This is a genomic window from Bacteroidota bacterium (assembly GCA_018698135.1).
GTDB lineage: Bacteria > Bacteroidota > Bacteroidia > CAILMK01 > JAAYUY01 > JABINZ01.
The window spans coordinates 1-46576 of record JABINZ010000002.1 but is presented as its reverse complement, the minus strand read 5'-3'; the positions used below and the strand labels follow the sequence as shown (position 1 = coordinate 46576).

Below are 46576 nucleotides of genomic sequence, written 5' to 3'. Positions count from 1 at the left end.
CTGCCATGGGGTGATTGAAATCCATTTCTACATTTTCCTCGGTTATGGCAATTACTTTTCCATTGAATTGTCGACCGTGGCTATCTTTCATAGGCACACTATTGCCTAACTTAATCATTTCTGTATCCAGCTTACCATCTATCATGAAAGAGGCAATTGGCAAATCCATAATTGCCTGATCGTTTAATGGACCATAAGCATCATCCGATTTTAGTACAAAGTCAAATTTATTTCCAACATTTAATCCATTCAAATGCTCTTCAAAACTTTTTAAAAGAGTTCCTGAACCATAGATAAATGAAAGTGGATTTTCATCCTTAACTATTTCAACTACTTCATTAGTTCCATTTACTTTCAACTCGTATGTTACAGCAATTACTTTGTCCTTTGTTATATTCATTTTTCCTTTTTTCAATCTTAAATTAAACAACAATAAAATTTTTATTAATCAGCTGGCAAAAGTAAGCAAACTGATTTTATTAGAAAGGCATTTATGCAAATACCATGCACAAGGATTTATAGAAAATATTATCTTTACATGAATAAAAAATAATTGACTTTGAAAAATTTTATCGGATTAACCCTAATCATTGCCATACTAGGTTTTGGCCTTATTAATTGCAATGAAAAAAATGAATTACCACTCAGTGCAACAGCCAGTAAAACTGATCCTAGCTGCCAAACATGTAATGATGGCAGTATTGACCTGACAATTGTTGGCGGAACGGCCCCTTATTCAATAGTTTGGTCTACAAGTGCTGTAACTGAAGACCTTGAATCCTTGGCAATTGGCACCTATTCTTATACCATTACTGATGCCAATTTGGATGAATTAAAGGGAACTGTTGAGCTCACTTATTTCCATGAATTAGTTAAAATTGAAACCGATTTTGGCGATATTCTGATATGGTTATACGACCAAACTCCTCTTCACAAGGCCAATTTCCTAAAACTTAGTAAAGATGGCTTTTATGATGGTTTAATTTTTCATCGTGTGATTGATGAATTTATGATACAAGGTGGAGATCCTTTGGGAACAGGCATGGGCGGCCCCGGTTATGACATTACTGCTGAAATTTTACCCACGATCAAACATGAATTAGGTTCTCTTGGTGCTGCCAGAAATAACAATCCAGAGAAAAAATCAAATGGAAGTCAGTTTTATATAGTCGAAAATAAAAATGGAACCCCACACTTGGATAACTTATATACTGTTTTTGGTATCGTAGTAAATGGAATTAATGCAGTTCATAGCATTGCAGATGTAGCCACAGGAGTATCAGACAGGCCTGTAAACGATGTTGTTATGAAAGAAGTAACAGTTGTCAGTTACACAGCTTCTGAACTTGAAACACAATTTAGCTTTATTATTCCTTAGTCTTCATATCAAACTACTCCATGGAAATTATTGTCTTTTTAGTAATTATTATTTTCTATCAACCTTCCAGATATATATATTACAAAGTAATAGAAATAGCATTCTGGTATCGGGTAAATAGGCAAAGTAAATCTCCTGAAGATTTTAGATTAAAAGGTGATGCGAAATACTATGACGAACTACTTCTGGAGCATATTCCCTATTATCGAAAATTGAAACCAGCTTCAAAAGCGAAATTCCTGAATCGAATAAATCGATTTATTTACTCAAAAAAATTTATTGGAAAGGAAGGCTTTGAGGTTACACTGGATACGCAAGTTCTAATTTCAGCTGCTGCCATTCAGTTAACATTTGGTTTGAAAAACTATTTCTTTGCCTCTTTCAAAAAAATATTTGTTTACCCCGACTCGTTTTATTTCAGGCAAACAGGCCAATATCATAAAGGAAATGCAGGAACTCAGGATTTTATTAATCTTTCTTACAAACATTTCTTAGAAGGGTTTGGAACTCGAAAAGATAGAATCAATCTGGGTTTACACGAAATGACTCATGCCTTGGAGTTCAATTATCTCTTTGGCGATAACTATGATTATCTTTTTGCTGATTTTTATGACAGCTGGGCAGATATGGAAGAAATTGAATTTGAGAAAATGGTCATGGATAAAGACTATTTTCTAAGACGATATGCTAAGGCCAATATTCATGAATTTTTTGCAGTGTCAGTTGAGCATTTTTTTGAAGATCCACGCACTTTTATAAATAAAGCTCCTAATTTATACTACCGCTTATGTACGCTCTTAAATCAGGATCCATTAAACGAATATGGCGATTATTCCTTGGCAAAAGCATCAAAGGAAGTACACCATATTAAACGTAATTTTTTAAACAGACGATGGCATTGGTCATACTCAATTATCTTATCATCAATCTTTCCCGGCATATTATTCATTTATTATATAATCGATAATATGCTTATTTCTACGCCACATATTTTTTTACTAATATTGTTGTCTGCCATTACTGGAGCCGTCTTTCAATACAATTATTTCAAGAAGAATTATTGGCCTGGTATCATTCATTTTGTAGGATACAACCTCATTGGATTTGGAATATGGTTCACTTTCCTGATTCTATTATTAAATCAAATAATCCCTGTAAAAGACACCGATACGTCTTTCTATCAAATTGAAAAGGTATATTATGAAAACATGGATGCCTATACTACTATGGTCAAAGTTTGTAAAATTTCAAATGCATCTTTTGAAGAACTAGCCAATTATTATAATTTACACCCATCAGAAAGACTGAATAGAGATGAAATTCAACAACTGGCAAAATCGATTCCCAAGGAGGAGTTAAAAATCGATTATACTGATTGTATGGAACCCAAAATACTTTTGAAAAATGAATCTAATATCTTCTCACGACCATTAATTATTAGCAAAACAAAAGGATTATTTGGCTTTTACACAATAAAACGAATGGTACTCATTTAATTCCTCATCTTGAATTGTTGATTGTTTCATTTTGGTAGGTTATATGCAAAAAATATCTTCGCATAATAATTAACCTAAACCTATGTTTATGAAATTACGTTTTACACTATTTTTTCTTACCGTATTATCCTTTTCATTATCGGCACAGACCGTTTCAACTTATGCTGGAACACCTCAATCTTCAGGCAATACATCTGTGCCTGCAAATCGATTATCAGCCAAATTCTACAATCCCCATGGTGTTGCATTTGACAGTAAAGGGAATATGTGGATTTCAGAAAAAGGCAATTGTGTTATTACGATGATAATTGCAGCAAATGATGAGGTACGAATTCGAGTTGGTGGTATTGGATTGGCCAGTTTTATGGATGGCAGTGCAACAGTTGCACGATTCAATCAACCAGCAGGAATTGCTGTCGGACCAAATGACGAAATTTATGTTGCTGATATTGACAATCATGTAATACGAGTAATCAGTGCTTATCAAAATCTTGGAAATGCACAATCTGTGAATGTTTTTGCAGGTAAACATGATGTTAAAGCCGGATCATATACTTCCTATTCAGGATACAATGATGGAGATAAAGATAATGCATTGTTTATGTTTCCTTCAGATGTTGCAGTAGATGCAAGTGGTAATGTATATGTTTCTGACAGGGGAAACAATGTGATCAGGAAAATAGACCCAAGTGGCACAGTAAGTACTTTTGCTGGGCAACAGGGTGTTTCTGGAAGTGCAGATGGCCCTGCCCTTTCTGCTACATTCAACTATCCAGACGGTGTTTTCGTTAAGGGTAACGATGTTTATGTTGCTGACAAACTAAACTCCAGTATCAGGAAAATATCAGGAGGTCAGGTAACAACTGTAGTAAGTGGTTTATGGACACCAACTGACCTATACATTGATAATAATAATGACATATATATTATTGATTTACATCGTATATGGAAATTTGATCAAGCTTTTGCAGGTAGTACACAATGGTCGCTTTCAGGGTTTTGGGATGCAAATGGTACTGACGCCCGTTTTAAAAATGTTAATGGAATTACCGGAAATGGAAATTCATTATTTGTAGCGGATATGGAAAACCATGTAATTCGCAGGATTACTGATTGTGGCGGGTGGAGTGCCAGCATTTCAACTAACGGATACCTGCTTACAGCCAATAATGGGAAGTCATACAAATGGTTTAAAGATGGCAATGAAATTTCAGGAGCATCGAGCCAATCCTATACTGTAAGCTCAACAGGAAATTATAAAGTGGTAGTTGAAAACAACGATGGTTGTTTGGCTACATCAACTGAAACATACATCAATTACGTTTCAATTAATGAAATCACTTTCTTAAAACATCTGGAATATTATCCAAATCCAGCTGATGACAAATTACATCTGAAAATTGAATTAAATTCAAGAATACAAGTTAGCATCTCCATTCAAGACATTACAGGAAAAGAAATTGAGCGACTTGAATCGGGTAAAATTCAAAATCTAAATAAAGTTATTGATTTATCAAACTTAAAAACCGGACTTTATTTCCTAACTATTGATTCTGAAGAAGGTCGTATTTCCAAAAAAATTATGAAGAAATAGAGCTATTGTCTATTATGTACTTATGAGAAACCGTTTCATCAATTGAAACGGTTTTTTTTATTATTCAATTGACAAACACAATCAAATTGCATTCGGTAATTTTGAAGTATAATTTGAATAAAGAAATTAAAATGACTGATAAAAAAGAACCAAATTATAAGGCAATGTGGATGTTGGGTCTGGTGATGATTCCTTTGGGTGTCATTTTATTGTATTTGGGTCCAAAAAAAGCACCATTAGGTATTATACTTATTGGTCTTTCATGCTTTTACATTATAACAGCTATTCGAAAGAAAAAAAAGAAAGATACTGACCAAAAAGAATAGCTTGAAAACACCATAAAATATCGAATAATAAGATATGTCGTACAAATGTCGTATCTATTTTTCATCTATCATACTTTGCTGTTTTACATTTGAATCCTAATCAATTAACATGCATTCGCAACTCATTGGAAAAAAAATAGCTGAATTAAGAAAAGTAAAAAGCTTAACTCAAAATGAATTAGCATTAGCTTCAAAACTTAATATCAGATCTATTCAGCGTCTCGAAAGAGGAGATGTAGTTGCACGTGCTTACACGCTTAAAGCAATTGCTAAAGCACTTGATGTCGACATCAATGAATTTATAGATATGGATACACCTATTCAAAAGGATTACAGCAAATTTTGGATTGCAGCTTTGCATGTGAGTAGCATCATGCCCATTGTACTTATTGGCTTATTAATTTGGCTATTTAAGCGAGATGAGATTCCTGATTTTGATAAACATGCCAAAGCTGTTTTAAACTTTCAAATAAGTTTTTGCATCTATTTATTTGCAGCCTCAATGCTCATATTTGTCGTAATTGGATTTTTAGTTCTCCCTATTATGGGCGTTTTTATAACGGCCATTTCCATTATAAATGCCATCAAAGCCACAATGGATCAGGATTATAAATACCCATTTTGCATAGAATTTATCAAGTAGTTTGAATCCGATCTTTTTTATACCCACTTATTTTTGTATCAGGGCTTCTATACCGTCTCCAGAATTTGAAATATGTGAGTGAAGTATAGCGAAAGAAGATGTCAACAACCTTTATTTTTAATAGGAAATGTGTACAGAAATAAGCAATAAAAATAACCAATAGAAAAGTGATTCCCTGAATTAGGAAATCAAGAATAGTCGTCCAGATATTTTTTTGAGAGAGAACATCCGAGATTTTGTTAATTTCTGAGAAAACAAATGACTCAATAATGCCTGAAATGGCAATCCACAAGGGGATAGAATATCCATGAGAAGTTTGAATGGCACGCTCAGGACAAATATTCATACAGCGCATACAACTCTCACATTTATAAGACCAAAAGGGATGATTTCGCTTATATGAAATGGCTTGAACAGGACATAAATCAATGCACAAATTACACTGATTACATTCTTTGGTAGAATAAAATGTTTTTGCCAATCCATAACGACCAATAAAGTAATACAACACACTGATTGGAGCCACAGCTAAATCGAAAGGCAAGGACCAGAAAGCCTGATATCTTCTTTTACCTGTCAATAATCGATTTGACATCCTGCCGACAATTCCTCTACAACGCTCAAAAATTGATGCAACTACTTTAGCCTTAATTCCAGGATGAATAGATATCCAATTTGAAGGCAGGTCAAGTGGCTGCATATATCTTATTTTGTAACCTTTAAGTAATAGAATTAGCGCTGGTAAAATTTGAGCAAGACCACTTAAACCAGGAAGAAATAGCTTACTAAGCTTCATACCTGCTCGAGTGTTTAATAAAAAAACATGCGTTTTGTTAGTACATTTAGGGAATTTCAGGATGAAGTTTAGCATATAGGGAGCCAGACTAAAACCATGGGTTGGAAAACAAAATCCAAGCAATGTGTTAGCAGCAATTGGCTTAATCGAAGAGATGTTCCTATCAATTGAATACACCTGAGACTTAATTCCTGAATTTCCAAAATCCTCTGCAATCCACTTTGCAGCTTGCATAGCATTTCCTGTACCCGACAAATAATAGATAAGTAAATTTGAATAGGCAGTCAAACGAATACGTTTTAATGTATACTATAAATTATCTTCAAGCTTAATAAAATAAACATTGTAGTCATTACATCCTACAACCACAGTTTTATCAGGAAGTACAAGTGGTGATGAAAATATTTTCCCATTGAGTTTAACTTTCTCAACTATATTTCCATGCAGGTCGATGAAATAAAGATGTTTATCGTAAGATCCACAAACAATAATTTCATCGTTATATTTGGCAGGAGATGAAAAGACCAAACCATTTGTTTCAACTTTATTCATCAGCTTGCCATCTGTGGAAATAAAATAGATGTGTTTATCGAAAGAACTTACAACGATGGTTGTATCATTTAATAATAAAGGGTTAGCATGTATTCTGCCATCACATTTAAATGTATTTCTTAAGCTTCCATCCGGATTTAAGAAATAGAGTTTTTTATCATAAGAGCCCACAACGATAGTACCATCAGGTAATTCCAAGGGGGCTGAATGCATGATCCATGAACCCGTTTTATATTTGGCTTTTATCGTCCCATCACGGTTCAGGAAATACACATATTTGTCGTTTGAGCCAATAACTATGGTTCCATCCCTCATTTGTGTAGGGCTGGCGTGTGTTAACTTTTCTAATTTTATTTCATGAACAATTGTGTCAAAATTATTAATGAATTTGATTACTTTTCCAACAGCATACATGAATGTGTCCTTGGCTACATCAACTGTAGTTGTAAAAATCCCACTTTCTTCAGAACGTTTTTGGTGAAGAGACAAATCAGGTTTGAAAACATAAAAGTGGTTATCGTAGGAACCACATGTAATAAAACCTTTCCCTATTATTGACGGACTTGCATGAATTTTTCCTTCGGTTTTATACTTAGCTTTCAGTTTACCTTTGGCTGATAGGAAATAAATGCATTTATCATTTGAACCAATTACAATGATAGTATCTTGTGTCGCAATCGGTGAAGAATATACTTTTCCTTCCGTTTGAAATACATATTTAATGATAGCTTGATAAGAGTCCTTTTTAATAGCTTGTTTTTGAGCTAGCAAGAATAAACCCCATAAAGTGAAGGCAAATATGAATGTTATTTTTTTCAAACTTTCGGTATCAAACATGTTAAAATTGAACACCAAAACTAGATAAAATAATGATTAGTCTGGTGTTCAAAGATGTGCTTAATGAATAATTTGAAAAAGTAAGGATTTTACTATTTTTCCATCCTCCACAATTTTATAAACATACAATCCATCCTGCATATCGGATGTGTTCAGTTTCAATTCTTTAGTTCCTTTTGCATAGGATAATTTTTGAATGATTTTTCCTCCTAAATCATAAATCTCAACTTGTCCTTTCTTTTGACCATGAATTGGAATCATGGTATACTGATTGGCCGGATTTGGATAATTAGCTGAAATTGCTAACATCTTACTATCGAATTCTTCATTTGATAATAAACCACTAAACCAATCATAGGTCAGTTTCATGATTTCTTTTTGAACGGCTACATCAGCAATCATTTCAAGACTAACACCCATAAACAATGTTTTATAATCTTCAACCCGACTTCTTACCACAGCCGTTTTAGATGTATTTCCATTGTAATAAAATACGGATTGTCCTTGACTACCAACTGAAAGTTGATCAGGATAGAAATAGGGCTGTCCGTTGTCTGGATTAACGCCATATTTATTTTCAATGGCTGATGAGTTCACCGCTTTAAAAATACCATCATCACCATTTGCAGTTAATTGAGAATGCGATTGATCTCCATCAATAACATAACCTGCATGCAAATAATTAGTGACAAAACTTGAAGTTGTTGCTGTTCCATAACCACCTGCATCAAAATTATCCCAGGCAATATCTTGCCCACTTACGAATAGATTTCCTCCTCTATCAAGGAATAATGCAAAGAAATTACACAAGTCATCATTCATCGATGGAAATGACCAGCCAACATTGTAATAAATATTCAGCACTTCGTTTAATACATCGGCACTGCTAATCAATTTTATTACTTCCGACTCAGCTGATGCAAATGATGAATTCCCAGCATAAGTTAAACCATCCTTGATTACATTGTCGAAGTCTTTTGCTCGTACTTCATCTCCATTTCCCCAAGCAGCTGAATTGTTAAGAACCAAATCAGTAACTCCAGAAATCACATACACTTTTTGAATCCTTTCTTCAATTAATGGATTTGCCATTGATTTCATGCTTAATGTAAAAGTTGAAATTGCAGCGGCTACATCAGGTGTAACATTGATAGTAATGGTTTTTGCTTGAGCATCAGTCAGAGATATTATTGTCGAATCAGAATAATCTGTTCCATCAATTGTAAAAGATGATATCCAACCATGAGGCGCATCATTTGTCAAAACAAATTTAAAATCTGATGTGCCTGTTAAAGCACTATATGCATCTAAATCAAAGCTTGTCTTTGCTCCCTCAGTTCCCTTTACAAAAGCAACTCCGGCTTGTTCCAGATCACCAATAAATAAGGCAGTTGTGCCATCTACTGATCCGCCATCTGCTGGAGCAGTAAAACCGGTATAAACCTCCTGCTTGCTTTCTGAAATATAAACCATCACATCGCAATTAGAAGCGACCCATTCTGCAGGAACTACATAATTAAACGTATTGGTATACAAGGATCCCTTGCTGGTTTGTGTAATTTTTGCACCCCACTGACCAGTAATTAAATGCCTCAATATGTGTTTGTGGTCATAATCAGTATGTGTTCCATTGGCATAATCGGACTGATAACCAATAACATGATTTTCCAATAGTGCAATATTGATATAATTACTGCTTTCTGGGCTATTCATGCTATAGTATGCTTCAACTACTATAGTTAATTGCCTTGATGCTGAATCAAAAGTTGAGTTGAATCCAATATTTACAGGCGAAGGCTTTGCAAGTATTTCTGGAGCAACAGCAGCCCATGCTGAACGGCTTAATGCTGTTTTAGTGGCGTCTACTGCAGGGAAAATATGTCGATTAACCGTTCCAGAAGGATAACCACTTACCCCTGCCAGAGCAACCAAACTATCCCCAAAGATGGTTCTGAACTCAGGTTCTCCAGCAGCAGGAACTGCAAAAGCACCGGCATGTATATTTAACAATTCAATTCGTCCCGGATTGTTGGTCTTTAACTCTTCTGCTCTGGCGTGTCCATCAGGACAATATCCGCAATGAATACCTGTGTATTCTTCAAGAACAACATTTCTCATTTGTACATCTGTAGTAACAATGGTTTGTGAAAACCCAATGAAACTTATAAAACAAGCAAATAATACAGTAATGCTACGCTTTTTCATAAAATAGATTTTAATTGTGTTTTGGTTAGTTTTTATGACTCACAATTTAGTAAAATAATTGAACTAATTATCAGTTCTGATTTCATATAACATCATTCTTGTGAGATTAAAAGAACTTATATCTTTGTAGCAATATGAATTATTTAAATTACTACATATGAATCCTCAATTTAAGTTGCTGTTCATAGTTTTTGCATTTATTCCGCAATTCAACTTTGCGCAAACAAACATTCAAGTCAGCAATCAGCTTGTTGAAAACATTTTAACAGGCAACTACAACAGAGGGGATTATCAGCCTACTCTATTCATTAAAAATCAAGACTCGCTGATTAATGGACTTATTAATGAGATTTCAAACGATTCATTATTCAGTTATCTGCGAAAATTGGAATCTTTTTACAATAGAAATACGGCCTCAGATACACATTCAAACAATACAGGAATAGGAGCTTGTAGAAGATGGATTTATGCTAAATTTCAACAATTCAGTGAACAAAATGAAAACAGACTGATCACTTCCTATCTTGACTTTAACAAATCGGTTTGTGGTATGGGGAGTCATAAAAATGTTATGGCAGTACTACCCGGACTTGATCCAACAAGTGATGAGATTTTGATAGTAGAAGGGCATTTTGATACCCGTTGTGAAGGTGGTTGCGATACTACTTGTTATACACCAGGCATGGATGATAATGGATCGGGAACCGTTTTGGTTATGGAACTTGCTCGTGTCATGAGTAAGTATGCTTTCAATAAAACCATTGTTTTTACGACAACAACTGGTGAAGATCAGGGCTTACATGGTGCTACTGCATTTGCTCAATATTGTGCCGACAAGGCTTTGCTGGTTAAAGCTGTTTTTAACAATGATGTTGTTGGAGGAATTTATTGTGGATATACATCTTCGCTACCTTCATGCCCTTATGCAGGACATACCGACAGCACTCATGTTCGTATTTTCTCCTATTCTCAAATAAACGATTCATTTCGAAATTCATCACACAAACAGTTGGCTCGATATATTAAAATGAATCAGGAAGAAAAAATAAATCCCAAGCTTTTGTACCCCTTAATTATTAATTTAATGATTATGGAAGATCGTACAGGAAGAGGTGGTGATCATATTCCTTTTCGAAAAAAAGGTTATGCTGCTATACGTTATTGTGCTGCCAATGAGCATGGAAATGGGAAAGGTATTTTGCCTGACAGGACTCATACATCTACTGATATAATTGGAGTTGATACAACCCAACCACCAGATGGAAGTATTGATAGTTTTTTTGTTAACCTGAATTACTTGAGAAGAAATGCACTATCGAATGGCATAAATGTAGGTTTAATTGCAAACTCTCCTCTTGTGCCAAATCCTGAATTCATACCTGTATGGACAGGTATTGATATTTTAATGAAAGATAAGGATAGCTTGTTTAAAAACTACCGTGTTGGAATTCGATCAAAAGGATCAGGCACTTTATATTTTGATACGGTCATGTCTTTTACTGGAAATTCAAAAATTCATATTAATAAACTGGATGCTGGCAAAACATATTTTTTTAGTGTTGCAAATGTTGAAAATGGAATATCAAGTTTGTTTTCCGAAGAATTTTCATTCGAATACAAAGTGTCGCTAAAAGAGTATCATGAACAGACCTTTTCATTGTTACAAAATAGTCCAAATCCATTCTTCAAAACAAGCAAAATTAAAATCATTGCAGAACCAAAAATTGAAAATAAAAACGCCTCTATTGTCATTCGAGATATAACTGGGAAAATTGTATTTACTGAAAGGATTCAATTACATGGCGGAATCAATACGTATATTTTCACTAATAATGGAGAATTTAAAGGTCTGTATACCTACTCTGTGGTGATAGGAAATCAAATTAGTCAAACACTCAAAATGATTGTATTATAATGAAATACTACTCAATAATAAGCTTTCTTCTGATTCTATCTCATTGTGTTTATGGCCAATACTCTCCGAATTCAAGCAATTCCAAGGAAGTGAAAAACTTTCATCAAACAACAACCTTGGTTGTACTGCAAAACCATACCGAATTTGATTCAGCATTCGTAAAAGCGATCAAAGAACAATGGACTACAACACCCTATAAATTCATCAGTAAAAACGAAATCCAGCAATACATTTCCAATGATTCTTTTTCTTTCCTCTTAGCACATAATTTTGAATTTACCCGTAATAATGATATTTCTGTAAATATTGAAACGCGACATTATTTATGCCTGATTAATGGAGGTCGAAATAAACTTTCGAGATACCAATTCAGCGATTTAGTTGCGTTCTCTCCATTCGACTTTTATGGTTTGGAACAAGACAGAATGCAGGCTGCTTATCGATTAAAGTTAATGGTTAGTTCTATCCAAAAATCTTTACATGCTCTGCGTATTAATGGGATAAGAGGAAATGAACTAAGTATTAATCAACACTTGTCAGAATACTATAACAGAAAAGTCAACATCATTAAAACAAAAACATTACTGATTGATCCGGATATGTTGTCCCCTAAACTTAGTGAAGAGAAAATTAAGGGTGTTTATCCATTCCCTTTTATCATTTCAAATAAAAATTGGATTAAAACAGCCATTAGTTCAAATGAATCAGATTATTGCTATTTGGTTAACACAAATTCCTATGATAAAAGCATTCAAATTATTGACCTGCAGCATACTCGCTTATGCTATTCGTATTATGCGCTAAGTGGGATGGGCAAATTAACAAAACGGGATTTTAAGCGTATCACAAAAACATATATCAAAGCAACTAAATGAACATCTGTCTTTTTGCCTCATCTAGTAAACATATCGATCAAAAGTATTTTGACACCGCTGCTGAATTAGGAAATTTAATTGGTCAATCAGGACATACATTAATTCATGGAGGAGGAAAAGAAGGTTTGATGGGAAAAGTGGCTGACCATGTCCAGTTAAATAAAGGGAAGGTAATTGGAGTTATACCTGAAAAACTGAATCAAAAAGGTATTGTCAGAGAAAATGATGAGGAAACTATTGTGACCAAAACAATGGCTGAGCGAAAAGCGATTATGTTTGAAATGGCTGATTTATTTATCGCCTTGCCGGGAGGCTTTGGAACGTTGGAAGAATTGTTGGAAATTATTACACTCAACCAGCTTGCTTATTTAAAGAAAAAAGTAATCATCTTCAATACTCATGGTTATTATGATCTTCTTATTCAATTTTTCGAGCAAATAGTTAATTTTAAATTTTCGGATTCCTCAAGTCATGAACTATTCACAATTGCAAATAGTCTTGATGAATTATCGATTGTTTAGTGATCCATTAATAAATAGGTTACTTTTAATAAAGTTAGGATACTAATACATCCTAATACAATCAATGCTCAGATGATGAAAAAACCATTAGCTATTGTTTTCTTTGTTCTTATACTTTCAAACAGCTTGTTTAGTAATAATAATATTTTAGCCGGTGCAATTAGCTGGACTTGCATTGGACAAGATAGTTTTATAATAAAAATGGAACTTTATCGAGACTGTACTGCTGCAGAATTTACGGATGCTGAGATCTTAGTTTATAATCATCAAACAAATAAATTGCTTAAAACAATTGTCATTAAAAAGCGATCAGTCTATGATATTACACCCAGTTGCAGGAAATTCAATGCCTTTGCATGTACAAAATGTCAATCATCAGATTGTGAATATCCTTTAGGTTTTGAACTGTATACCTATACAACTCTTCTAGTAACATCTGAATATAGCAGTACATGCAAAATCCGGCTAGTCTACGAAAACTGTTGCCGAAGTAGTTTATTTAAAAATATAATCCCAAATCAGTCCTTTCATATTCATTCTATACTCAATAGGTGTGTTTATCCATTTGATAATTCTCCAAAAATTTCATCACGAGAAATTTCAATGAAATATAATAATCTAAATTCATCTTTAAATCAGGGTTATTTTGATATAGATGTATCGGCAACAGGAGGGCTATTAGATTCAGTTCTTTTCACCATTGTACCTCCCAAAACAATGGATGGTGATGTATCATTTCTAACCAATTATAATTTTTATCGATTCATTGATTTTATCGGTTTTCCTGATCATGCTCTTGATCCTCCAAAAGGGTTGAAAGTTAACTACGAAACAGGAAACATAACATTTACACCCACTAATACTGGTTTATATGCATATGCCATTAAAATTGGAGAATACCGAAATGGAAATTTAATTGGAGAAATGCATGTAGAAAAGGCAGTTTACATTATTCCTGACACCTTTAGTCACAGCCCCAAAATAATAACAGACTCGTATTACTATGAAGTGAATCCTGACTCGACCTTGACAATTGAAGTGAACTCATGGCATCCTGATCCGCAGGACACCCTTATTTTTAAGTACTATGGAGATATTGAAGGAGCCATATGGACAGATAATTATAGACAAACGAATCATCCAAGTGGTATTTTTAGCTGGCAACCAGATCAGTCAATGCTTAGCGATATTCCCTATTCTTTTAGTGTATCCTTACGAACACCCTGTTATGTACAAGGAAGTGTAACAAGAGCGTTTCAGATTAAAGTATTAGAGCCAAGTAGCAATATTCAGGAAAAAGCAAAAAAAGTACATATCCAAATAGTCAATTCTACTAATGGATTACTGGATATACGCATATCTAAAACACCAAGCCTACTGATGCTTTATACAATTGATGGAAAAGTTAAATTCCAACGCCATGCAACTGAACTGAGATCAGAAATTATCCAAATAAATACGACTTCATTCTCAAAAGGAATTTATACAGTATTAGTTCAAATTGATGAAGATTTTTATATTAAAAAAGTGCTTATTCAATAACGCACATTTCTGGAAGTCTTAAATTAAACTTTCCTCTTACGAAATAGCAAACATTCATTATCTTTGACTATATACTTTGATTTTGGAACCCATACTATACATAGGAATCACACAATCTATTTTTGCCGGAATCTTAATTGCGTCAAAGCGACCGCAAAATATGTCGGACAAAATTCTGGCTGCCTGGCTGTTTCTGATTGGCATTGCCATGTTGATTACCTTGATCAATATCAGTATTTATGAACTGACTGCTTTTGTGGTTTTTCCGTTCATTTATGGTCCTTTACTTTACCTATACACAAAGTCGCTGATTGAAGAAAAGTTTATCTTTAAACTTGTTTACTATTTACACTTCATTCCATTTTTCATTTTGCTCGGACTTTCTATCGGATTCCGAGAAAAACCGGTGATGAACCTGAATGAATTTTTTGTTGATGACACCTACATTTCGCTACGAATGATTTATTCGATTAGTTTTTTTATTTCCATCTTAACCTATAGTATCCTCACCTTTGTTAAAATAGATAAGCATCAAAAAGAAGTCAGAAATTTGTTTTCCTATATCTCACAAAAAGTAACACTAAACTGGCTCAAGATAGTTTCCATTAGCTTTTTTGTTGGATATTTAGTCATGTTTATTGCTGGAGGAATTAAAATACTTATTTATTCCCCCACTCCTGATCCCACAATTTTCTCGTTTATCGGTTTAACTTTTTTTGCTTTCGCCTTTAGTTTTTATGGAATTAAGCAGCACCGTATTTATGCCGTTTTGAATCAAAATTCTGACCCTGTAACAAAGAATGCTGAGGAAAAAAACATGCAGGAAATAAAATATCAAAAATCAGGATTGAAAAGTAGTGAGGGGGAAAAACAGTTGAAACTTTTACTTCAGCTAATGCAGGATGAAAAGCTCTATTTAAATCCAAAACTTTGTATACAAGATATTGCAGAAAAACTTCTAATTCCACGACATCATCTTACACAAATAATCAATGAGCAATTGAAGAAGAACTTCTATACGTTTATTAACGAATACCGCATTGCCGAAGCGAAAGAACGCTTGCTTTCTGTCCAATATAGACACTACACCTTATTGGCTATTGCATACGATTCAGGCTTTAATTCAAAATCATCTTTCAATACACTTTTTAAAAATGCAACAGGATTTACACCAACAGCTTTTCGGCTAAAGTTTTCAGAAAAATCATCTTAGCCAAACTCGACCAAACCGCCAAGTCTGAACAACTAAAACACCCATGCCCCTAAGCTTGGGCGCTACTCAGCTTCCTGCATACTAGATTTGATCCCAAATCATTTCTTTTATTATGAATATCCAACAGTTTACATCCAAAATTATTGACTATAGAAAGGCAGTAATTACATCAATAATTGTTATTACTGTATTTTTCCTATTCTTTATTCCCCGAATAAAAGTAAATCCCGATGTTTTCTCTAACCTCCCCAAGGAAGACAAAACGGCTCAGCTATTCAATACGGTTGGAGAAGAGTTTGGAGGCAATTACATCTGCATCATTGGGCTTGAAAGCAAAGATGTTTTTACCCATGCAGTTTTGAAAGAAATTAAGCAAATCACCGATTCCTCCATGAATGTTTCCGGAATTGCAAGCGTTAGTAGCTTAACCAATATTATTGACATTAAAGGAAGTGATTGGGGCATGGATGTGGGCAATCTTGTTGATCCCTACAATTTACCAAAAACCAAATCCGAGCTACAAAAACTCAAAAAATATGTGCTCTCAAAAAACCTTTATAAAGGGGGATTGGTTTCGGAAGATGCCAGTATGACCATAATCATGGCTCGCATTGAGGAGGGAGTTGATAAAATTAAAGTGGCCAATACCTTAAAGGAAAAAATCAAATCATTAAACATTGAAAGTAAACTTTACTTTGGAGGACAGGCATTTGTTACCACTGAGTTTGGCCATATTATCAGTCGAGATTTACTTTTCATCGGTCCACTTAGTTTCCTATTTATTTTGTTGGTTTTGTTCATTGGTTTTCGCAGATTTAAAGCAGTTATCTTCCCCATATTAACTATTCTTATATCGTGCATCTGGACTTTTGGATTGATGGGCATGCTTGGAATTGAGATATCTATTATTACCAGTGTTATTCCCATACTTCTCATTGCGATAGGAAGCGCATATACTTTACACGTCATAAACCGCATCTATAAAAATGGTGGTAATTTCAATCAAACTGATCTGAAGAAAGCCCTTGCCTATATCATTGTTCCTGTTTTCTTTGCATCTATTACAACCATTTTCGGATTTTTATCTTTTGTATTCGGATCATACCTCGACATGATTTCCAAGTTCGGATTATTCACTTCCTTAGGTATAGCTTTTTCACTAATACTATCTGTTACATTTATCCCAGCTTTATTTGCAGTTTTTCCTGACAAAAAGGCCAAGGGTTCAGAAACCGATATAGAATCTAAAACAACTACTAATAAGTTTCTTACATCAATTAGCCAAGTGGTTATCAATCATCCAAAAAGAGTTCTTGCTATCTGGTGTACTGTCATCTTACTTTTTACATCAGGCATTTTTATGATTGACCGTAGTGTGGATATTCTTGATTATTTCAAAAAAAACAATCCCAATAGAATAACCGAAAAGATATTACAGGAAAAACTTGGTGGCACCTCCCCTGTTTATGTATCCATAAAAGGAGATATTCTGAAGCCCAATGTTCTAAACTCAATCAGGGAAACCCAGGACTATATGCTCAAATTCGATGGAATTGTTTCAACACAATCTATAGCCGACCTAATTATTGAAATGAGCGATGTGATGGGAGAAGGACGCATTATCCCTAAAGACGAACAAAAAATTGAAAACTTATGGTTTTTGTTGGAAGGACAGGATATTCTGGAAAGACTAATTAGTTATGATCAGAATGAAGCTATTATTCAGGCAACATTTGGTTCTAACGACATGGATGAAATGAGTGATTTTGTTACTAAAATGGATTCCTACTTTGAACAACATAAAACGCCTGACATACAATTTCAAATGACAGGGATGCCCTCCCTCATGTTACGATTTGATGAAAGTATTGTTAAAAGCCAGTTTCAAAGTTTGGCCATTGCTATTATTCTTGTACTAATAGCTATCTCCCTTTTGAGTCGTTCATTTGGCAAAGGATTACTGGCTATTACCCCTATACTTTCTACCCTTATTATTTTATATGGTTTTATGGGTTTGGTTCATATTCCTCTTGATTTAGCCACAGTATTAGTTGGCAGTATATCCATTGGTATTGGTATCGACTACTCCATACATATGATTTCTCATATCAATCATCAATTGAAAAACAATAACACTTTAAATGAAGCAATATATTCTGCTATCGGAATTAGTGGGAAGTCAATATTCATCAATGTTGTGGCAGTTAGTCTAGGCTTCTTAATATTACTGTTGTCGAGTCTTGTTCCCCTTCAAAGATTTGGAATATTGGTAGCAGTAACCATGCTTGCTTCCGGATTAGGAGCCATGACTCTATTGCCCGCCATACTTGTATTAAAAGAAAAACATAAACAAAATAGAAAATGAAAACGAAAAGATTAAAACTAATAACACTATGCATTGCATTCCTTGCTTTTGCATTTATCTTACATGCTCAAACAGCTGAAGACATTCTTAAAAAACATGATGCTGTAACCTTTGCCCCAAAAGATCAACAAACGGAACTAACTATTAGTGTGATTGATAAAAAAGGGAATACTAAAACACGAAAGGCAAGTATGCTCCAAAAAGGCAGAAATATGCGTTTAACACGATTTACTTATCCGGCCTCACAAGCAGGAATTGGTTTTTTATCATTACCAAATGACATTATGTATATTTACCTGCCTGCCTATGGCAAAGAAAGGCGAATAGCTTCTCATGTAAAAAATCAAACTTTTGCAGGAACTGACTTTTCTTATGACGATATGGAATCTGTTCCATTAAGTGATAAGTATAACGCTAAGTTAATTAAAACCACTGATACTTACTACTACCTTGAACTCATACCCATTAATCCAAAAAAATCAGAATACTCAAAAGCCATTCTTGTTATTAATAAATCAAATTATACAGGCAAACAAACAACTTATTATAACAAAGGTGGTGTGATGTTCAAACAGCTTAAAAGTGTAGTTGAGAAACAAGGGCAGTATTGGGTTGCAATTTCTGCTGAAATGAACAACCTGCTTAAGAATCATAAAACAACGATGAATATTACAAAAGCAGTTTTCGATTCAGGGCTTTCAGATGATGAATTTACGGTGAGAAAATTAGTGCAATAAGCATTTTCATTAGCACAATGCTGGGCTGAGCGGAGTCGAAGCCCAGCATAGGAAAAAGTAAAATACAAACATGAAAAAACTAATAACAAGCATCATCATAGTTCTTAGCATTTTGCAAGTATATGCACAAGATAATAAAACCACTATATCCGGTTCGTTTATGACTGATCAGCGGCTCAGGACAACAGATCAAACCCAATGGAGTTGGAATGAAAACCGTTTTGATTTCAATATCAAAAATAAGCTTGGAAATAATGCACGCTTTTATGGTAATATCTGGTTCCGAAGTTTTGGTTTTCCATTAATTTCAAGTACGGATCATTTATACAATAAGAATCTTGTTTCACCCTATTCTATTGATTTCAGAGAAGGTTATGTGGACTTATTTGATTTTCTTATAGCTAGATTGGATGTACGAATTGGAAGACAAAAATTCGATTGGGGCAAAGCAGATAAAATCAATCCAACTAATGTATTGAATCCACTGGATTTGGAAGATATGTGGGACTATGGACGTTACAATGGTTCTGATGCCATTAAACTAAACTACTATTGGAAAGACTTAAAATGGGAAGTGATTTGGATGCCTTTGTTCCGACCGGCCACATTACCTGCCGGAGATTGGTCTCAAATATTTCAACCGGAAATTGAATTACCAGCTGGTATGGCATTGAAAAATTACTCAGACAGCCTGTTTATGCCTGCTTTGAGTTTAAAAGAAAGCTCGAGCTATGGATTTAAATTTAGCGGAATGTTAAAGGGATTTGATTATTCAGCAAGTTATGCATATAGCTATGATCCTTTTCCTGTTGGACAACGAAATGTAATTAGTCTGGCTAGCTTGACGGAAATTAACATACTGGCCAAACTTGGATTTTTCAGACAACACACAGCCGGTTTAGATTTCTCCGGTCAATTAGGCAACATGGGCATTTGGGGAGAAGCAGCACTTCATAAACCTACAAGTCAAGTTATTATGACAACCGATCTTTCTGCATTTGGTATCCCTAATATGGATTCAATACTACTTGATAACAAAGCCTATATTAAATATGTGCTCGGATTGGATTATACTTTTTCAGATGCATCCTATATCAATTTTCAATATTTGCATGGATTTTTTCACGAAAGAGGAAATAGCGAATTGAATGATTATTTTTTCATAAATTACAGAAAGAAATTTTGGGCTGACAAACTGCAATTAGAACCAATTTCAGGAGCTTTTATTATTGGTGAATGGCAAGATATTTCAAATAACTATGCTTTTATTTACAATCCAACAATCACCTACTTTCCCAACGATAATACAGAAATTAGCCTAGGATATAGATGGATTAAGGGCAAAGGAGGAAATCTGTTTGCTCTGGTTGAAGATAAAGATGAAGTGTTTATGAAAGTGGTTTATCATTTTTAATTAAGGTTTAACCACTAAGGCACGAAGGCACCAAGAAATGATGAAATGAATTTACCTTAACCAGATAAACTGGAAAAGACAAATAATAAAAGATGAATAACAAATAAATTCCAATTTAAAAAAAAAATGAAAATATCAAACCTGATGCTAAACACAAACAAGTTACTTATAAAAAAACGACTATTTGTAGGCAATCCAGTTTAGAATTTTAGACATTGCAGTTTGGTAATTGTTTGATATTTGATCCTTGTTTTTTTGTTATTTTTTGCCAAATAAAACACGAATATTACTGATAAGATACTAATATGTCGACTTTAAAAACTGTTTTCATTCTTTCAATGATCTGGATTCTCTCATCTGCTTGGACACAAGAGATAAATAAGAATTCGATAACTGGTATTTGGCTCACTTCCAAAGGAGAATGCAAAATTCAAATTTATGAGCGAAATGCTACCTATTACGGAAAAGTTGTTTGGCTTGAAGAACCTAACGACAAATATGGTCAGCCATTAAAAGACTTGAAAAACCCTGATTCAAAATTAAGAGATCGTCCAACACTTGGAATTGAACTCTTAAAAGATTTTCAGTATGCTGGAAATGGAAGATGGAGTAATGGTCGCATTTACAATCCGGAAACCGGTAAAACCTATCATGCACAAATTCGAATGAGTAATTCCAATCAACTTGATTTGAAAGGATATATTGCAATTCCAGCCCTTGGGCTAACTACACATTGGAAAAGAATAAAATAAAGGCTTCTGTTTATTTAATATTGCTGAAATTAGATTAAGCAAGAAATGGAGCATTGCAGCCCGATCCTGATATTTCCAGTGGTTATTTTCGATGAAGGAAATTCCAATCCTGTCAGTTAACATGTAGATTACACTAGGCAAAACATGAATCTAAGAAATAAAATTGCTATGAGTATTGGAATACTATCTTTAAGTTGTTTGCTATTATTTTTAAGCTGTCAACCAAAACCTCCTTACGAAAAAGGCGAATTCAAAGAATCTGATTTAGTGGAATTGATTAAACTGGATCCGAGCTTTAAATTAGATATCAAATATGCAACTAAAAACAACTTTGCAGGACAAGTAGTTTATCCGGAAGCAAGAGCATTTTTACAAAAACCTGCAGCTGAAGCACTCATAAAAGTAAATAAAGAACTCCGTAATCTTGGGTATGGATTGGTTATTTATGATGGATACCGGCCATGGAGTGTCACTAAACTTTTTTGGGATATAACGCCAGAGGAAGACCGAAATTTTGTAGCCGACCCAAAAGATGGCTCCAAGCATAACAGGGGTTGTGCAGTTGATGTTGGTCTCTATAAACTATCTTCTGGTAGTATTGTTCCTATGACTGGAGAATATGATGAAATGACTGAGCGGTCTTATGCAGACTATGTTGGTGGAACTGCTAAACAAAGAAAAATGCGGGATTTATTAATACGCAAAATGAAAAACCATAATTTTGACGTTTATGAATTCGAATGGTGGCATTTTAACTATAAAGATTGGAAATCATATCGGATTCAGAATATTCAATTTTCTGAAATACAATAAGTAAAGCGCTAAATAGTTATACTAATAACATTAATAATAAATTATGAAACAATTCCTACTCATTTCAATTTTTGCACTATTCACTTTATTTGCCTGTAACCCCGATCGGATTTACGAATCTCATCATAAGGATTTCAAGGATTACCGTTGGCAAAAGAGTAAAGTATTAAAATTCAAACCCGAGATTTCAGATACCATTTCTGAACATAAAATTTTCCTGGCACTGAGACATGTTTATGGTTTTCAATTTGAATTCATGCGGGTAAATGTACACATGACATCTCCTTCTGGAAAAATTACAGATAATAAGTATACCCTACAGCTTAGCGGTCCTAATAAAGAGTATTTGAGCGATTGTGCTGAAGATATTTGTGATTTGGAAGTACTGATTGAAGAAAACTATAAATTTAATGAATTAGGAACTTATGTTTTTCAGATCGAAAATGATATGCCATTGGATTATCTTCCCAATGTGATGGAGTTTGGTTTAATAATAGAAAGAAATACTCTGGAATAATTGAACTTTCTATTTCATATCTGCAAAAAATTAGATTAATGAACTCTTTCTGATCATATTGCAATTATATTTTAATTTGTTAAATTTACACTTCTAATTCATTAAACTTTTCTTTCATGAATAAATTACATCTGTTTTCTCATTTTCAGGATTCATCAGACATAAAGCTAAAAAAAACAGGGTTCCTAGTTTTACTTGTCACTTTGTTTTTTCAATATTCAATAGCGCAAACTAATGGCCCTGAAATTATATCTTCCTCTGGAAATCATTTTTCAAATGCCACAGCAACTATATCATGGACCATTGGAGAAACAATTATTGAAACAGAATCCAATGCAAGTGTTGTCCTAACACAAGGTTTTCATCAACCAAATTATTCCATCGTGTCAATTAGCGAATTGAATAATTTTACATTCGATTTTGATGTTTACCCAAATCCTGCATCCGATTTTGTTAAGATTAGAGCCAATTCACTAAATCCACAAAAGAGGGAAATAAGGATATTTGATTTACAAGGTAATTTGATTATTCTGGAGGATTTTTCAGCAAATGAAATTACCATCAATTTAAAAAATTTAGCAGCTAGTACTTATTTAATAACTATCCATTCCCAAAACCAGGAATTACTTAGCAGCTATCAACTAATAAAACACAATTAAATGAAAAAGACTATACTATCGATTATTGCCATTTGCACTTTGTTTAGTGTTGCTTATTCACAAAGTCCCGAAGCGTTCAACTATCAGGCTATTGTTAGAGATGCCAGCGGGATAGTTGTTAAAAATCAGAGTGTTTCCGTGAAAATATCACTATTAAAAGGATCTGCTACTGGATTTGCTGTTTATTCGGAATTGCATCAGCCAACAGCAAACGGCTTTGGCTTAATTAATTTACAAATTGGTAAAGGAACTGTTACAGCAGGAGATTTTAAAACAATTGATTGGAGTAGTGACACCTATTTTACGAAAATAGAAATTGACATTGCCGGAGGAACAAATTTCGTTCTCATGGGAAGTAGTCAATTGTTGTCGGTACCCTTTGCCCTGTATGCTAAAAGTGCAGGAAATTCTACTGGAGGCGATACAAGTTCTACCAATGAATTGCAAACTATTTCCAAAACAGGAAATAATATTGAACTCTCAAATGGAGGAGGTAGCGTTACCGATGAAGTTGAAGATGCTGATGCTGATAAAACAAATGAATTGCAAACCTTGGCCATAACAAATCATGAGTTGACAATCAGCGATGGGAACACCATTACTTTACCGGATGAAATTGATGATGCAGATGCAGATTCAACTAACGAATTGCAAATTCTTCAGTTAAATGGAGATAGTTTAGGAATTAGTGATGGAAATCAGGTAAAAATTGATACAGACGATCAGAATGAATTGCAACTTTTAAGTATTTCTACCGACACATTATTTCTAAGTAAGGGGAATTATGTTGTTTTGCCTTCTCAATCATCGGGCACAGCATTGCCATCAGGAGCTTGCATCATGACTCAAGATTTCACTCCACCGGCAGGTTACACTTATGCAGGCACACATTTGGATGGGATACCAACTTGGGATACAAAAGCTAATATGACCACAGCCAGACGGTTTTGCGCTGTTGCAACTGTAAACAATAAAATATATGTAATTGGTGGCAGAAATAGTTCTGGCGATCTGTCAGTCAACGAAATGTATGATCCCGTGACAAACACATGGACTACGAAAGCCTCTATGAACACAAAAAGACAAGGTGTAAAAGCAGCAGTAATCAATAATAAGATTTATGTGATTGGCGGAAACAATACCTCAAAACTAAGTGTGAATGAATCATATGATCCAACTTCTAATAATTGGACGACCAATGCAGCTATGCCAACAGCTCGAACACTTTATGGTTGTGCGGTAGTCGATAATAAAATATATATTATCAGTGGTCAATCAAATACAGGTTCTACATTAACAAAGAATGAGATGTATAATCCGTTTACCAATTCTTGGTCAACAAAAGCATCCATTCCAACCGGAAGATATACAGTAATTTGTGTAGCTCATGATGGTAATATTTATGCAATTGGAGGAAAAACTGGATCATACAATTCTGATAAAAATGAAATGTATGATCCCACGACCAACACATGGGTATCCAAAAAAGAAATGCCATCGAGCCGAATGAACCATGAATGTGTAGTACTGGAGGATAAAATTTATGCAATTGGGGGCATTAATGATAATGGATCTGTTGTTTATGACATCAACGAAGTTTATGATCCCAAAATCAATAGCTGGGGCGCAAGTACTGAGATGCCCGGAGGTTTACAAATGTTTGGAGCTACACTTTGCAATAATAAAATTTACGCAATTGGGGGAGGTACTACATCACCAAGTTATTTAACAACCGTTTATGAAATGAATCCAAATTTCTTTTATATTCACCGTAAGAATTAAATGGAAAAATTATTTCTGGAGACCTCCTGTTTAGGGAGGTCTTTTTATTTTAGCCGAATGAAAAATATAGTAAGCATTGCATTATTAGCTTTCCTATTCCTTTCGTGTAATTCAAACAATAAGAAAGAGAATGAAAAAGAATTAACTGATTCAAAAATAATCCTGAAAATTGAGGATCTATCAATTTCTGAACGTGACATTGATTATAAAGTAGCAATTGAAAAAGTCTATGGAAACAATTCAATTAATAGACTACAAGCATGTGTTATGTTGACCAATGAAATGATTGAATATGCACTTTTAAGAAAACAAAATTTAGACATTTTAGCTTATGAATTACAAGAATTAAAAAACCACACATTCGCTAGCTCAAAAGCTCCTGAATTGTTAACTCAAATTCAAAACATTTTTGAAGAGGATACAAACTCATTGAATCAGCTTTTCTTTCGGCCTATTGTTGTTACACAAAAGTTAAATCAGTATTTTTATTTAAAAAAAGAATTCCATGTACTGCCTATAGGAGCTATTCAAAAAGCTTTTCAACAGGCACAAACCGGAAGCTCATATGAGCTGATAGCCTCAGACTCTTTGCTGCAATATGTTGTAGATACAATAACGGCTGAACAGGGTATTTTTCAAATTGCCAACTCACTTGAATTAAATCAGATCTACCCTGAAATTATAGAAAGTGATTATAGTTTTTCAATACTTAAAGTAATCAACAAACATGCTGAAAAAATAACAATTGAGACTGTAAGTGTTGCAAAAAATGATTTGCAAAAATGGATGCAGACTGAAATAAATAATTTGAATATGCCAATTTATGATGAAATGCTATTTAAAGATTTAAAAATCCAATATCCTAATTTAAACTGGGTAAAGAATTTAATAAACAATTAGCTGAATTTGAGATTTTCGAATAAGAATGACCTATATAAAACATGTAAATTGTACCTGAATTAATATGACAAACTTTATAACTACTTAAATCCTCATATGAAAAAGACACTAAAACTATTTATATTTTCACTGATAATTATAAGCTCATTTTCAAATTTTCTTTTTGGTCAAGTTGAAAAAGAAACTATACCACGTATTGATTTAAATCTGGGAATTGGCGTATTTTTTCCTCAAAGCAACTATTTTCAATCATATTATCAAACAAAGTCAACTTTCAATTGGAACATAGGCACCACTTTTGGAGATATGAATGGAGGCGCTTTTCCTTGGCTAAAGTTTTCGCATACACAAGCCAAAGTGGATACACTTTTTCAAGCATTCACACCAAACGACAGCTTATTAATTTTAAGAAAAAAGCAGTTGGCATTTGGAATTGAAATCCCTTTAAAGATTACAGATAATAATTTCATTATCATACAAAGTGGCTTGTCTTATAATCTTGTAAACGAAAGTTTTGAAAAGATGCAGGCTGACAATTTTGGACTCATTTTATCGCTTGGATACAGAAAGAGATTTTCTGAAACTTTTGCTTTTTCCATCAACCTAACATATGATTATTACCAGAAACACGCATTTCAATTTAAGGATTTGAGTGGATATTTAATCACTACAGGAATTAGTTTGAATTTAGCTGCAGATTGATGTCTTTAAAATCAGGCTACCTTTCGATACCTCCAAACAGCTAAACTTAAAACCACCACAGCATAAATAGACAAAGAGATCATTTCCTTCAATACATCAAAGAATCCCGAACCTTTCAGCATAATCATACGGATAGCCTTCATGAAATAGGAAAATGGATTGATGATGTTGATTTTCTGTGCCCAATGTGGCATACTCTCAACGGGTGTAAATATTCCTGACATAAGGATGAATACAATCAGGAAGAAGAAAGCAATAAACATTACTTGCTGCTGACTATTGGCTAAAGTTGAAATCAATAAGCCAACTCCCAGTGCAACCAATATATAGATAGAGGCAAATAAGAAAAGCAATGCGATACTTCCCACAAAAGGTATCTGATAAAGTAACTTTCCAATGACCAATCCAAAAGCCAATTCGAAAAGAGCGATAAACCAGAAAGGCAACAGCTTGCCAATAATAAAATGATGTTTACGAATGGGTGTTACATTAATTTGCTCAATAGTGCCCATTTCTTTTTCCCTGACTAAATTAATGGCTGTTAATATCATTCCAATGGCAGTAACTAAAATAACCAATATACCAGGCAACATAAAGGTTTTATAATTCATTTCCGGGTTGTACCAAAATGAGGTAGTTATACTAATTTGCTTCATTCGCTGAGGCTGCAATATATTAATCATTTCAGCTCTCAAATTTTGATTATACGACTGGATGATTGTTCCAGTATAAGCATTAATTAATCCGGCTACCGTGCTATTGATGGCATTAACCAACAACTGCAGCTTACCATTGTTTTCAACAATTAAATCACGTTCAAATCCTTTATGTATATGCAAGATAACATCAGCCTTTCGGTGCAGCACCAAATCTTCAGCTTCCTTTAGTGAAAAACTGTAATCTGTTATATGATAAAATTCTGATCCAACAAACTTATTCACCAATTCTCGCGAACTGGAACTAAGATCCTTGTCTACAACCACCATATCAATGCGTTTCATATCAAAAGTAGCTGCATTTACCAAAATAATCAATTGCACTATGGGCATGAAAAAGATCATGGGGAGCATGGTTTTATCTCGAAAAACCTGAATAAACTCTTTACGCAATATGTATAATATTGTTTTCACTATTCCAGACGCAGTTTGAATTTTTTGACACTTACAACTATAAAGAACACCGTAAAACCAATTAGTATTAAAACTTCTTTCCAGATATAGGCCATTCCAACTCCTTTCAGCATTATATCCTTGATCATGACAATAAAGTATTTAAAAGGTAAGATATTGGCTACCCATTGCAATACTAAAGGCATGTTTTCAATTGGAAAAATAAAGCCTGAAAGCAACATGGTTGGAAGCAACAAGCCTATTAGCGAAATAAACATGGCGACTTGTTGTGTTTTAACGATAGTTGAAATCAATATCCCTAACGATAAAGCCATGAGTATGTATAGCAAACTTGCTAATAGAAGTAAAAGGGTGCTTCCTAATAATGGCATTTTAAATACATAAATTCCCATTATTAAAATTAATACGGCATCCAAAAAAGCCAAGGCAACATAAGGTGCTACTTTACCTATGATAATCTGAATAGGTTTTAATGGGGAAACCAACAATACTTCCATGGTTCCAAATTCTTTTTCTTTGGCTATAGAGATGGAAGTCATCATGGTGGAAATAAGCATCAGAATAAGAGCCATTGTTCCCGGCACAAACATATAAACTCCTTTCATTTCTTCGTTGAATAGCATACGAGCTTCGGTTTCAATTTTTAATGGAACCTGGCTATTCACGTTGAGTTTTCTTAAATAATCGCTGACAATTGCCTGTGTGAAATTGCTTATCAGATTTGCCGTATTGGCATCTGAAGCATCGGCAATAATTTGCAAATCAGCATTACCCTCTCTTTCAAGTTTCTCTGCAAAATCTTGCTCAAAAACAATCACTTCCCGTACAATTCCTCTTTTAAATCTTTTCTCGATTTGGTTGTGATGCGTAATGGGTTCGTCTAATATGAAATAGCCAGAAGAAATAATTTTATTGGTAATTTCTCTTGTAACTTCATCATTCGATTGATCATAAATAGCAATATGCACATCTTTAATATCGTTTGAAATAACAAAACCAAAAATCATGATTTGAGCCACAGGAATTCCAATCAGGATGAGCAATGTCCTTGGATCTCTCAGTATGTGAAAGAATTCTTTTATGACAAAACCTTTAAACCGATTCATGCATTTGAATTCTAGCTAGTTTTAAAAAAACATCATTCATGCTATCTGCCTCGTATTTTTCTTTCAACAATTGTGGCGTGTCCAGTGCTTCAATTCGTCCATCGACCATGATGGAAACCCGATCACAATACTCTGCTTCATCCATATAATGGGTAGTAACAAATATGGTAATTCCTTGCGCTGCAGCCTCATATATCATTTCCCAAAACTGCCTTCTTGTTATCGGATCAACTCCTCCAGTAGGTTCATCTAAAAATGCAATTTTAGGCTGATGAAAAATCGCCACTGAAAAAGCCAGCTTCTGCATCCAACCTAAAGGAATATCCCGAATCAGCTTATTTGCTGCATGCGAAAACTGAAGTTGTTCCAACAAATTATGCATCCTTGATTTGATATCTGCTTTGCTCAATCCATAAATTCCTCCAAAAAAAGTGATATTCTCTTTGATCGTTAAATTGGGATAAAGCGAAAACTTTTGGCTCATATAGCCAATGTTGCGTTTGATCTTTTCTCTATCCTTGTAAATATCATAACCTGCAATTTTAATATCTCCGGATGTGGGAAACGACAAACCACATAATATTCGCATAGCTGTTGTTTTTCCTGCACCATTAGCTCCTAAAAATCCAAAGATCTCCCCTTCCTTCACTTCAAAGTTCAGATTATCATTAGCCACAAAGCTTCCGAATTTCTTGACAAGGTTTTTAACTTCTATGATGTTTGGTTTTTGCATAATTAAATATCTAATTCGTCATTGCGAATGAGGTACGAATGAAGCAATCTCTATTTATGAAAAGATTGGATTGCTTCGCTTCGCTCGCAATGACGCTAACATTATTAATTTCACGAATCATCTTCATTCTTCCTTCATTAAATCCATAAAGCAATCCTCAATTCCTGCAGCAATATTTTTTATCTCAATTTGTTTATGGTTCATTTGTTTTAAATATTCCTCCAATTCTTTTTTATTTATCATCCCTCCTTTCTCAATAAAATGAACATCTTGTCCAAATGCATAAACACTTTCTGTTTTTTGATAGGCTCTTAAGTCTTTGATGAGTTGATAAACATTATTTGAACGAATTGCTGCAATTTCTTTCTTGAAGTTTCCTGTAATCGCTTTCGGTTTATCAATGCTTAAAATTTGTCCTTTCTGCATCAGTGCTACACGATCGCAAAGGCTGGCTTCATCCATATAGGGTGTAGAAACTAATATGGTAATTCCCATTGTTTTAAGGTGTCTGAGCATCTCCCAAAACTCAACTCGAGATACTGCATCAACACCCGTTGTTGGCTCATCTAAAATCAGGATTTCAGGTTTATGAATCAGCGCACAAGATAAGGCAAGCTTTTGTTTCATTCCTCCTGATAGCTTACCAGCCCTACGTTTTTTAAATGGCTCAATAGCCGAATAAATATCTTTTATCAGATCGTAATTTTCTTCTATCGAAGTTCCAAAAATACTTGCATAAAAATTCAGGTTTTCTTCAACTGTTAAGTCATGATAGAGAGAGAAACGCCCCGGCATATAGCCAGTGATTTTTCGAATTTCCTTAAAATCCTTAACCACATCGTAGTCAAAAACACGAGCAGAACCTTCGTCTGGAAGCAATAGAGAAGTAATAATTCGAAATAAGGTTGTTTTTCCTGCTCCATCGGGGCCAATAAAACCAAACAATTCTCCTTTTTCAATTTGAAAACTGAGCATGTCAAGCGCCTTCACCTGACCAAAAGATCGAGAAAGATTACTGATTTGAACGGCTAAAAGATTTGGATTGTTCATGCTTAAAAAGGACTAAAAATTTACTTCTGCAGGCATTCCAATTTTCAACTTGCCATCATTTTTAACAATTAGTTTAACCGCATAAACTAAATTCACTCGCTCTTCTTTCGTTTGAATTACTTTCGGTGTAAACTCAGCTTGTTCAGAAATCCAACTGACTTTTCCAGTATAGGAATCTAAACCTCCATCAGTGTTATCTACCAGCACTTCTGCTTCATGTCCAAGCTCAACAGATGCAAGCTGTTTAGCACCTACATAAACCCGTAAATGCATCTCATTTAAATTTGCAATTTTATAGAGCGGTTTTCCAATCATAACCATTTCATTCTGTTTTACAAATGTGTTTAAAACAGTAGCTTTCATGGGATTGATTATGCTGCACTTTTCTTTCTGTAATAGCAATAATCCCATCTGTTTATCAAGAACTTTTGCCTCTTCTTCAATGATTCTAATTTGTGTTTTGATTGAAGCAATTTGCTTGTGTACTACATTGATTTGTCCATCAATATTGTCAAATTGCTGTTTGGTAGCAGCTCCATCATTCAACAACTTCGTAATTCGATTTTGCTCGATAAGTAAATTAATCAATTGCTCTTCGCTAACTGCTGCCTGCGATTGAATTTTAGCCTGATTGCTCAATACAGCAATTTTCTTTGCATGAAGTTGCTCAATTTGCAAAGAAATTGATAAAGTATCAATCAATCCTATTATCTGATTTTTTTTCAAGACTGATCCCTCATTAACTTGCCATTCAATGAGTTGCCCCGAGCTTTCAGCAGAAATAATTACATCATTTCCTTCAAAATTTCCATAGGCATCTGCTTTATCTTGATTTCTATTACAAGAAATAAAAACTGATGTTACCAGAACTATTAATATTAGCTTTCTCATACTTCCTAATTATAAATTACCCAAAAGGATTTCGCGTTTTAAAACAGTTTGCTGCTCTTTCACCTTATTTATTTCCAAGCTCAAGCGTGCAGCTTTTTCTTCATTAAATACCTTAACATATTCGCTTGAAGTGATTATACCCTCTTCCAATTGCTTTGAAGCTGTTTTACTTATCTTTTCTCTAAAGGCAATGATCTCGATATCGTTTGCAATCAAATCTTCATACATTTCAGCATTTGTATTTTGATTTTCTAATTCAATTGCTGTAATTTGATTAAAACTGGACTCTCGAATTCGGATCAGTTGCTTTTGCATGATAAGGGCTTCTCTTTCATTTTTATTTTGGTTCCAATCCCAAATATTCCAACTGAGTGCAGCTCCAACAATGTAAAACTCGCTGAATTCATCATTCAAAAAATTTAAGCCGGGTTTGCCATAGCCTATTTGTCCAAAAGCATAAACTTTAGGTATTCTTTTCGTTTTACTTAATTCAGCTTTCTTATCGATTAAACTCTCCTGTATGTTAAAGCTTCGGATTTCGGGTCGCCCTCTGACACCTCTTTTAACTGGATAATAGATATCGTCAAACTTATCATTAATAGATAGTTGCAAATCTGTCAATAAATTTAGACTTTTAATAAGCGCTTCTTGCTGATAAAAAATTACTAAATGCGATTTTTCAAGCTCCAATAATTCAGCTTTAATATAATCTAGTTGTGAAGGTAAAATAATACCATTCTTCACCCCTGATTCGAGTTTCTTTTGCTGTTCCCGAAGTGTAGTCTTCCCTAATTCAATTACCCTTTCCTGTTGTTGCAGCAAAGCTATATTTAAGTAGAGATTGCAGATATTCTCTTTGTATTTATATAGCTGTATACTATTCTCTTGTGCATTAAGAGTCATCTCCAAAGTAGAAAGTTCCTGCAGCTTTTTTGATGCACCTCCATCCCAAATCACTTGATTCACATCAATTGTCGCTTTATACTGATCTTTTGTTGGACTAGGCACATCCACTGTAAAAGGCAAACCACTCAAGTCTATTGCAGTTACGTCTGACTGATAGGTAGCTTGTGCATTTAATCCGATTTGAGGATACCAATATGCTCTATATAACTTTTGTTTTAAGTCATTGATTTGCTTGTAGTATTCAGGTGCTTTTACGCCTGGAAATACTTTCTCAGCAGCAAGTAAACAATCGTATAATTTTACACTTTCCTGAGCATTTGCATCAATTAAGAAAAGAGTCAAAAACGAAATTAAAAGTATCCTCTTCATGACTTTTTAATTGAATTAATAATAAATGATGAAATATGTTCTTCTCGCTTACGCATAAATGCGTCAAAAGCTTGTTCATTTCCATCAAACAGAACTTCTTTAAGAATTGGTTTGGCTAATACAGGAAACAATATCATCCCAATCATGTTTAGAATTAAATCCAAAGGATTAATGTCATTTATTTCACCTGATTTAGCAAGTTCCGTTGTCTTAAGTTGAAATGCAGGCATACCTGAATTTTTCAACATACCGATATTCTGTTTGAAATATTGAAGGATAGTTTCAGGATTTCTATTTACTTCACTCAATATAAATGTTGGTAAATAGGGATTATCTTTTAGAACCTGAGAGTATTCTTTCACAAATAATTTAATCTTCTCCTCCAACGAATCATCTGAAAGCATCCCGCCAATTATTTTCGGGAAAAATTCACCTAGTGAGGATTTGAATACCGCTTCAAATAGCTTTTCTTTTGTTCTGAAATAATAATGAAGTAAAGATTTATTAATTCCTGCCTCATCAGCAATTTCTTGCATTCTTGCACCACTCATACCTTTTGCAACAAACACTTTTTTTGCTGCATTTAGTATTTTTAGTTCTGTTTCTGTAAGACTTGACATGCTTTTAACCAATAAGATTAACTATTGAGTTTAATTAAACGGTTTAACCAGTTGGTCAAATTTAAAAATAAATTATTAACTGCCAAATTTTGATTAACGAATTTTTCTAGAAAAAGGGTATTTTGTTTTTAGTGATTTTTGAATTTCTTCACCCCTGCTTCAATTCTTAGGTTTAAGAAATTCTCTTCAGGAGGAATAGGACAAGAATATCTGTCGTTATATGCACAATATGGGTTGTAACACTGATTAAAATCGATAACAGGATTTTCTAAATCCTGTATTTCCATATCCAAATATCGTCCTCCACCATAGGTGTCATCATCATTTGTCAGATCAGTAAATGGTAGAAATAGATAATCAGCATATTCGGGTTTAGCATTCGCGTTCTTGTAAAGCGTTAGTTTGTATTTATTTCCATCAATGCTAAATTTTAGTTTGCCATAAGGATAATAAACAGGCAAACGATCTGTACTTGTTTTCATTTTGAATTCTTTTCCATTTTTAATTTTCTTAAAAACGGCTTCTACTTTATAGTTTTCATTTGGCGGATAAAACTTTAAACCTGAAAACAACTTTAAATCCTCTTCTTTTAAAATGGAGGTTTCAGGATCAGAAAACTCCATATTGATTGTATCTCTTTCTGCCTCTATGATTTCCATATAACTATTCTGTGCGAAACTGTTAAGGAAAATAATAAATAATGTTCCAGTTAAAATTGCTTTCATTTCTATTGTTGTGAAAAACTTAATGAATTTGATCTTTCAAAGTGGTTTATTTTTGATGCAAATTAACATCTATGAAGCAATTGATTACATTTTTAGTCTTATTCTCTTCACTAGGGAATTTTCTTTTTGCTCAAACAGAACGAGGACAGGCTTCTTATTATGCTGACAAATTCAATGGGAGGAAAACTGCTAGTGGTGAGGTGTTTGATAATTCAAAATTCACTGCAGCCCACAATAGCCTGCCTTTTAACACCATGGTGAAAGTGACCAATATTGATAATGGGAAATCGGTCATTGTTAAGATTAACGATAGAGGGCCTTTTGCAAAAAATAGAATAATTGATTTGACAAAAGCGGCTGCAGTTGAATTAAATATGTTGGTATCAGGAACGGCTGAAGTAGAAGTTGAAATTATCAAAGACGATAAATCAAAAGATATTGCTAAACAAGCGCCTAATGCAAAAGATTTATTTGAAGTTGATGTAAATAAAATTCAGGGGATTGGCTTTGGAATTCAAGTTTATTCTTTTCATTATATTGATAATTTGTTTAATGAAATTCTGAGAATAGAAGAAGAATACAAGCAAAAACCAATGGTACACGCCAGCATTGTTAAAGGTTTGCGCGTATATCGACTTATTTTAGGGCCATACGATAATAGACAACAAGCTGAACGAAAACTTAAAAAACTTCACAAAAAAGGAAAAGAAGGTTTGGTCATTACGCTCGAAAAGCTTCACTAATTTATAACCAGAATACATCCATATTCTCTAAATTTGTGCAAAGCCCTGTATTATCAAAGCTTTCAAACACATACTATCTATTATTCTGCTAATTTTTGGTTTAACTGTTCATGCTCAAATGAACGGTACTTACACAATTGGTTCTTCCCTATCAGATAATTTCTCAAGTTTTTCAGAAGCAATTGATTCATTAGAGAGTCAGGGCATTAGTGGTTCTGTATTAATACAAGTGAAAGCTGGCACGTATGCTGAACAAGTAGTTATTCATGAAATCCCAGGAGCCTCATTAGCAAACAGAATTACATTTGAATCTTTTGATAAAGACTCCGCTTCGGTTAATTTAACACATTCACCTACAAGCGGTTATGCGAATTTTACGCTTCATTTGTCAGGTGCAGATTTCATAACTTTCAAACACATAAGCATTACAAGTGGAGGAACAACTTATGCACGAGTAATCCAACTTGAAGCAATGGCCAATTTCAATGAGTTTATTTCAAATCAGATTATTGGTCGTGCTCCGCCTATTAAAAACATTGCTTTCTCATCGGATTTGGCATTGGTTTATTCCTCCAATGCATACAATGGAAATGATCATAATAATTTATTCAAAAACAATTTATTCAAGCATGGATTAGTTGCATTGGATTACCATGGCAGCAATTTGAGTGATGAAAAAGGAACTATTATTATAGACAATTACTTTCTCAATCAGTATTCTTCGGCCATATATCTTTCCAATCAGAAAGATGTCATTATTCACAATAATTACATTTTCAATAACCGATATGACTATTTTACAGGCATTTTTCTAAACCTATGCCATGGCAATTTTCAGCTTTCCTCAAACAAAATCAATATTCCTTTTTGCTTTAGTGGTTTTGGTATTAACATCGATAATTGTAAAGGAGACAGCACTAATAAAGCATTGATTGCTAACAATTTCATTCGTGTAAACGCTGTCGATTCGGTGAATGTATATAACTATAATCAGGCTGCCTTGCAACTTGCGTTCGCTGAAAATATCAATGCATTTCACAACAGCATTCATTTAACAGGCGATTACTATTTAAGTACGGCTGTATTAATATCCCCTATAAGTAACTTTACCTCACTCATAAATAACAATGTTGTCAATAGTGCAGGAGGTGTTTGTCTTGAAATTATCGATCCTTGGGATTCAATGAACATTGAGTTGAATTATAATAACTACTTCTCATCCTCACATAGTATTCGGTATAATGATAGCTTATACTTGACAAATGAATGGATTGCCAATACAAAATACGATCAGTCCTCTATTTCGTTTGATCCTGATTTTATATCAAAATCAGATTTACATACTCATTCCATTTACTTGAATAACAAGGGAATTAAATTAGCATTAGTAACTAATGATATTGATAATACTGTCAGAGACTCACTTGCACCTGATATTGGAGCAGATGAATTCAGTCCATTATCAAATGATCAGGATATTCAACTTCTGTATCCGAACAAAAATAGCAACTGCCATTTATCAGACAGTCAGCATGTATCAATCTTAATTATCAACAAGGGCTTACAATCTTGTTCTAAGCTATTTGTTCATTTCAAACTTCCCGGAATTGATAGTTTTACAGAAATGATTACCGATACCATTATTTCTCTTGATTCTTTCTATTACACCTCTACTTCTTTTTTTGATTTATCACAGAATGGATTTTCCACCTTGGAAATCAGTATGATTGATTCATTTGACCAAAACGAAAGAAACAATTTAATTCATGCTGTAATGCACAATTTACATCCGATTCAAAGTTTTCCATTCATGGAAGATTTTGAAAAATCCTATACAGATTATTTCAATTTAACACATGAATCAGAAGCTCGCATATCAATTGATAACAGGGCTGCATATCGGGGTAATTTCGGAATGCATAGCCAAGGTCGTTCACAAAATATTGGTTGGGTAGGTGGAGGAAATTCTACCAATACTTATCAGGCTTGGCATAATAACTGGAGACATTTTACCCAAGCAACAAGTTGTATTATTGATGCAAAAAACCAAACATATCTCAGATTATGTTTTCGAATGAGAATGACCTACAGCTATGGATTAAAGTCGAATTGGTTTAGAATTCTGGCCAATGACAGCATTCAATTATCAGATATGAATGGCATTTCTGATTTTAACCCAAACAGTAATAAGGATACTTTTGAACTTCTTTATTTTGATTTGTCATCATTTTGTGGTGATGAATTTAAGATAGCTTTTCAAACGTCCAGTCAGGTATTAGATAAATATTACAATGAGGGAGATAATGTATTTATCGATGATATTCAAATTTTTGTACCACCAGAGTCTGATGTGGGTGTTGTAGAATTGCAAAGTCCGATAAAACCCCATTGCGGAGAAGTGAATAGTCCAGTTGTTGCTGTCATCAAAAACTTTGGTTATGCTAGTCAAACTCATATTCCTGTTTTTGCAGAGGTACAGGCCCCCTGGGGTAAAATCATTTTAAGAGATACTTTCCATCGCATTTTAGCAGCCAATACAACTGACACCATCAATCTTGGATTTATTAACACAAAAACAGAAGGAGATTATTTTTTCAAGTTCTACACTGCTTTTAATGAAGATAGCATATGTCGTCAAAATGACACTTTTCAATATGCCATTACTTTCATTAATCCACTTGAATTGCCCATAATTGAAAGTTTCGAAGGAGCTGACTCTCTAAAAAACTGGAATACTAAAAACATGTGGGTTTCCTACCCTGGCGCTCATAATGTTAATTCATGGACACTTTCGAATAGTATATGGGCAATCGATTCGGTTGCGATAGCTAGTTTTAAAAGAAAGATTGGCCCGATTTCAGACAAGTCAAATCTATTATTTCAATACAGAATCGTACACAACGAATATCCGTTTGCAGCCATGACTATTGGCGCATATGATTCGCTCATTATTTTAGCATCTGCCAATTGTGGATCGAACTACGACACTCTACTGATTGTGGATAGTATCAATCATATTGCTACAGATGAGATGAGACAAATTCAATTACCAGTATCCAAATACTCAGGTAGTTATCTCAATTTAAAATTCAAAATAGTCTCAGAAAATTTGAACAGGAACTATTTTGATTTAGATAGTATAGTTGTTGCAGACTTACCCAAAATCCCAAATATTCGTGATACTGTTGCCTGTGCAGGCGATTCAGTTACTATCACTATTTCACCACAATTAAATCAATTTTATTACTGGCAAAATATTAACAAAAATGACACTTTAAGCAATTCAAACCAGCTAACTTTGATTGATTCTGGTATTTATATGCTAACCATAAGCGATACATTCGGTTGGAAGAATAGAGATACTTTTAACTTTCGATTTCATCCCATTCCTTCAACATTTGCAGGCAATGATACAGCTGTATGTCTGAACGATACCATTCGATTATCTGGAACAGGTGGGAATTCATTTTATTGGAGCACAGGAGATAGTACGCAAATTCTTCAGCTTGTATGTTCCAAAAGTCAAATGCTTATTCTGACGTCACAATCTCCAGAAGGATGTAGAAATACCGATAGCGTTTTTATTTCAGCTCTTCAATTACCTTATGCAGAAGCCGGATCAGATACATTCTGTTGCTTAGCTGAAAAGATTTCACTGTCTGCTTTTGGAGGCATCCAATACGTTTGGATAACAGGAGATAGCTCAAAAACAATTGATTTCACTGCCAGTATATCACAGTTTATTTCCGTTCAGGTTTTCAATGCCTCAGGATGTTCTTCTTCGGATAGTTTAAAATTGGAAGTATACAGTTTGCCCTATGTTTTTGCAGGCAATGATACCGCAATCTGTAAGAATCAACCTATCAATTTAAATGCAAACGGAAATTTAAACTATATATGGAGTAATGGAGATAGTTCTGCACAAACAGTTGTTCAGATAAATAATAACTCCAGCATTTGGCTAATGGGAACCGATTCAAATAATTGTTCCAACTTCGATACCATTGAAATTCAGGCAAAAGAATTACCAATCATTGATTTAGGGAATGACACCAGCATATGTATAAACCAGTCTATTCAGCTTTATGCAAATCCAAATGTTGATTCCTGGTTGTGGAGTACTGGCGATACTTCTTCTTCAATAACAATTGATAGCAGTAATATCCCTGCTGACAGTATCGGTATTTGGATTGAAGTTTCACTAAATACATGTACTAATTACGATACAATACGTGTTGGCTTAGACAGCTGTTTATCAATTCCTAATGCACACTTTGAAAATAATTTGACCGTTTATCCAAATCCCGCTCAGGAGTGGATTCATTTATATTTACCAGTCAATTTATCTGCAGGTGAAATTGGTATTAGCTTGCTTGATCTAAATGGTAAAATTCATATTTTCAAAAAAATACAAATTCCATACAACGAAACAACTGTAAAATTACGTCTGACAAATATCGCAGCGGGTGTTTATTTTTTACATATTCAAGACCAAAGTAATTTCTATTATACCAAAGTTCTAATTCACTAAACATGAAGTTTAAAAATATCCTTTTTGCCCTAATCATTTCCCTATTCTTCAGCAATGGCTTATTTGCACAATTATATGGAACATATACCATTGGAAAATCAGGCACAGAAGATTATTCCAGCGTGTCGGCTGCCGTAAACGCCATTATTAATAAGGGTATTTCTAATACTGTATTCTTTAAGATATCGCCAGGTGTTTATGAAGAACAGTTATACTTTCCCTATATTCTGGGTGCTGAAGTATACAGTCCTGTTTTTTTTGAATCTGCAGATGGAGATAGCTCTAGTGTATTAATTACATTCAAACCCACTGTTGATAGCATTGCTTATACTGTTGCTTTTGAAAATACACGACATATTGTTTTCCGAAATTTAAGCCTTGGCACAGATACGACAAGCGGTCGCATAGTTGAGTTTGGAAGAGGATGCATGAACATCCAATTATTAAATTGCCAGTTTATTGGGAAAGTAGATGGAAATGCATTGGTTTCTGCACCTTGCCTCGATGGTGCTTCTAATCAATACATGATGATTCGGAACAGTTTATTCTTAAATGGATCGCAAGGAATTAGTATGTGTCAGGGAGGACAGCTACCGGATATTAATACTTTTATTGAGAACAATGTATTTGTGAATCAAAGTATTTCAGGATCTTATCTTAAAAATCACAAAGAGGCTTATGTAAAAGGAAATACAATCATTAATACAATTAATGCCAGCGGATATTGTGGGTTGAAATTTGACAATTGCTCAGGTTCGACTAAAATATTAAACAATAACATTACTTTGTCTAATATTGGCATTAATAGTTTCGGGATACGATTATTCAAATCGAGTGGAACATTAGGTGATGAGGTAATAATTGGCAATAACTTTATTTACCAAAATACCTACAATTGGTGTGTTGGTATAAATATTACAACTTCTGATTTCACTAACATCTATCACAACAGTGTACATCTCACCGGTTACGCAACTGGAAGTGCTTGTATTTCATATATATTCGGAAAGTACAGCACTGTAAAGAATAACATTTTTGCTAACTCAGCTAATGGTTATACAATTCTACAGACTGGTGCACAAAATATGGTTAATGACCATAACAACCATTATTTCAACGGATCAAATCTTGGAGATTTTGATGGAACACTTATCAAGGATTTAACAGAACTTAAAACTGTCAGCCAACAAGCTAGTGGTTCGTTGTCGGTTTATCCACAGTTTTGTACCGATTCAAACTTACATACCTTCAGTGATTCCTTAAATATGAAAGGCGTTTACATAAGCTCATTGAATTTGGATATTGATGGAGACACACGAAACAATCCTCCCGATATAGGAGCTGATGAGTCAACTAGTTTTTTCTATTCAATTGGGCCAGATAGATCTGCTTGTGCTTCAGATTCCATTATATTGGATGCTGGTGTTTTTGATGCATACCTCTGGCAGGATTTTTCTTCTGATCGTTTTTATAATCATAAAGCCTCGAATAACAAATACGAAAAAGACACATTTATTATTCAGGTAAGTAAGAAGGGTTGTTGGTTCAGCGATACTATTCATACAGAATTCCTAGCTAATCCTGAATTTAAACTGGATGCCGACACCCAATTCTGCTTAAATAAATTCACAAACTATCAGATTTCTGGCCCCACAGATTATCCATCTTATTTATGGAGCGATAACAGTCAGGATAGTATTTTCAAGCTCACAAAACCAAATGATACCGGCTATGTTCAGGTTTACTTGACGGTTGTTGACAGCAATGGATGTTCAGGAAGCGATACTTCTTTAATTCATTTCATTCAATGCGTTGGAATTGATGAACATAAAAGTGCTTATATAAGCTATGGCCCAAATCCAAGCTCAAATACGATTTTCATTAGCATTAATGAAGCTATGTTTCTGCCTCCTTATCAGCTTTTGGTATATAATAGTATGGGAAAAGAGGTCATGAAAAATACAATTAAGCAAAATAATAACTTAATTGATGTAAGCAACCTTCCTAATGGTATTTACATCTTTAAAATATATCATCATCAATCTCTTTTGGGACAATTTAAAAGCATAAAACAATGAAGAAAATAAAACTACATGCTCTTAAAAATTACAGTCTTTTTTTAACTGCGATATTAACTATTTTAGGCATTGGTAGCTCATGCAATTCAATAGCGGTTGAATATGGAAGCCCATCGGCTAAATTTATTGCCAAAGGCACAATCCTTTCTTCAGATAGTTTAAAAGCAATTGAAGGTATTCAAGTTGTTTTTAGTAATTGGGACACAACCTACTCAGATCATCTGGGACATTACTCAGCAGAAATATACAGTTTTCCAGAAAAACATGATTACCTGATTCAGTTCAATGATATTGATGGATCCATTAATGGCAGATATCTGGATAAGGATACTTTAGTTGAATTTGACAATCCAACCTTCAGAGATGGTATATGGGCAGGATCTGATACAGAAAGACAGGTTGATACCAAGCTAAACAGAAAATAAGAAGGTTAAAATGAAACTACTAAAAAAATCAATAGTAAAATCTTATTCTGCTATGCTAACATTGATTTTATCGGTGATGGGCTTGCTTAGTTCGTGCGAAAAAGATACAGACCCAAATGGTTTGATTATGCCAATGTATGGAGCTATTCAAATTGTTAAGTTTGAAGCAAAAGGCAAAATAAAATCATCTGACAAAAATAAAGCTATAGAGGGAATACGTGTAGTTATGCAAAACGACACAGCCTATACGAATATGTTTGGCAATTACAGTATTTCATTTGATAGTTATCCTAAATCTAGTTATGATATGGAAATAGCTGATGTTGATGGAAAAAATAACGGAAGTTATTATGATAAAACCATTCCCGTAACATTTGAATCAGATTCAATATATGGGAGCGATATGACAGCCAAACTTGATATTGATCTTGATCCCAAATAATTTCTATACATTTTCAAATTATCCTAAAACGAATTCACTTAGCCCATTCAATAATTTTGACTTATATTTGATTTCAATTAATTTAGTAATTAATTACTTTAATGAAAAGTTATTTTATCATCACTATTTTACTATTTTCAGTGGGTTTTAATTCAATTGCTCAGCTAACATTTCCAAATGGAAACACATTAAATTTAAATACAAGCCTCAATTATTTATACCTCGAAACAGAAATTCTGTTTCACACAGGTACGCATGAAGTCGATGATTACAGATGGGAGAAAGTTATCGATTCAGTAGATAATCGTTGGTTGGTTCATAGCTGTTTCAATGGAGATTGCTGGAACGACAGGCCTCAAACAAGTAATTTTGTAGGCGAATACGGTGAAAATGACACAACTGCTTTTATTCGATTTCATGTTTGGTCGTATGACATCGATGGGGGATTAAACATTCAATATCGGGTCATCAATAATAAGGATAGCCTTGATCAATCACTATTAAGCTTTCATATTACTTTCAATGGTTTAAGTGGAGTTGAACAAGAGTTAAATAATGAGAAATCGATACAACTTTATCCAAATCCTGTTCGCTCAAAGCTCTATATCATTCAAGAAGAGCATGCAGTAGTCGATTACATAAGAATTTTTGATATTAATAATAAACTAATTCTCGACCGATCTGGTTCTTACGAACAAATTGATATCAGCCATTTCCCATCAGGATTATATATGCTTTCCTGTAAGTTGCACGATCAAATAATTACAAAGAAAATAATCAAGGCAGATTAACGAACGACTAAGCGCTTTTAACGTGATTTCAAACCATTGCTAATCTTAAAAAAGAAAGCGCAGAATCCAGATTTTTCTTCAGTAAGACCAACTCGGAAATTCATCATTAGTTACATATGAAATAATTATTTGAAAGGTCTTTGCTTGCAATGAAATATTTCAAGAATTTTATGATGCCAACATTCTCGCTTGAATGCGAAGGATTATAAAATCAGTAACCGGATTATGAAAAAAAGATGATTTAACCCCTTATATAATCATTAAAACTCCTCTTATTTGAAAATCATACATTAATGGCTAGATTTGAATAAAAATTCAAAACTATTAAAAAAATGAAAAATTTACTTCTCGTATTCCTAACCCTGTTGTCTTTAACGTTGTTTGCAGATGGTGGCCCCCGAAATGGCTACAATCGCAAAACAATAGATCATTTTGAACGATCCTTTAATCTGTATTATAGTGGTGTTAGTGACACCCTAATTTATATGAATGATAAGGATAAAGAAAAAAGCAGTATTGCAACTGTGAATGTTGCTATTTATAATATCGATAAAGATTCAACTTCTTATCTATTTGATTTGGCAAACGAAGAAGCCATTGTTAGTTTCTTTTTCGAATCAAATTATCTGGATATAGATGCTTCCATTGATTTCAATAATACCAGCATCTATTCTCAAAACATCATCAGAAATAATTTTGAAATCCCCAAACGAGAAATATCTGAGAAACTAGTTATTGTAACCTATTCTTTCATTGAAAAGAAACACAGTTTATGGACGTGTCATAAAACAGGAAGCGATCTTCAGAAAATAAAAACCTATCAAAATCTGGATGACTTGAGAGTTGATATTTACAACCATTGTTTTATCTTCATTTCTGAAAATGACAGACAACTTGAAATTGAAAAAATTCCATACTAAAGAAAAGATATTGTTTGGGAACTAACTCTGCATCAAAAATTCCTTCATAAAATCATCCAGGTCACCATCCATTACAGCATTAACATTGGAGGTTTCTAAATTCGTGCGTAAATCTTTGACCAATTTATAAGGATGCATCACATAATTTCGAATTTGTGCTCCCCATTCAATCTTCATTTTAGAAGCTTCAATCACATCCCTTTCTTCATTTCTCTTCTGAATCTCCATTTCATACAAACGAGATTTCAATAATTTGATAGCCTTATCCTTATTCTTTTGTTGCGAGCGTTCTTCCTGACATTCCAGAACAATATCCGTTGGTTTGTGAATCAGCCGGACAGCTGTTTCGACTTTATTTACATTTTGCCCCCCTGCTCCACTAGCTCGGAAGGTCTCCCAAGTAATGTCAGCAATATTAACTTCAATATGAATGCTATCGTCTACCAAAGGATAAACATAGGCCGAAGCAAATGAAGTATGTCTGCGGTTACCACTATCAAAGGGGGAAATTCGCACCAATCTGTGGACACCATTTTCTCCTTTGAGGTATCCAAATGCATAATCACCTTCGATTTCAATTGTTACTGATTTTAATCCAGTTTCTTCTCCTGTAACTGCATGAACTTGTGATACTTTGAATTTATGCTTGTCAGCCCACATACTATACATACGCAAAAGCATCGCTACCCAATCCTGACTTTCTGTTCCACCTGCACCTGAATTTAATTCTATGACAGCTCCCAATACATCCTCTTCCTTGGAAAGCATTTTTAAGAATTCCAGATTTGCTAACTGCCTTGATGCAATACTAAAGGATTTATTGACTTCGGTTTCCTCAGATTCGCCTTCCTGAAAAAACTCATATAAAACTTCTGTATCCTCAATGGAGGAATTAACAACTCCCCATTTATCAACCCATCGTTTCAGTCCTTTTATTTCACGAAGCACTTCTTCTGCATCGCTAGCTTTGTTCCAAAAATTGGGATTTTGTGTAATGATTTCTAATTCCTGTATTTTGACTTCTTTATTGTCGATGTCAAAGATACCTCCTCAGCGCTAGTATGCGCTCACGCAAATCTTTAAGTTCTTCCTGCGTCATTTCATTTTGTTTTTGCAAAGATAAGTTTTCAATTCTCTATGCGGGATAAAATTAATTTTCAAAAAAAGGAGTTACAGCATCTTCAATATGATATATTTTTTGCTCATTAGCAGTAAGTATTATGGAAACAATATCAATCCTTATTTCCAAATCGAGTTGAAACTGATTTAAATAAGTATCAATAATCCGAAGAAGTTTTTCCTGCTTCGCTTTTCCAACTGCTTCTTCAGGATGTCCATAGGAATCGGAACTTCTTGTTTTTACTTCGACAAAAACAATAGTATTTTGGAATAAACAAACGATATCAAGTTCATCTTTCTCAAAAATCCAATTTCTGTGTAAGATTTTATAGCCTTTTGCTTGCAAATAGTTGGCAGCAAGTTCTTCTCCTTTTCGCCCTAATTCATTATGCTCAGCCATTAATACATTTATTTCATTTGCTGAAGAAAACGCAAAGCATTCATTTTATCTATCTCCAATTGAGCTTTCAAGCTTTGTAAATCAGGAAAAAACATCTCATCGCGTAAGCGTATTAAAAAACCAATTTCAATTGCTTGCTGGTAAATATCCCCTTCAAAATCAAATATAAAAACTTCAATAGATCTGCCCTTTTCAGGCACGGTTGGATTAACCCCATTGTTCAGCATTCCATAATGCAATTCATTATTTACTTTAACCTCCACCACATATACACCATCAAAGGGAAGTAACTTCTCATCTTCGACCTGTTTGATATTAGCAGTTGGAAAATCGAGTTTAGTTCCTAATTTTAATCCACTTATAACAGTGCCCTCAATAGAATATGTATAGCCCAGATACTCATTGGCTTTGTTTACCATTCCTTCTTTCAAGGCTTTCCTGATTTTTGTAGAACTCACAGAAAGACCTCCAACTTGCAATGCAGAAACTTCAAATACCTGATAATTATGAATATCTGCTTTTTCCTTTAAATAAGAAAATGAACCCGCTCTATTTTGACCAAAACGATGATCATAACCTATCACAACAGCACTTGCCTTAATTCGATTAACGATTAATTCCTCTATAAACTGATCTGGTTTTTGCTTTGAAAATTCTTTATCAAAAGGTATGATTAGTAAATTGTCAATCCCTAATTCTTGCAGATGTTTTATTTTATTGTCCAGATTAGTTAACAACTTAGGTCTGTCATCCAATGGACTTAGAATTTGTCGTGGATGTGGCCAAAAGGTAATAACAAGAGTTTCTTTATCAAGCTCTTTGGCGATATTCTTTAACTGTTGCAGTACCTGTCTGTGACCTCTGTGCACACCATCAAAAGTGCCAATTGTTACAACCGGACTTATTACTCCTTTATATTCACATATTTTTCTAAATACTCTCATTATAATATCACCTCTTGAGCAGCTGCAATTTTTACCTCAAATTCTTGAATCGAAAGTGCATCGCTTACAGCATAATCTCCTATAAAAGTACGCCTTAATTCTGTTAAATAAGCCCCATT

At 34.0% G+C, this 46576-nt stretch carries 43 protein-coding genes; 27 read left to right on the top strand and 16 right to left on the bottom strand.

Annotated features, from left to right (window positions below):
- Positions 1–400: peptidylprolyl isomerase (locus HOG71_00240; protein MBT5989258.1), on the bottom strand; the 400-nt coding region annotated here is incomplete at its 3' end.
- Between the two features lie 159 nt (positions 401–559).
- On the opposite strand from HOG71_00240, the gene HOG71_00235 reads away from it, so the two are divergent.
- The 5 genes from HOG71_00235 (at position 560) to HOG71_00215 (ending at position 5437) form a co-directional block, all read left to right on the top strand.
- The gene (locus tag HOG71_00235) at positions 560–1378 is read left to right on the top strand and encodes a hypothetical protein (GenBank protein MBT5989257.1); all 819 of its coding nucleotides are present in this window, start codon (positions 560–562) and stop codon (positions 1376–1378) included.
- Between the two features lie 20 nt (positions 1379–1398).
- Positions 1399–2874 carry a hypothetical protein gene (locus HOG71_00230; protein MBT5989256.1) on the top strand — a complete coding sequence of 492 codons (1476 nt, stop codon included), beginning with the start codon at positions 1399–1401 and terminating at the stop codon, positions 2872–2874.
- 88 nt (positions 2875–2962) lie between these two features.
- Positions 2963–4468: a T9SS type A sorting domain-containing protein gene (locus tag HOG71_00225; protein ID MBT5989255.1), complete on the top strand. Its 1506-nt coding sequence runs from the start codon at positions 2963–2965 to the stop codon at positions 4466–4468.
- A 131-nt stretch (positions 4469–4599) separates the two neighbouring features.
- Entirely contained in the window at positions 4600–4794 is a 195-nt protein-coding gene (locus tag HOG71_00220; GenBank protein ID MBT5989254.1) for a hypothetical protein, read from the top strand.
- Between the two features lie 109 nt (positions 4795–4903).
- Positions 4904–5437, top strand: coding sequence for a helix-turn-helix domain-containing protein (locus tag HOG71_00215; GenBank protein MBT5989253.1), 534 nt, complete (start codon positions 4904–4906; stop codon positions 5435–5437).
- Here HOG71_00215 and HOG71_00210 read toward each other — a convergent pair.
- The 3 genes from HOG71_00210 to HOG71_00200 all read right to left on the bottom strand — a co-directional run bounded on the left by HOG71_00210 (position 5430) and on the right by HOG71_00200 (position 9827).
- The gene (locus tag HOG71_00210; GenBank protein ID MBT5989252.1) at positions 5430–6521 is read right to left on the bottom strand and encodes a 4Fe-4S binding protein; all 1092 of its coding nucleotides are present in this window, start codon (positions 6519–6521) and stop codon (positions 5430–5432) included. The genes HOG71_00215 and HOG71_00210 overlap by 8 nt on opposite strands.
- 21 nt (positions 6522–6542) lie before the next feature.
- Positions 6543–7604, bottom strand: coding sequence for a PQQ-binding-like beta-propeller repeat protein (locus HOG71_00205; protein ID MBT5989251.1), 1062 nt, complete (start codon positions 7602–7604; stop codon positions 6543–6545).
- A 78-nt stretch (positions 7605–7682) separates the two neighbouring features.
- Positions 7683–9827, bottom strand: a complete 2145-nt coding sequence (locus tag HOG71_00200; protein MBT5989250.1) for an Omp28-related outer membrane protein — start codon at positions 9825–9827, stop codon at positions 7683–7685.
- Positions 9828–9984: 157 nt separating this feature from the next.
- Between HOG71_00200 and HOG71_00195 the strand changes: the two genes are divergently transcribed.
- The 15 genes from HOG71_00195 to HOG71_00125 all read left to right on the top strand — a co-directional run bounded on the left by HOG71_00195 (position 9985) and on the right by HOG71_00125 (position 26534).
- On the top strand, positions 9985–11742 hold the full coding sequence (locus HOG71_00195) for a M28 family peptidase (GenBank protein ID MBT5989249.1): 1758 nt from the start codon (positions 9985–9987) through the stop codon (positions 11740–11742).
- Positions 11742–12617 (top strand): hypothetical protein, encoded by an 876-nt coding sequence (locus tag HOG71_00190; GenBank protein MBT5989248.1) that lies wholly within the window; start codon positions 11742–11744, stop codon positions 12615–12617. Before HOG71_00195 ends, HOG71_00190 begins: the two co-directional genes overlap by 1 nt.
- Entirely contained in the window at positions 12614–13138 is a 525-nt protein-coding gene (locus tag HOG71_00185) for a TIGR00730 family Rossman fold protein (protein MBT5989247.1), read from the top strand. The genes HOG71_00190 and HOG71_00185 overlap by 4 nt, the downstream gene beginning before the upstream one ends.
- Positions 13139–13213: 75 nt before the next feature.
- The gene (locus HOG71_00180; protein MBT5989246.1) at positions 13214–14680 is read left to right on the top strand and encodes a hypothetical protein; all 1467 of its coding nucleotides are present in this window, start codon (positions 13214–13216) and stop codon (positions 14678–14680) included.
- A gap of 160 nt (positions 14681–14840) precedes the next feature.
- Positions 14841–15893: an AraC family transcriptional regulator gene (locus HOG71_00175; GenBank protein ID MBT5989245.1), complete on the top strand. Its 1053-nt coding sequence runs from the start codon at positions 14841–14843 to the stop codon at positions 15891–15893.
- 112 nt (positions 15894–16005) lie between these two features.
- Positions 16006–18258, top strand: coding sequence for an RND family transporter (locus HOG71_00170; GenBank protein MBT5989244.1), 2253 nt, complete (start codon positions 16006–16008; stop codon positions 18256–18258).
- Complete coding sequence (locus HOG71_00165; GenBank protein MBT5989243.1) at positions 18255–18995, top strand: outer membrane lipoprotein-sorting protein; 741 nt, start codon at positions 18255–18257, stop codon at positions 18993–18995. Before HOG71_00170 ends, HOG71_00165 begins: the two co-directional genes overlap by 4 nt.
- A gap of 70 nt (positions 18996–19065) precedes the next feature.
- Positions 19066–20409, top strand: coding sequence for a hypothetical protein (locus HOG71_00160; GenBank protein MBT5989242.1), 1344 nt, complete (start codon positions 19066–19068; stop codon positions 20407–20409).
- Between the two features lie 305 nt (positions 20410–20714).
- Complete coding sequence (locus tag HOG71_00155; GenBank protein MBT5989241.1) at positions 20715–21161, top strand: DUF2147 domain-containing protein; 447 nt, start codon at positions 20715–20717, stop codon at positions 21159–21161.
- Between the two features lie 168 nt (positions 21162–21329).
- Positions 21330–21974, top strand: coding sequence for a M15 family metallopeptidase (locus tag HOG71_00150; GenBank protein ID MBT5989240.1), 645 nt, complete (start codon positions 21330–21332; stop codon positions 21972–21974).
- A gap of 43 nt (positions 21975–22017) precedes the next feature.
- Positions 22018–22491 carry a hypothetical protein gene (locus tag HOG71_00145; GenBank protein ID MBT5989239.1) on the top strand — a complete coding sequence of 158 codons (474 nt, stop codon included), beginning with the start codon at positions 22018–22020 and terminating at the stop codon, positions 22489–22491.
- A gap of 116 nt (positions 22492–22607) precedes the next feature.
- Entirely contained in the window at positions 22608–23150 is a 543-nt protein-coding gene (locus HOG71_00140; GenBank protein MBT5989238.1) for a T9SS type A sorting domain-containing protein, read from the top strand.
- Positions 23151–24932: a hypothetical protein gene (locus tag HOG71_00135; protein ID MBT5989237.1), complete on the top strand. Its 1782-nt coding sequence runs from the start codon at positions 23151–23153 to the stop codon at positions 24930–24932.
- 57 nt (positions 24933–24989) lie between these two features.
- Positions 24990–25832 carry a hypothetical protein gene (locus HOG71_00130; protein ID MBT5989236.1) on the top strand — a complete coding sequence of 281 codons (843 nt, stop codon included), beginning with the start codon at positions 24990–24992 and terminating at the stop codon, positions 25830–25832.
- A 96-nt stretch (positions 25833–25928) separates the two neighbouring features.
- Complete coding sequence (locus HOG71_00125) at positions 25929–26534, top strand: hypothetical protein (protein MBT5989235.1); 606 nt, start codon at positions 25929–25931, stop codon at positions 26532–26534.
- Positions 26535–26545: 11 nt separating this feature from the next.
- On the opposite strand, the gene HOG71_00120 is transcribed toward HOG71_00125, so the two are convergent.
- From HOG71_00120 to HOG71_00085, 8 genes are all read right to left on the bottom strand, one after another.
- A complete protein-coding gene (locus tag HOG71_00120) occupies positions 26546–27664 on the bottom strand; it encodes an ABC transporter permease (protein MBT5989234.1) in 1119 nt (372 codons plus the stop codon).
- Complete coding sequence (locus tag HOG71_00115; GenBank protein MBT5989233.1) at positions 27664–28770, bottom strand: ABC transporter permease; 1107 nt, start codon at positions 28768–28770, stop codon at positions 27664–27666. Before HOG71_00115 ends, HOG71_00120 begins: the two co-directional genes overlap by 1 nt.
- Positions 28757–29503: an ABC transporter ATP-binding protein gene (locus tag HOG71_00110; GenBank protein MBT5989232.1), complete on the bottom strand. Its 747-nt coding sequence runs from the start codon at positions 29501–29503 to the stop codon at positions 28757–28759. Before HOG71_00110 ends, HOG71_00115 begins: the two co-directional genes overlap by 14 nt.
- Positions 29504–29626: 123 nt before the next feature.
- Positions 29627–30553, bottom strand: coding sequence for an ABC transporter ATP-binding protein (locus HOG71_00105; protein ID MBT5989231.1), 927 nt, complete (start codon positions 30551–30553; stop codon positions 29627–29629).
- A gap of 12 nt (positions 30554–30565) precedes the next feature.
- Positions 30566–31444 (bottom strand): HlyD family efflux transporter periplasmic adaptor subunit, encoded by an 879-nt coding sequence (locus HOG71_00100; protein MBT5989230.1) that lies wholly within the window; start codon positions 31442–31444, stop codon positions 30566–30568.
- A 9-nt stretch (positions 31445–31453) separates the two neighbouring features.
- Complete coding sequence (locus HOG71_00095) at positions 31454–32719, bottom strand: TolC family protein (GenBank protein MBT5989229.1); 1266 nt, start codon at positions 32717–32719, stop codon at positions 31454–31456.
- Positions 32716–33339: a TetR/AcrR family transcriptional regulator gene (locus HOG71_00090; GenBank protein ID MBT5989228.1), complete on the bottom strand. Its 624-nt coding sequence runs from the start codon at positions 33337–33339 to the stop codon at positions 32716–32718. Before HOG71_00090 ends, HOG71_00095 begins: the two co-directional genes overlap by 4 nt.
- Positions 33340–33467: 128 nt before the next feature.
- On the bottom strand, positions 33468–34064 hold the full coding sequence (locus HOG71_00085; protein ID MBT5989227.1) for a DUF1684 domain-containing protein: 597 nt from the start codon (positions 34062–34064) through the stop codon (positions 33468–33470).
- A gap of 71 nt (positions 34065–34135) precedes the next feature.
- Here HOG71_00085 and HOG71_00080 point away from each other — a divergent pair, with 71 nt between their 5' ends.
- From HOG71_00080 to HOG71_00050, 7 genes are all read left to right on the top strand, one after another.
- Positions 34136–34807, top strand: a complete 672-nt coding sequence (locus HOG71_00080) for a septal ring lytic transglycosylase RlpA family protein (GenBank protein ID MBT5989226.1) — start codon at positions 34136–34138, stop codon at positions 34805–34807.
- 118 nt (positions 34808–34925) lie between these two features.
- A complete protein-coding gene (locus HOG71_00075) occupies positions 34926–39338 on the top strand; it encodes a T9SS type A sorting domain-containing protein (protein MBT5989225.1) in 4413 nt (1470 codons plus the stop codon).
- A 2-nt stretch (positions 39339–39340) separates the two neighbouring features.
- Entirely contained in the window at positions 39341–41416 is a 2076-nt protein-coding gene (locus HOG71_00070) for a T9SS type A sorting domain-containing protein (GenBank protein MBT5989224.1), read from the top strand.
- A complete protein-coding gene (locus HOG71_00065; GenBank protein MBT5989223.1) occupies positions 41413–41841 on the top strand; it encodes a hypothetical protein in 429 nt (142 codons plus the stop codon). Before HOG71_00070 ends, HOG71_00065 begins: the two co-directional genes overlap by 4 nt.
- Before the next feature lie 10 nt (positions 41842–41851).
- The gene (locus HOG71_00060; protein MBT5989222.1) at positions 41852–42283 is read left to right on the top strand and encodes a hypothetical protein; all 432 of its coding nucleotides are present in this window, start codon (positions 41852–41854) and stop codon (positions 42281–42283) included.
- Positions 42284–42384: 101 nt separating this feature from the next.
- A complete protein-coding gene (locus tag HOG71_00055; protein MBT5989221.1) occupies positions 42385–43074 on the top strand; it encodes a T9SS type A sorting domain-containing protein in 690 nt (229 codons plus the stop codon).
- 332 nt (positions 43075–43406) lie between these two features.
- Complete coding sequence (locus tag HOG71_00050) at positions 43407–43994, top strand: hypothetical protein (protein ID MBT5989220.1); 588 nt, start codon at positions 43407–43409, stop codon at positions 43992–43994.
- Between the two features lie 21 nt (positions 43995–44015).
- On the opposite strand, the gene HOG71_00045 is transcribed toward HOG71_00050, so the two are convergent.
- From HOG71_00045 to HOG71_00030, 4 genes are all read right to left on the bottom strand, one after another.
- Positions 44016–45093 (bottom strand): peptide chain release factor 2 gene (locus HOG71_00045; GenBank protein MBT5989219.1). Its coding sequence is split into 2 segments (ribosomal slippage): positions 44016–45032 and positions 45034–45093, totalling 1077 coding nucleotides; the frame shifts between segments, so codons are not numbered across the junction.
- A gap of 51 nt (positions 45094–45144) precedes the next feature.
- Positions 45145–45513: a YraN family protein gene (locus HOG71_00040; protein MBT5989218.1), complete on the bottom strand. Its 369-nt coding sequence runs from the start codon at positions 45511–45513 to the stop codon at positions 45145–45147.
- An 8-nt stretch (positions 45514–45521) separates the two neighbouring features.
- Positions 45522–46457 (bottom strand): bifunctional riboflavin kinase/FAD synthetase, encoded by a 936-nt coding sequence (locus HOG71_00035; protein ID MBT5989217.1) that lies wholly within the window; start codon positions 46455–46457, stop codon positions 45522–45524.
- On the bottom strand, positions 46457–46576 hold a 120-nt coding region (locus HOG71_00030; GenBank protein ID MBT5989216.1), incomplete at its 5' end, for a tRNA pseudouridine(55) synthase. The genes HOG71_00030 and HOG71_00035, both read right to left, overlap by 1 nt.

Bases quoted from the DNA above. Each gene is read 5' to 3' on its own strand.
- HOG71_00230 (MBT5989256.1), top strand. From the start codon at position 1,399: ATGGAAATTATTGTCTTTTTAGTAATTATTATTTTCTATCAACCTTCC.
- HOG71_00225 (MBT5989255.1), top strand. From the start codon at position 2,963: ATGAAATTACGTTTTACACTATTTTTTCTTACCGTATTATCCTTTTCA.
- HOG71_00220 (MBT5989254.1), top strand. From the start codon at position 4,600: ATGACTGATAAAAAAGAACCAAATTATAAGGCAATGTGGATGTTGGGT.
- HOG71_00215 (MBT5989253.1), top strand. From the start codon at position 4,904: ATGCATTCGCAACTCATTGGAAAAAAAATAGCTGAATTAAGAAAAGTA.
- HOG71_00200 (MBT5989250.1), bottom strand. From the start codon at position 9,827: ATGAAAAAGCGTAGCATTACTGTATTATTTGCTTGTTTTATAAGTTTC.
- HOG71_00195 (MBT5989249.1), top strand. From the start codon at position 9,985: ATGAATCCTCAATTTAAGTTGCTGTTCATAGTTTTTGCATTTATTCCG.
- HOG71_00190 (MBT5989248.1), top strand. From the start codon at position 11,742: ATGAAATACTACTCAATAATAAGCTTTCTTCTGATTCTATCTCATTGT.
- HOG71_00185 (MBT5989247.1), top strand. From the start codon at position 12,614: ATGAACATCTGTCTTTTTGCCTCATCTAGTAAACATATCGATCAAAAG.
- HOG71_00180 (MBT5989246.1), top strand. From the start codon at position 13,214: ATGAAAAAACCATTAGCTATTGTTTTCTTTGTTCTTATACTTTCAAAC.
- HOG71_00175 (MBT5989245.1), top strand. From the start codon at position 14,841: ATGTCGGACAAAATTCTGGCTGCCTGGCTGTTTCTGATTGGCATTGCC.
- HOG71_00170 (MBT5989244.1), top strand. From the start codon at position 16,006: ATGAATATCCAACAGTTTACATCCAAAATTATTGACTATAGAAAGGCA.
- HOG71_00165 (MBT5989243.1), top strand. From the start codon at position 18,255: ATGAAAACGAAAAGATTAAAACTAATAACACTATGCATTGCATTCCTT.
- HOG71_00160 (MBT5989242.1), top strand. From the start codon at position 19,066: ATGAAAAAACTAATAACAAGCATCATCATAGTTCTTAGCATTTTGCAA.
- HOG71_00155 (MBT5989241.1), top strand. From the start codon at position 20,715: ATGTCGACTTTAAAAACTGTTTTCATTCTTTCAATGATCTGGATTCTC.
- HOG71_00150 (MBT5989240.1), top strand. From the start codon at position 21,330: ATGAGTATTGGAATACTATCTTTAAGTTGTTTGCTATTATTTTTAAGC.
- HOG71_00145 (MBT5989239.1), top strand. From the start codon at position 22,018: ATGAAACAATTCCTACTCATTTCAATTTTTGCACTATTCACTTTATTT.
- HOG71_00140 (MBT5989238.1), top strand. From the start codon at position 22,608: ATGAATAAATTACATCTGTTTTCTCATTTTCAGGATTCATCAGACATA.
- HOG71_00135 (MBT5989237.1), top strand. From the start codon at position 23,151: ATGAAAAAGACTATACTATCGATTATTGCCATTTGCACTTTGTTTAGT.
- HOG71_00130 (MBT5989236.1), top strand. From the start codon at position 24,990: ATGAAAAATATAGTAAGCATTGCATTATTAGCTTTCCTATTCCTTTCG.
- HOG71_00125 (MBT5989235.1), top strand. From the start codon at position 25,929: ATGAAAAAGACACTAAAACTATTTATATTTTCACTGATAATTATAAGC.
- HOG71_00115 (MBT5989233.1), bottom strand. From the start codon at position 28,770: ATGAATCGGTTTAAAGGTTTTGTCATAAAAGAATTCTTTCACATACTG.
- HOG71_00110 (MBT5989232.1), bottom strand. From the start codon at position 29,503: ATGCAAAAACCAAACATCATAGAAGTTAAAAACCTTGTCAAGAAATTC.
- HOG71_00105 (MBT5989231.1), bottom strand. From the start codon at position 30,553: ATGAACAATCCAAATCTTTTAGCCGTTCAAATCAGTAATCTTTCTCGA.
- HOG71_00100 (MBT5989230.1), bottom strand. From the start codon at position 31,444: ATGAGAAAGCTAATATTAATAGTTCTGGTAACATCAGTTTTTATTTCT.
- HOG71_00095 (MBT5989229.1), bottom strand. From the start codon at position 32,719: ATGAAGAGGATACTTTTAATTTCGTTTTTGACTCTTTTCTTAATTGAT.
- HOG71_00090 (MBT5989228.1), bottom strand. From the start codon at position 33,339: ATGTCAAGTCTTACAGAAACAGAACTAAAAATACTAAATGCAGCAAAA.
- HOG71_00085 (MBT5989227.1), bottom strand. From the start codon at position 34,064: ATGAAAGCAATTTTAACTGGAACATTATTTATTATTTTCCTTAACAGT.
- HOG71_00080 (MBT5989226.1), top strand. From the start codon at position 34,136: ATGAAGCAATTGATTACATTTTTAGTCTTATTCTCTTCACTAGGGAAT.
- HOG71_00075 (MBT5989225.1), top strand. From the start codon at position 34,926: ATGAACGGTACTTACACAATTGGTTCTTCCCTATCAGATAATTTCTCA.
- HOG71_00070 (MBT5989224.1), top strand. From the start codon at position 39,341: ATGAAGTTTAAAAATATCCTTTTTGCCCTAATCATTTCCCTATTCTTC.
- HOG71_00065 (MBT5989223.1), top strand. From the start codon at position 41,413: ATGAAGAAAATAAAACTACATGCTCTTAAAAATTACAGTCTTTTTTTA.
- HOG71_00060 (MBT5989222.1), top strand. From the start codon at position 41,852: ATGAAACTACTAAAAAAATCAATAGTAAAATCTTATTCTGCTATGCTA.
- HOG71_00055 (MBT5989221.1), top strand. From the start codon at position 42,385: ATGAAAAGTTATTTTATCATCACTATTTTACTATTTTCAGTGGGTTTT.
- HOG71_00050 (MBT5989220.1), top strand. From the start codon at position 43,407: ATGAAAAATTTACTTCTCGTATTCCTAACCCTGTTGTCTTTAACGTTG.
- HOG71_00040 (MBT5989218.1), bottom strand. From the start codon at position 45,513: ATGGCTGAGCATAATGAATTAGGGCGAAAAGGAGAAGAACTTGCTGCC.
- HOG71_00035 (MBT5989217.1), bottom strand. From the start codon at position 46,457: ATGAGAGTATTTAGAAAAATATGTGAATATAAAGGAGTAATAAGTCCG.